Origin of the sequence: Agromyces mediolanus (assembly GCF_044917495.1) — a bacterium.
Lineage (GTDB): Bacteria > Actinomycetota > Actinomycetes > Actinomycetales > Microbacteriaceae > Agromyces > Agromyces mediolanus_B.
Genome location: NZ_JAVSSI010000019.1, coordinates 1 through 50,157 on the forward strand (window position 1 = coordinate 1; position 50,157 = coordinate 50,157).

Genomic DNA, 50,157 nt, shown 5'->3' on the forward strand with positions numbered 1-50,157 from the left:
CCCAGATCAGCCTCAACGTGGGCCTCAGCGTCGTCGCACTCCCCGCCCTCGGCGGCCTCCAACTCGTCAACGCACCCATCATCATCAACGGCACCCTCACCCAATTCCTCAACGGCACCGCCACCACCGATGTGTCCGGTCTGCGGCTGCTGCCCGGTGCGCCCAGTTGCCTCGGGGCATCCGTCGGCGGCATCTGCATGGGCGTCGATGTGAACCGGCTGCTGGGTGCCGTGCTCGGCACCGTCACCGACACCGTGCTGCCCGCCGTGCTCGCGGGTGTGACGGCACCGATCCGGGCCATCCTCACCAGCACGAGTGCAGCGACCACCGCCGTACTCGACGGCGTCGTCGGGTCGCTGCTCGCCGTGCTGCGCCCGGCGCTCGACGGGCTGCTCGCGAACATCGCGGTCATCCGCATCAACGAGCAACCCACCGAGGCCCCGCTGAACGAAGCCGGCGGCGATCTCGGGCCGGGCTCCTTCACCGTCCGCGCCCTCAGCGTCACGCTGCTGCCCAACGTCGCGAACACCGACCTCGCGAAGGTGACGCTCGCGTCCTCGACCGTGCTGGCTGCGGACGACGACGTCGTGCCGGTGGTGGTGCCGGTGGTGTCGGGGTTGTCGCCGTCGGAGGGTCCGGTGGCTGGTGGCACGACGGTGACGGTGTCCGGCACCGATCTGGCTGGTGCGACGGAGGTCACGGTTGGTGGGGTGTCGGTGCCGTTCGAGCAGGTGAGTGCGACGGAGATTCGGTTCGTGACGCCGCCTGGTGCGGCTGGTGCGGTGGATGTGGTGGTGACGACGCCGGGCGGGTCGAGCGCTCCGCTGCCGTTCACGTACCTCGCGGAGACCGGCAACGGAACTGGGACGGGGAACGGGACTGGGACGGGGAACGGGACTGGGACCGGGAACGGGACTGGGACCGGGAACGGCACGGGGACCGGGAACGGCACCGGGACCGGGAACGGAGCTGGGACCGGCAACGGGGCCGGCAACGGAACTGGGACGGGGAACGGCACGGGGACCGGCACCGGCACCGGCACCGGGACCGGCTCCACCGGAACCGGTGGAGGAGGCAACGCCGCAGGCGCCGGCGGTTCGGACTCGACGGGCGACGCGGCAGGCGTCGCCTCCACCGGCACTGGCACAACCGGCACCGGCTCGGAGCGGGGCGGCCTCGCCGCGACCGGCCTCGACCTCGCGGGCGCCGTCGGTGCGCTCGTCGTGATCCTCGCGGGGCTCGGCGCCCTCTTCGCCGGGCGCGCGGGGCGGCGCCACCGCGCCTGAGACGGACGGGGCCGGTGCGCGCGCTGCACCGGCCCCGTCCCGCGCGCTCAGGCGGGCGGCTGCCGCCATCCGACGCGCGGTCCGAAGCGGGAGACGTCGAGCGGATGCCGCGTGCGCTCGGCGCCCACGGCCGCGATCGCCGAGATCGGCAGCGAGGCATCCACCCGGGCGAGCCAGTACCCCGTGTCGTCGGTGCGGCGACTCACGTCGACGGCGGCCCACACCTCGTCGGGGCGGAGGTCGGCGAGCGCGTCCAGCCGTTCCTCGAGACCGACGGAGACGGCGAGCACGACCGCGGCGTGCTGTTCGACGGCCCGCATCCGGGCGGCGAGCGCGGCGCGGCGGTCGGGGATGTCGGCCTCGGCGTCTGCCGACGTCCCGTGCAGCAGCAGCGGTGCACCAGCCGCCTGGCCGATGAGCCCGCGCGCCGCCGTCGCGGCGTCGTCGCCGAGGCCGACGACGAGCACGAAGTCGCCGGCGGACGCGCGGTCCGCGACGAAGGGGATGCCGGGAGCCTCGAGTTCGGCGAGCGAGGGCCGCACCGCCTCGAGCACGATCGGGCGGTCGTCGCCCGCGCCGGAGTCCGCCGGAGCATCCGCCGCATCGCCATCCGAACCGGCCATCCGGCTCGCCGCCTCCGGCTCATCGTCGGCCGGCCGCGCGAGCGGCGGCACCGCGATGGCCCGCTCGACGTCGGCGAGGAGCGCCGCGAAGTCCCGGCTCGAGGTGGAGGCCTGCGGGCCGCCGGGCGGGTCGGCGGGCCCGCTGGTGCTGCCTGTGCTCCGTCCGCCGGACGTACCCGTACCGCTGCCGCCGTCGGCCCGGTCCGCGTCGGCGAGGAGGGCCGCGATGCCCGCGCGGTCCACCCGCTCCGGGGCGATGCCGCCGGCCGGGGCCGCGTCGTCGGGCACGATGACCGTCGCCTCGACCTCCTCGTGCGCGAGGAACCGGCCGAGGCCCTTGCGGGTCACCCGGGTCGCCTCGGTGATGCGGGCCTCTGGCCCGTAGGCGAGGAGGACCTGCATGCGCAGCTCCTCGAGGCTCGCCGCCTTACGCCGGAAGCTCGGCATCGCTCCGGATCACCCCCACGGTCTCGATGGCGGCGCCGCCTGCGGACGCCTGCTGGTAGGACAGCACCGGGGTGCCCGGCGACTGCGCGGCCACCAGTCGGTGCACGGCCGGGCGGAGCGCCGGGGCGCAGACGAGCACCGCGCGTCCGCCCTCCGCCTCCGCCGCACGGATGCGGTCGCGCACCCCGGTGAGCACCCGCTCGATCGTTTCCGGCGGGAGCAGGATCTGGCTGCCATGCTCGCTCGGCCGCAGCCCTTCGAGCATCCGCTGCTCGAGCATCGGGTCGATCATCACGACCTTGAGCGTGCCGTCCTCGGCGAACGCCGTCGGCAGCACCGCGCCGAGCGCGTCGCGGGCGGCCTCGACGAGCAGCTCCGGGTCGGTCGTCGTCTTCGCGCGGAGCGAGACGGCCTCGTAGATGCGGGGGAGATCGGTGATCGGCACCCGTTCGGCGAGGAGCCCCTGCAGCACCCGCTGCACCTCGGCGAGCGAGAGCGGGGCGGGCGTGAGCTCCTCGACGGCGGCCGGGTTCTCCGCCCGCACGCCCTCGGTGAGGACCCGCACGTCCTCGCGGCTCAGCAGGCGTGCGGCGTGATCGCCGACGATGCTCGAGAGATGCGTGACGATGACCGAGACCCGGTCGATCACCGTCGCGCCGAGGAGCTCCGCGTTCCGCCGCGATTCCGTCGGCACCCACTTGCCCGCGAGGCCCCACACCGGTTCGATCGTCGGCTCGCCGGGCAGCGAGTCGAGATGGTCGCCGAGCGCGAGGGCGCGCCCCGGCGGGGCCTGCCCGCGGCCCACCTCGACGCCCGCGACCCGGATCGAGTAGGTGGACGGCGGCAGCTCCACGCTGTCGCGCGTGCGCACGGGCGGGATGACGAAGCCCATCTCCATCGCGAGCTTCCGCCGCAGCGCCTTCACCCGGGCGAGCAGATCGTCGGCCGAGCCGTTCACGAGGTCGACGAGGTCGGTCGCGAGGCCGATCTCGAGGGCGTGCACGCGGGCCTGCGCGAGGATGTCCTCCGTCGTCTCCGCGCGCGGGGCCGCCGCCTCGATCTCATCGGCGCGCGCCTGCTGCTCGGCCGAGCGCTCCCGCGTGCGCACCCGCTGGGCGAGCATCGCGAGCACGATGCCCGCGCCGAGGAACGGCAGGATCGGCATCCCGGGGATGAAGCCCATCAGCACCGCCGCGCCCGCCGCGATACCGAGCGCGGTGCGCGACTGCATGAGCTGCGCGGCCGCGCTGTCGCCCATGTCGGACTCGCTGTTCGAACGGGTGACGACCATACCGGTCGAGACCGCCATGAGCAGGGCGGGGATCTGGGTGACGAGCCCGTCGCCGATCGTCAGCAGGGTGTAGGTGTTCAGCGCGTCGCCGATCTCCATGCCGCGCTGCACCATGCCGATCGTGATGCCGCCGATGATGTTGATCAGGATGATCACGATGCCGGCGATCGCGTCGCCCTTCACGAACTTCGACGCGCCGTCCATCGCGCCGTAGAAGTCGGCCTCCGCCGACACCTCCTCGCGGCGGCGCCGCGCCTCGGTCTCGGTGATGAGGCCCGCGTTCAGGTCGGCGTCGATCGCCATCTGCTTGCCCGGCATCGCGTCGAGGGTGAAGCGGGCGCCGACCTCGGCGACGCGCTCGGCGCCCTTCGTGACGACGACGAACTGGATGACGACGAGGATGAGGAAGACGACCGCGCCGATGATGATCGACCCGCCCACCGCCACGTGGCCGAACGCCGCGATCACCTGGCCCGCGTAACCCTCGCCGAGCACCAGGCGCGTGGACGCCACGTTGAGGCCCAGCCGGAACAGGGTCGCCACGAGCAGCAGCGAGGGGAACACCGAGAAGTCGAGCGGCTTCTTCACGAACATCGTCGTCAACAGGATGACGAGCGCGAAGAGGATGTTCACGACGATGAGCGCATCGAGCGCCCAGGCGGGAACGGGCACGATCAGCAGCAGCAGGATGCCGACGACGCCGAGCGGCACCGCGATCATGGAGAGCCTGCGGTTCATCCGACACCTCCGGCGGGGGTCATGGTGGTCATGGTGTGCACGCCAGCGGTGCTGCCGCGGCGGCGGAGGGCCTGCACGAAGGTGAGCACGACGGCGACGGCCTGGTAGAGCTCGACGGGGATCTCCTCGCCGAGCCGGCACGCGGCGTGCAGCGCCCGGGCGAGGGGCACGTCGCGCACCATCGGCACGCCCGCCGCCGCAGCCTCCTCGCGGATGCGGGTGGCGATGTGGCCCTTGCCCTTCGCGACGAGCCGCGGGGCGCTGCGCCCCGGCTCGTAGCGGAGGGCGACGGCGACGTGGGTGGGGTTCACGACGACGACGCTCGCGTCGGCGACCGAGGCGATCATCCGATTGCGGCTCATCGCGAGCTGACGGGAGCGGCGCTGCGACTTCACGAGCGGGTCGCCGTCGCTGTGCTTCGCCTCGTCGCGCACCTCCTTCTTCGTCATCATCGTGTGCTTGCGGTTGCGGCGGCGCACGACGAGCACGTCGAGGGCGGCGAGCACGAGGCCGACCGCGACGGCGGTGACGACGAGCGCGGCGACCCCGTCGGCCGCGGCCTGCAGCACCGCGGTGAGCGGCAGCCCGCCGGCCCCGGCGAGGATCGGCATGAGCGACTCGACGACGACCCAGAGCACGATCCCGAGCACCGCGGTCTTCGCGAGCGCCTTCGCCCCCTGCCAGAGCGCCTGCAGACCGAACACCCGGCCGACGCCCTTCACCGGGTCGAACTGCTCGAAGCGCCAGAACTTGCGCCGGAAGTGCACGCCGCCCTGCAGCACCGCGGCCGCGAGCACGACGATCGAGACCACCACGAAGGCGAGCCCGAGCGTCGGCAGCATCGACGCGAGGCCGGCCTCGAGCGCCTCGGTCGCCGCCACCCCGGACGGGGCCGACGCGACATCCGTCACGAGGTGGAACTGCGACACCGCGGCATCCGTCCCGACGGCGATCGTCGCCGGCAGGACGACGGCGATCGCGCCGATGCCGACCCAGGCGGTGAGGTCCTGCGAGCGCTGCAGCTTGCCCTCGCGACGCACCTCCCGCATCCGCTTGTCGGTCGCCTGCTCGCTCCGTTCACCGACGTCGCTCATCGCTCACCACCCCGCTCGCATCGCGCCGATCGCCGTCTCGGCGAGCGCGTCGACGACGCCCGGGAGGGCGACGAAGACCGTGCCGGCGAGGGCGAGGGTCAGCAGGATCTTCAGCGGGAAGCCCATCGCGAAGGCGTTCAGCGCGGGGGCGACGCGGGTCAGCAGGCCGAGCCCCGCGTCCGCCAGGAAGAGGACGACGAGGAGGGGCCCCGCGATCTGCGCCGCGGAGACGAGGATGCCGCTCGCCGCGTCGACCGCGGACTCCGCCGACCGGGCGACGTCGATGCCGACGCCGAGGGGGATCGCGTCGAACGACTGGAACATGCCCATGAGCACCACGAGGTACGCGCCCGAGGAGGCCATGAGCGCGATCGCGGCGAGGTTGAAGAAGCGGGCGAACTGGGCGCCCTGCACCATCGACTGCGGGTCGAAGCCCTGCGCGAGCTGGAAGCCGCCGAACAGGTCGAGCAGCGACCCGGCCGACTGGACCGCGCTGAACACCGCGTACACGAGGAAGCCGAGCAGCGCGCCGGTGCCGACTTCGGCGAGGAGGGCGCCGAGGAAGCCGGCGCCGTCCGGCGGCGTGTAGCCGGGCACGACGGCGGGCGAGACGGCGAGCCCGAGCGCGAGGGCGAGCCCCGCCTTCACCCGCGCGGGCACCGCCCGGTTCGAGAACGGCGGCGCGATCACGAGGAACGCGGCCATGCGCACGCTCGCGAGCAGCACGGCCTCGAGCCAGGCGGGGTCGAAGGCGAACTCCATCAGCCGGCCCCCACGAGGCTCGGGATCCGTTCGAACAGGCCGAGCGTGAAGGCCACGATCTCGCTGATCATCCAGTGCCCGCAGACGACGAGGGCGATGCCGACGGCGACCGCCTTCGGCACGAACGACAGCGTCACCTCCTGGATCTGCGTGATCGACTGCAGCAGCGAGATCGCGAAGCCCACGACGAGCGCGGTGAGCAGCGCCGGCGCGCCGAGCTTCGCGGCGACGAGGAGGCCCTGCAGACCGATGTCGAGGACGGCGGCGGTGTCCACTCAGCCTCCCCGGTAACTGGAGACGAGGGTCGTCGCGAGCAGGCCCCAGCCGTCGACGAGGATGAACAGCAGGATCTTGAACGGCAGCGAGATCATCACCGGCGGCAGCATCATCATGCCCATCGACATCAGCACCGCGGAGACCACGAGGTCGATGACGAGGAACGGCACGAAGATCACGAAGCCGATGATGAACGCGGCGCGGAGCTCGGAGATCACGAACGCGGGGATGAGGGTCCACAGGTCGACCGCGGACGGGTCGGCCGGGTTCGGCAGACCCGCCGCCCGGGTCATGAGCGCGAGATCCTCCTCCCTCGTGAACGACAGCATCCACTCGCGGAGCGGCGCGACGCCGGCCTCGAAGGCCTGGCTCGCGTCGAGCTGGCCGGCGAGGTAGGGCTGGATGCCGAGCTCGTTGACCTGCGCGAGCACGGGCTGCATCACGAAGAAGGAGAGGAACAGCGCGAGGCCGGCGAGCACCTGGTTCGGCGGGATCGCGGGCAGCGACAGCGCGTTCCGCGCCATCGCGAGCACGACGAAGATCTTCGTGAACGAGGTCGTCATGATGAGCAGCGCCGGCGCCACCGCGAGGAGGGTGATGCCGATGAGCGTGACGATCGCCGACGAGGGGGTGCCGTCGGGCCCGTTGATGGACACGCCGAAGCCGCCCTGCCCCGGGTCCGTCGGGGCGACGGGGTCGCTCGGCGGGGCGGGGGCGTTGGGGTCGATCTCCACGGCGAAGCCGGCTGCGGAGGAGAACGCGACCCAGAGGAGCGCGATCAGGATGGAAGCGGCCGCGATGGCGGCGATCCGCAGAGGCTTCCCCGACCGGCTGATGCCGGCCGAGGGGCGCGTCATATGCCGAGGCCCTCCTTCACCCCGGCGAGCGAGCGCTTCCATGTCTCGGCCGAGAGGATCGACCCGCGGCGCGATCCGTGCGATGCGGGTCCGGTGGCGGCCGCGGCGAGGGCGGCGCGGCGGGTGGCGGGAGTGTCGGATTCGGTCTCGGCGTCCGCGTCGGCCGTGGCCTGGGCGAAGACGGCGAGGGCGTCGTCGGTCTCGCCGTCGCGGACGGCGGACGGCGGAGCGGACGGCCGGGCGGATGCCTCGGCGGGCACGACGTCGGCGGGCGCGACCGCGGCGGCGAGCACCGCGTCGAAGTCGGCGTCCGCGACGGGCGCCGGACGGTCGCTCAGCACGGACACCCCGTGCTCGGTGACGCCGAGGACGAGACGCCGCCCATCGGCATCCACGATCGCGATCGACGCCTTCGGCGCGAGCGACTGGCGGGCGACGACCTGCACGAGGCCGGCCTTCCTCGTGCCCGCGCGCCGCCGGGTGACCTGGCGGTGCGCCACCCAGATCACGGCGAGGACGACGCCGAGGGCGACGACCACGCGGAGGACGAGGAAGACGGCATCCACTAGCGGGCGCCCTCCTGGGCGTCGAGGATGCGGGTGACGCGGACGCCGTAGTCCTGGTCCACGACGACGACCTCGCCGTGCGCGATGACGCGCCCGTTCAGCAGGATGTCGGCGGGCGCCCCCGCGGAACGGTCGAGCTCGACCACCGCGCCGGGCTCGAGGCCCAGCACGTCGCGCACCGTCATCCGGGTGCGGCCGATCTCGACCGTGAGCGCCATCTCGACGCCGTTGATCCGGTTCAGCCGCTCCTCCGGGTCGCCCGTGAGCAGGCCGCCCGGGCGGGCCGAACGGCGCGGGCGCACCGCGAACCAGCCGACGATCGTCTCGCCGTCGAGGAGCTCGAAGACCTCGGCATCCGGGTCGTCGAAGAGCCCCGCGCCCTCGCGGACCTCGCCGAGGACGCCCGTGCCGTACACGCGGGCCGCGGCGGCGAGCGCCGGGTGCACGAGGTTCTGCGCGGCCAGCCCGTCGTGCGCGATCGCGCCCACCGCGAGGAACCCGACGGCGACGTCGACCGACACCTGCCCGACGGAGCTCGCCTCGAACGACTCGGCGGGGGCGACGCGGCCCGCGGGCCCGCCGACCGTGAAGCCGTTCTCGCTCGGCAGGGCGCGGGCGAGTTCGGCGGCGGCGTCGGCGGCGAGCGCCGCGGAGGTGGTCGAGGTCATCAGAGGATCTCCAGGGTCTCGGTGATGGTGCAGGCGAGCCGGTTGCCGGTGCGGCCGATCGCGGCGCGGCCCACGGCCCGGCCGTCGACGGTGACGAGGAACGGCTCGCTCGCCGCGTGCGCGAGGGGGATCACATCGCCCACCGCGAGCTCGAGGATGTCCTGCGGGGTGACCGGCACCGGGGCCAGTCCGATCCCGAGCGGCACCGGGGTGAGCTCGATCTGGGCCGCGACGAGGCTCCGCGCCCGGTCGGTGGCGACGACCGGGTTCGACTCGCCGAGGCCGCGGAGCACCGCGTCGGCCGGGAGCGCGAGGGTCGCCGTCGTCTCGCGATCCGCGCACTCGACGATGAAGCTCGCGACGATCATGAGCGCCGAGGTGGGAGCCGCCTGGGCGAACTGGGCCGTGTGGTGCAGGGAGTCGAACTCCGGGCGGGCCGGCAGGACGCGGCCGAGGGAGTACTGGAGGTCGTCGAGGAGGTCGTCGAGGAGTGCGCGGAGCAGCTGCTGCTCGATCTCGGTGAAGGTGCGCTCGGGCTCGACGCGCTCGCCGGAGCCGCCGAGCATGTGCGTCATCCAGCCGAGCGCGGCGGAGGCGGGGAACTGGATGACGGCCTTCGCCTCGTCGCCGGCGAGTCGGCAGAGCACCATCGTGGTGGCCGGCGGCAACGAGGCGGCGTAGTCGTCGTAGGTGTGCATCGCGACCTGCAGGAAGGTCGCGTGCGAGCGGGCCCGCACGTTGGCGGTGAGCTGCGTGCCCCACTGCCGGGCGAAGCTCTCGAACGCGAGCTCGAGCACGCGGGAGTGCTCGCGGGCGAGCGTCGTCGGCCGACGGAAGTCGTACGGTTCGACCGCGCGCGCGGGCGCCTCGGCCTGCTCCTCGGTTCTCGTCAGCACGAACCCGACTATCGGTCGCGGTGCCCGGCGCGGTTAGCGCGGTCCGCCTGGTTCGCTGAACTCGTCGAAGCGTGGCGGCCCCTCGACGAGCTCGGGGGACCACTTGGTTCGCTGAGCCTGTCGAAGCGTGGCGGCCCCTCGACGAGCTCGGGGGACCACTCGCACTACTGCGCGGCCGGTGTCGCCGCCTCGAGCTGGTCGTAGAGGGCGGGCAGCAGCGCGCGGACGTCCTCGGGCTGGTCGGAGACCACGACGAGGTCGACGCGGCGGTTCAGCGACATCCCGGCCTCGTCGGTGCGCGCGGTGATCGGCCGGGCCGAGCCGTAGCCGATCGCGACGGCGCGCTCCGGGGCGAGCGTGCCCTGCTCGACGAAGTACCGCACCACGCGGGCGGCGCGACCGCTCGCGAGCTCCCAGTCGGTAGGGAATGGGCCGGGCGAGCCGTGCGGATCGGCGTGCCCCTCGACGCGGATCTCGTTCGGGATGGTCTTCAGCACCCCGCCGACGATCGTCAGCACCCGCTGCGCGAGCTCGCTGAGATCGACGCTGTTGCCGGTGAAGTACGTCTCTGCGCCGACGAGCCGGATGATGAGGCCGTGCTCGTCGATGTCGAACGCGACGGCATCCCGGAGGCCGGCCTGCTTCAGCCCGGCGTCGATGCGGTCGCGGATCTCGACGAGATTGTCGAGCTCCTGCTTCGCGAGCTCGAGCGGGGTCGGCTCCTCCTCCGTCTGCTCGCTGCGCATGTCGGCCGGCACGACGTAGCCGTCCGAGACATCCACCTTGTCGCTGACCTCCTGGCCGAAGCCCGTGGCGAGCGAGTTGCTGAGCGCCTTGAACTTCTCCGCGTCGACCGTCGACATCGCGAACAGCACGATGAACATGCACATGAGCACGGTGACCATGTCCATGTAGGAGGCCATCCAGCGTTCGTCGTTGTGGACCTCGCCGCCGGCCGCGCGGCGCTTCCGCCGGGCGCTCATGCCGCCTCTTGCTGCTGCCCCAGGCCCGGGGCGATCGCCCGGAGGCGCTCGCCGAGGAGTCGAGGCTGGCTGCCGGCCTGGACGGCGAGCGCGCCCTCCATGACGAGCGTCATGTGCTCGGCCTCGAGGGTCGTGAGCCGGGCGATCCGATCGCCGATCGGCAGCCAGATGAAGTTCGCCGAGAGGAGGCCCCAGAGGGTCGCGACGAACGCCGTCGCGATCGAGGGGCCGAGCGTATCGGGGGAGTCGAGCTTCTCGAGCACGTGCGTGAGCGAGACGACGGTGCCGATGATGCCGATCGTCGGGGCGTAGCCGCCGAGCGCCTTGTAGAACTTCGCGGACTGCATGCCGTCGCGCTCCTTGGAGGCGATCTCCTCCTCGAGGAGCGAGCGCAGCTCGTCGCCGTCGGTGCCGTCGGCGATGTTCTGGAGGGCGTTGCGGAGGAACGGGTCGTCGGTCTCCGAGGCATCCTGCTCGAGCGAGAGGAGACCCTCGCGGCGGGCCTTCTCGGCGATGCCGACGAGGCGGTCGATCGTGCCCTGCGGCTTCTCGGTCTTGCCCCGGAAGGCGTGCGGCAGCGCCTTGACCGCGCGGAACGCATCGCTGAGCGTCGCGCCGGCGATGCCGACGGCGATCGTCGCGCCGAAGACGAGGGCCATCGGCGCGGGCAGGAGGAGCGCCTCGACGTGCGCGCCCTCGAGCGTGATCATCGCGTACAAGGAGCCGAACGCGAGGACGAGTCCGATGAGGAGGGAGGGGTCCACGGTCAGTCCGCCTTCGGTGCCAGGGCGAGCCGGGTGACGGGTGCCGGAGTGCCGCGATCGAGCTCCTGCGCGCGAGCGAGCACGCGGGCACGGAACTCGACGATCGCCTCGATGACCTCCTCGACCGACTCGGTCACGACGTAGTTCGTGCCGTCGACCATGAGGAGCGTCGTGTCCGGGGTCGCGTGGATGCGCTCGACGAGGTCGGCGTTCAGCGCGAAGCTGCTGCCGTTCAGTCGCGTCACGACGATCATTGGTCCCCCGATGGTGCAGGGGCGACCGGATCGGCCGCCGCTGCTCACTCTCGGCCGCGCGGTGTCCCGCCGTTAGGGGGCGGGCGGGCCCCCGCCGCTGCCGCTTCCCGCCGAGAGGGTCGGATTCCGACGGCGGGATGGCTCATGGACGGTCCGCGTGCCGGGAAACGACCCCTCGGAGGAATGACGGGAGGAAGCGGGCCGCGGGGTGGACCCGGTCAGCCGGCGAGCGCGTCGAGCCGCGGTCCGAGCAGGGCCCGCAGCAGCACCTCGAGCGAGGCGTTGACGCGCTCGTCGGTCCAGGCCTCCGGGTCCTCGACGGTCTTCACGTGGAAGCCTCGGCAGTAGAGGTAGAGGATGTCGGCGATGTGCTCGGGGTGGTCGAGCTCGGTCGCCTCGGCGCTCGTGACGAACTCCTGGTAGGTGGCGTCGGTGACCTCGCGCACGACGTCGTAGGCGAGCCGGGTGTCGCCGCGGACGTCGCCGATGACCTCGACCCAGAGGCTGCGGAGCACGTTGTCCTCCGGGGTCGTCGAGCACATCCAGCGGGCGACGGCGACGAGCCGTTCGATGCCGGTGGCGTCGCGCAGGAGGGCGGCGCGCTCGGTGCGCCAGTGCGACTGCGCGTGCTCGAGGGCGTTCACCATGAGGTGCGCCCGCGAGGGGACGAAGTTCGTGATGAAGGCCGTGGAGCGGCCGAGGCGCTCGGCGACGGCGCGCAGCGTCACCGCCCGGGTGCCCCGCTCGCTCGCGACGGCCACCGTGGCGTCGGCGATCTCGGCGAGGCGCTCGCTCTCGTCCACCTCGATCGGCATCTCGGCATCCCCTCCACCTCGCCCGTATCGCGGGCTGATTGGACCCTAGTGCACCACCGTTCCGATGGGACCTTGACGGGTCGATGCTCCAAGGCTACCCTTCATAAAACGTTGTTGTAAAACACGACGATATCTTGTGATCTCACCCAGTTTTCGCCGCACCGCCGCGGCCGACCTGCCGCGCGGTGCCGCCCCGACCGAGAGGGAACGGATGCCTCGACGCACCGGACACCGCGTGGGCCTCGTCGCCGACGAGGCGGGATTCTGGCACCAGTCGCGCGCCGACTTCGGCCCCTCCGTCGAGCCCGGCGTGCAGCTCGAGACGCCCGAGGCGCGCCGGCGCCTGCTGCACCTCCTCGAGCGGCTCGGCCTCCGCCGCCGGATGATCCCGCTCGAGCCGCTCGCGCTCGCCGACGCCGACCTGGCGCGAGTGCACACGACCGACTACCTCGCCGCGTTCCGCGCCCAGTCGGCCGGCGCCGGCGGCGAACTCGGCGACTTCGCCGGCTTCGGCCACGGCTCCTACGAGATCGCGGTGCGCAGCGCCGGCGGGGTCGCCGCCGCCGTGCGCTCCGTGCTCGACGGCGAGCTCGACCGCGCCTACGCGCTCGTCCGCCCGCCGGGCCACCACGCCGAGCCCGACCGCGCGCGCGGCTACTGCCTCCTCGCGAACATCCCGATCGCGATCGAGCTCGCCCGCGCCAGGCAGGGCCTCGGCCGGGTCGCCATCGTCGACTGGGACGTGCACCACGGCAACGGCGCCCAGCGGATCTACTGGGACGACCCCGAGGTGCTCGCGATCAGCGTCCACCAGGACCGGCTCTACCCGGTGGAGTCCGGCTCCGTCGAGGAGCGCGGCGGCGACGGCGCGCTCGGCGCGACGCTCAACATCCCGCTCCCGGCGGGCAGCGGCGAGGGGGCGTACCTCGCGGCCTTCGACCGGGTCGTGGCGCCGGCGCTCCGTGCCTTCCAGCCCGAGCTGCTCATCGTCGCGTGCGGCTACGACGCCGCCTTCCTCGACCCGAGCAGCCAGATGGCGCTCACGAGCGCGACCTTCGGCGACCTCACCAGGCGCATGATCGAGCTCGCCGAGGAGCTCTGCGGCGGCCGGCTCGTGATCGCCCAGGAGGGCGGCTACTCGCCGCTCTACACGCCGATCTGCGGCGCAGCGGTCGTCGCCGCCCTGCTCGAGGCCGAGGCGGAGACCGAGCTGCACGACCCCTACGGGCGACACCTGCACACGCCCGAACAGGACCTCCTCCCGCACCAGCTGGAGGCCATCGAACGTGCCGGCGCAGCCGCCGGCACCGCACCACCCACGCACCACTCGCACCACCAGCACCACCCACACCCCCGCAGCACTCATCAGCACGAGGAGTCAGCACCATGAGAAGCACCATCCCCCGGACGGCCCTGCTCGCAGGCGCCGTCGGCATCGCCCTGCTCGCCGGTTGCAGTTCCACGCCCGCCGACGGCGGCGACGGCGGCGGCGACGAGCGCCTCACCTTCGTCACCTACGGCAGCGCCTTCCAGGAGGCGCAGGAGAAGTCGATGGTCGACCCGTTCACGGAGGAGACCGGCATCCAGGTCACCGTCGAGAGCCCCGTCGACCCGGCCAAGCTCAAGGTCATGGTCGAGGCCGGCACCCCCACCTGGGACGTCTACCTCGCCGGCCAGCAGGACGTGCCCGCCTACTGCGGCACCCTCTTCGAGGAGCTCGACTTCGCGAACATCGACGAGGCCGACTTCGCCCCCGGCACCGTCGAGAAATGCGGCGTCCCCGTCGACACCTACTCCTACATGGTCGCCTACAACGAGGAGAAGTACGGCGCCAACCCGCCCACCTCGATCGCCGACTTCTTCGACCTCGAGAAGTTCCCCGGCACCCGCTCGATGGGCAGCGACCCGGCCGAGGGCAACCTCGAGCTCGCGCTCATGGCCGACGGCGTCGCGCCCGAGGACCTCTACCCGCTCGACTACGACCGCGCCTTCGGCGTGCTCGACAAGATCAAGGCCGACACCGTGTTCTGGAGCTCCGGAGCCGAGCAGGTCGCGATCATGGAGGAGCAGCGGGCCGACATGATCCTCGTCTGGTCCGGCCGCGGCTTCGAGGCCGTGCAGAACGGCGCGCCCTACGCGCCGATGTGGGAGGACAACTCCTACCACTGGGCCTCGCTCGCGATCGTGAAGGGCTCGCCGAACCGCGAGGCCGCCCAGAAGTTCATCGACTTCGCCGTCTCGCAGGGCCCGCAGACCGTCTGGGCCGAGTCGATCGCGTACGGCGCGGCGAACCTCACCGCCACGCCGAAGCTCGACGCCGCGGCATCCGCCTGGGACTCGTCCCTGCAGGAGCACCGCGACCTCTCCTGGCAGATCGACAACGCCTGGTGGGGAGAGAACCAGGACGAGGTCGTCCAGCGCTGGACCGACTGGTCGGCCGGATGACCCGTGGTGCCGCCGGCCGAGCGCCGGCGGCACCCGCCCTCCCCCCGACGACCGAGCCCCGGCGGCACCGCCCGTCCGCCCGAGCCGTCGCGCATCCCCAGCCAGCATCCGAGCCATCGACGGAGCCCCATGAACGACCTCGCCCTCGTGGGCGGCACCATCGCCACCCTGCACCCCGGCACGCCGGACGCCGAAGCGCTCCTCATCGAGCACGGCGCCGTGCGCCTCGTCGGCACCACCGAGGAGGTGCTCGCTGCCGCCCGGCCCGGCACCCCCGTGGTCCGGCTCGACGGCCGCACCGTGCTCCCCGGCCTCATCGACTCGCACACCCACGTCGAATTCTGCGCCCTCAGCCGCGACTGGCTCGACGTGCGCCGGGCGCCCCGTGCCGAGACCCTCGCCCGCCTCGCGCGGGCGGTCGCCGACGGCGTCGACGGCTGGCTCGTCGCCCAGGGCACCTACGGCCAGGACCTGCCGAGCCGCGACGAGCTCGACGAGGTCTCCCGGGAGGTGCCGATCCTCGTCCGCGAGAGCATGCACCGGCTCACCGCGAACACCGCCGCCCTGGAACGTGCCGGACTCGTTCGCGGCTACACCTCCCCCGTCGGCACCCTCGTCGTCATCGGCGAGGACGGCGCCCCGAGCGGCGTCGTGGAGGAGGGGTACCACCTCTTCCCCGTGCCGGCCCCGCCGCCCGAGCGGCTCCGCGCGATGCTCCGCGACGAGCTCCGCGAGTCGTTCGCCCGGCACGGCGTCACCACCATCTACGAGCTCCCCGCGACCGCCGACGGCATCCGCGCCTACCAGGCGCTCCGCGCCGCGGGCGAGCTGCCCGCCCGCCTCAGCCTCACGCTGACCGTCGCGCCCGGGCTGCACGCCATCCTCCGGACGCCCGAGCAGCTCGCCGAGACGGGGCTCGCCTCCGGCTTCGGCGACGAGCGGCTCTGGCTCGGCGGACTCAAAGTCTTCCTCGACGGCGACGACACCTCCGCCTTCGACTCGGCGCACCTCGACAAGAGCCCCGGCCGCTGGAGCACGAACACCCGCCAGTACGCCGAGATCGTGCACGTCCTCACGGTCGCGCACCGCGCCGGCCTGCAGGTGTGGATCCACGCGATCGGCGACCTCGCCCAGCACCTCGCCCTCGACGCGATCGAGGAGGCCGCTCGGGTCGCCGGCCCGGGCGACCGGCGCACCCGCCTCGAGCACGCCGCGAACCTCTGGGTCGACGACGCGATCGTGCGCCGGATGCGGGAGCTCGACGTCATCGCGGTGCCGACGGCCGGATTCATCCACGCCGACGCCGGCACCGGGGTCTACGCCTACCGCACCCTCGTCGAGGCGGGGATGCGCCCGCCCGGCAACTCCGACACGGGCGGCACGCAGCCATTCGCGACGAACCCCTGGTTCGGCGTCGCCCGCATGCTCGACCGGCGCACCGGCTCGGGCGCGATCGTCGCCCCCGAGGAGGCCGTCGACGTCGACACCGCGCTCCGCACCTACACGGAGTTCGCCGCCGAGGCGGGCTTCAACGAGCGCCGCATCGGCGCCCTCGGGATCGGCATGCACGGCGACTGCGCCGTCTACGCGGAGGACCCGCGCACCCTCCCGCCCGAGCGGCTCGCCTCGCTCGAGGCCGAGCTCACGGTCGTCGGCGGCGAGATCGTCTGGCACCGGGAGGGCTCGGCATGAGGACCGCGCGCTCCCGCACCTGGGCGCTGCTCCTGCTGCTGCCCGCGCTCGCCGTGGTGCTCGTGTTCTTCGTGTACCCGGTCATCGCGCTGTCGGCGCGGAGCTTCCTCGAGCCGACGCCGGGCTTCGGCCAGTACGTCGACCTCGTGACGAACGAGACGACGGTCACGATCCTCGTGCGCACCCTCGTCGTCGCCCTCCTCGTCACGGTCGTCACGCTCGTGCTCGCCTACCCGTACGCCTACCTGATGAGCCTCTGCGGGCCGGGCATGCGCACCTTCCTCCTCTTCCTCGTGCTGCTGCCGTTCTGGTCGAGCCTCATGGCCCGCACCTTCGCGTGGATCGTGCTGCTGCAGCCGAGCGGCATCGTCGCCGGGTTCCTCGGCCTCATCGGCCTCGACGGGGTCAAGCTGCTCGGCTCGCAGCTCGGCGTCACGATCGCGATGACGCAGGTGCTGCTCCCGTTCATGGTGCTGCCGCTCTTCAACACCATGTCCGGCATCGACCGCCGGCTGCTGAGCGCGGCGCACTCGATGGGCGCCTCCCGCTTCCGCGCCTTCCGCACCGTGTACCTCCCGCTCTCGGTGCCGGGCGTCGCGGCGGGATCGGTGCTGGTGTTCATCCTCAGCCTCGGTTTCTGGGTGACGCCCCGCCTCATCGGCTCGCCGCAGCAGTCGCTCGTGGGCCAGTTGATCGAGACGAAGGTCGGCAAGCTCCTCGACTTCCCGGGCGCCGGGGCCATCTCGGTCGTCCTCCTCGTGATCACGATCGTGCTGCTGCTCGCGGTCGGCGGCGGGGTGCGCGCGCTCGTGCCCGGCGCGAAGACGGACGGAGGACGCGACGATGGATGAGACGACCCGCGCCGGCTGGGGGCTCCGCCTCTGGGCCGTCCTCGTCGCGGTGCTGCTCGTGGCGCCGCTGCTCATCGTGGTGCCGATCTCCTTCGCGGAGAAGCGGAGCTTCAAGTTCCCGCCGGAAGGGCTCTCGGTCGACTGGTACGTGAACCTGTTCACCGATCACCGCTGGACCTCCGCGATCGGCACCTCGATCCTCGTCGGGGTGCTCGTCACGCTGATCTGCACCGTGCTCGGCACGGCGGCGGCGCTCGGCATCCACCGGATCGGCGGCCGGGTGGCCGGCCTCGCGACGGCCGTGCTCGTCGCGCCGATGATCGTGCCGGGCATCGTCTCGGCGGTCGCGATCTACTCGGTGTACCTGCGCTGGCAGCTCACGGGCAACCTGCTCGGGTTCCTGCTCGCGCACACGGTGCTCGCGATCCCGTTCGTCATCGTCACGGTGACGTCGAGCCTCTCGACCACCGACCCGATGCTCGAGCGCGCCGCGGCGAGCCTCGGCGCCGGCCCCTGGCGCACCTTCTTCCGCGTCATCCTGCCGGCGATCGCACCGGGCGTCGGCGCGGGTGCGCTGTTCGCCTTCGTCACCTCCTTCGACGAGGTCGTGGCGGCGAGCTTCCTGCAGTCGCCCGCGATCCGCACTCTCCCGATCGAGATGTTCGTGAGCGTCACGAACGAGGTCGACCCCACGATCGCGGCCGTCTCCACCGTCATCCTCGCCCTCACCACGGCGATCGTCCTCCTGCCGGCGCTCACCCGCCGGCGCTCCGGCAAGAAAGCGAGCAGCTCATGACCGACCGCAGCGGCACCGCCCCGGCGGCCCAGCCCCGACCCGACGCCACCGGCGGCGTGCGACTCGACCGCGTGACCAAGCGCTTCCGCTCGGGCACCATCGGCGTCGACGACGTCTCGCTGACCGTCGAGCCCGGCGAGTTCGTCACGTTCCTCGGGCCGAGCGGCTCGGGCAAGACGACGACGCTGAACGCCATCGCCGGCTTCGCGAAGCCCAGCTCCGGACGCATCGAGATCGCCGGCGCCGACGTCACGGCCCTGCCGCCGAGCAAGCGCAACCTCGGCGTCGTGTTCCAGAACTACGCGCTGTTCCCGCACATGACCGTGCGCGAGAACATCGCCTTCGGCCTGCACGGCCGGGGCCTCTCGAAGGCCGAGGTCGGCGCGCGCATCGAGGACTCGCTCGCGATGGTGCGCCTCGACGGGCTCGGCGATCGCACGCCGAAGCAGATCTCGGGCGGGCAGCAGCAGCGCGTCGCCCTCGCCAGGGCGCTCGTGTACCGGCCGCCGGTGCTGCTCATGGACGAGCCGCTCGGCGCCCTCGACAAAGCGCTCCGCGATCGGATGCAGGTCGAGATCAGCCGCATCCACCGCGAGGTGGGCACGACGTTCCTCTTCGTCACGCACGACCAGGGCGAGGCGCTCGGCCTCTCCGACCGGATCGTCCTCTTCGACCGGGGGCGGGTCGTGCAGGTGGGCACACCGACGGAGCTCTACGAGCGCCCCGCCTCGCTCTTCGCGGCCGAGTTCCTCGGCGAGTCGAACGTCTTCCGCGGCGAGCTGGCCGGGCCGGGCGTGCTGCGCTTCGGCGAGCAACCGCTGCGCTTCACGGGCGAGGCGCCGGCCGCCGGGTCGGCCGCCGTGGTCGTGCGGCCCGAGCGGCTGCGGCTCGTCGGGATCGCGGATGCCTCGGGCGGCGCCGGCGGCGGGGCGGATGCCTCGGCCGGTGCGGCCGGTGGGGCGGATGCCTCGGGCGGCGGGAACCGCGTCGATGCGCGGGTGACGAACATCGCCTACTTCGGCGCCTTCCGCCGGGTGACCCTGCGCTACGCCGACGGCTCGAGCGGCCTGCTGCACGACGGCGTCGACGCCCCGGCGCCGATCGCGCTCGGCGACACCGTCACGGTCGGCTGGGACGCCGAGCACGCCGTCGTCGTCCCGGTGCCCGGCTCCGCGGAGCGGGCGGCGTGAGCGGCCTCGCGCCGGACGAGGCATCCGTCGTTCCCGGCCCCGCCGTCGCGTACCGCGGCGGCCACGTGCTCGTCGACGACGAGGCCGCGCCGCGACCAGCGGAGCTGCTCGTGCGCGACGGCCGCATCGTGCGGGTCGCCGAGCCCGGCGGGATCCGCGACGCCGAGGAGAACGTCGACCTCGACGGCCTCGTCGTGCTGCCCGGCTTCGTCGACGGGCACTGCCACCTCGAGCTCACGGTGCAGGCGCTCGAGCACCACGTGCCGCTGCACGGGCACGCGAGCCTCGCCGCGATGCTCGACGTGCTCGCCGCCGCGCGGAGGGCGCAGCCCGAGGGCTGGATCGTCGGGCGGGGCCCCTTCGGCCTGCAGCGCGAGGTCGCGGAGGGGCGACTGCCGCACCGGGTCGAGCTCGACCGGGTGAGCCCGACCCAGCCGATCGTGGTGCTCGCCGGCCTCCACGTCGCCTGCCTGAACACCGTCGCGATGCGCGAGCTCGGCCTCGCCGATCCCGACGCGCTGCCGGGGTGGATCACGGTGCACCGCGACGCCGACGGCCCGACCGGGGTGTTCACCGAGGTGTGGGACCGGCTGCCCACGTGCACCGTCGAGGAAGCGATGGCCGCGCTCCGCGCCCACGCGGTGCCGGTGTTCTCCCGGCAGGGCACGACGAGCCTCAGCACGATCTCGACCTCCGCCGACGACGTGCGCGCCCTGCACCGGCTCGCGCAGTCGGGCGAGCTGCCGTTCCGGGTGCGCTGGTTCACGCACGTGCCGCGCACCGCGAGCCTCGACGAGGTGCTCGCCTGGGGGCCGGAGTCCGGCTTCGGCGACGAGCGGCTGCGCTTCGGCGGGGTGAAGATCTTCGTCGACGGCGAGGGCGGCGACGGACTCGGTCACGCCCGTGACGACGTGAAGTGGGCGCCCGAGGAGCTCGCGCGCTTCGTCGACCGCGCGGACGCCGCCGGGGTGCAGCTCATGATGCACGCCGTCACGCCCCGGGCCATCCGCCTCGCCTGCGACGCCGTGATCGCGGCCCGCCGGGAGCGCCCGGCCCGGGTGCGGCACCGGATCGAGCACGGCGGCGACTACGTCGACCTCGCCGATCTGCCGCGCATCGCGGCCGCGGGGGTCGGCCTCGTGGCGACGCCGCATTTCGCGACGTCGTCCGATGCGGACCGCGAGGGCTTCCAGCCGCTCGCGAGCCTCGTCGCCGCGGGGCACCGCGTGATCGGCGCGACCGACTCGACCGGCACCGTGCCCGACGCCGTCGGGCCGCTCGCGAACATCGCGGGCGCGGCGGGGCGGGTCGGAACCGACGGCGGGCCGTCGCCCGAGCGGATCCCGGTGCGCGACGCCGTGCGGATGTTCACGAGCTGGGCGGCGGAGGGCGTCGGCGAGGAGCGGGAGAAGGGGCGGATCGCGCCCGGCCTCCTGGCCGACCTCGTCGTGCTCGACGCGGACCCGTACTCGGTCGGGCCCGCCGCGATCGGCGCGATCGGCGTGGAGCGCACGATCGTCGGCGGCCGCACCGTCTCGGGGCGCGCGGAGTGAGCGCCGCGCGCGACACATCGTCCGGACGGAGTCCGGAAAGACGGCAGTTGGAAGGTGGCGCCTCGACCGGGGCGTCCCGCATGATCGAACGGACGGCCGTCGGTGGACGGATCGTCGCGAGGAGGCAACGATGACGGGCAACGGCGGAGTGTCGTGGTGGTGGCAGCAGCTCGGGCTGCCGACGGCGCGGAAGGGCCTCGACGGTGATCTCGACGTCGACGTCGCGATCGTGGGCGGCGGCTACACCGGACTCTGGACGGCGTACTACCTGAAGACCCTGCAGCCCGACCTCCGCGTCGTCGTGCTCGAGGCGCGCTTCGCGGGCTTCGGCGCCTCCGGCCGGAACGGCGGATGGCTCACCAACTCCGTCACGGGCGGCCGTGAGCGGTACGCGAAGTCGCACGGCCGGCAGGCCGCGATCGCCCAGCAGCGCGCGCTGAACGAGACCGTCGACGAGGTGGCCCGGGTCGCCGAGGCCGAGGGCATCGACGCCGACCTCGTGAAGGGCGGCGAGCTGAACGTCGCCTACGCCCCCGCGCAGCTCGCCCGGATGCAGGCGTTCGCCGCCGCCGAGGCCGAGTGGCCGGGTGCCGACGTCGAGCTGCTTTCGGCCGAGGCATCCGCCGCCCGCGTGAACGTCGCCGGCACGCTCGGCGGCGTGTGGCACCCGCACTGCGCCCGCGTGCACCCGGCGAAGCTCGCCCGCGGCCTCGCCGCCGCCGTCGAGGCGCTCGGCGTGCCGATCCTCGAGCAGACGCTCGTCACCGAGATCCGCCCCGGCGAGGCGATCACCGAGCGCGGCGTCGTCCGTGCCGGGCACGTGCTGCGCGCGACCGAGGGCTTCACCGCGAACCTGAAGGGCGAGCACCGGCGCTGGCTGCCGATGAACTCCTCGATGATCGTCACCGAGCCGATCCCCGCCGCGGTGTGGGACGAGCTCGGCTGGGCCGGCCGCGACACCCTCGGCGACTTCGCGCACGTCTACATGTACGCGCAGCGCACCGCCGACGACCGCATCGCCTTCGGCGGCCGCGGCGTGCCGTACCGCTACGGCTCCCGCGTCGACACCGACGGCGCGACCCAGCCGCAGACGATCGACTCGCTCGCCGCGCTGCTGCGCCGCTTCTTCCCGGCCGCCGCCGACGTGCCGATCGCGCACGGCTGGGCCGGTGTGCTCGGCGTGCCGCGCGACTGGGCCGCGACGGTCGGGGTGGATGCCTCGACCGGGCTCGGCTGGGCCGGCGGCTACGTCGGCACGGGCGTGACCGCGACGAACCTCGCCGGGCGCACGCTCGCCGACCTGGTGCTCCAGCGCGACACCGAGCTCGTGCGCCTGCCGTGGGTCGGCCACCGCGCCCGCAACTGGGAGTTCGAGCCGCTGCGCTGGCTCGCGGTGCAGGGCATCTACGGGCTCTACCGCAACGCCGACCGCGCCGAGTTCGCCGGTCGCACCACCACCGCGCCGACGGCCCGGCTCGCCGACCTCATCGCCGGCCGGCACTGAGCCCGGCATCCACCGCCCGCCGCACGCTCGCGCGGCGGCACCCCGCACGAGAGGAACCAGCATGACCGTCGAGTTCGTCATCCAGTCCCAGCCCCTCGCCGCCGATCTCGGCGAGCCGGCGCCGAAGCCGACCGCGACCACGCCCGGCGTCGTCGAGGCGACGAGTCCGCTCTGGAGCGGGGGCGGCACCGAGGTCGGCTTCTGGGAGTGCTCGCCCGGCAGCTTCACGGCGCGTCGCGACGGGTACACCGAGATCTGCCAGATCCTCTCGGGCTCCGTGACCGTCGAGACGACGGGCGGGCAGCGGGCCACGATCGGCGCGGGCGACACGCTCGTCATGCCGAGCGGCTGGGAGGGCGTCTGGCACGTGCACGAGACCCTGCGGAAGACCTACATCACGATCGACGACTGAGCCGGGCCGCCGGGCCCGCCGGGCCGGATCCGGGCACGAGCCTCGGCACGAGCCGCACCAGCACGAGCAGCCCCACCAGCTCGACGAGCGTCTGCGTCACGACCGCGAGCGGGGCGATCGCGAGGCTCGCCGGCAGGGCGAGGGCGAGCGGCAGCACGACGAGCGAGTTCCGTGTGACGCCGCTGAACACCACGGCGCGGGTGCGCGGGACGTCGAGCCGGGTCATCCGTCCGGCGAGGATGCCGACGCCGAGCATGACCGCGAGGAATCCGACGTAGATCGGGACGAGCCGCGCGAGCGCGACGGCCTCGGCGCCGACCGCGCCGATCTGCGAGCCGACGACGACCGCGAGCGTCAGCATCAGCAGCGGCGTCATGCCGCCCGCCGCGATGCGCTCGAGCGTGCGGGCTGCGCGGTACCGGCGCGCCAGCAGCTGCACGGCGGCGGCCGCGGCGAGCGGCACGACGATGATCACGAGGAACGCCTCGAGGAACGGCCGAGCGTCGAGCAGCGCGAGCGCGCCGGGGCCCGCGAACAGCCAGAGGAATCCCGGCAGCAGCAGGAGCTGCAGCAGAATGAGCAGCGGAGTCGCGGCGAGCAGCCGGTCGCGGGCACCGCCGGCGAGGCCCGTGAACACGATGACGTAGTCGACGCACGGCGTGAGGAGCACGAGCAGCACGCCGAGGAGCAGCCCCCGGTCGTCGGCGACGACGCGCGAGAGCCCGAAGGCGACGAGCGGCGCCGCGACGAAGTTCACCAGCAGCACCGTGCCGAGGAAGCGCAGGTCGCGGAGCGTGCGCCCGATGCCGTCGATCGGCACGCCCAGGAACGTCGCGAACAGCAGCAGCGCCAGCACCGGGTTCGTCGCGGTCGCCAGGACCGGGGCGACGGCCGGCGCGGCGAGGCCGAGCGCGGCGCCGGCGAGGATGGCGAGCACGGCGAGCACGAGCTGGTGCCGGTCCCACCACTCGATCGCGCGCTGCACCGCTCCAGCCTAGGGAACGGGTGCGCAGCGGGCGGGCGGGCGGACGCGTCGTTCGCTGCCGCGCGCCGCGGCGCCGCGACGGCGGGCGGGCGGGATGCCTCCGCGCAGCCGTCTGCGCCACTTCGGCCGCGTTGCGCCAGTACAGGTGGCGCGTGGAGCACGAAGTGGCGCAGACGGTGCCCGCGATGCCGGAGCGACGCGGGACCGAGGCCGGGCCCGTCCGACTAGCGCTTCAGGTTCGTGAGCTCCTGCAGCACCTCGTCGCTCGTGGTGATGATCCGGGCGTTCGCCTGGAAACCGCGCTGCGCGATGATCAGGTTCGTGAACTCCTGCGAGAGGTCGACGTTCGACATCTCGAGGTAGCCGCTCGCGAGCTTGCCGTAGCCGGGGTCGCCCGCCGCGCCGAGCTCGACCGCGCCCGAGTTGGCCGTCGCCCGGTACGAGGAGTCGCCGGCCTTCTCGAGGCCGCCCGGGTTGACGAAGGTCGCGAGCGCGATGCGGCCGACGGCCTGCGTCGCGCCGTTCGAGAAGGTGCCGGTGATCGTGCCGTCCGGGCCGATCGAGTAGGCGTCGAGGGTGCCGGCGGGGCGGCCGTCCTGCCCGGCGACCTTCAGCGTGCTGAGGTCGGCGAAGCCGGTGACCCCGGCGAGGTCGATCGTCGCGCCCGCGACGGTGACCGAGGTGATGCCCGTCGGCTGCCCGTTCGCGAACGTCATCGCGCCGAGGTTCGTGCCGCCGGAGGCGACGTCCCAGCCGGTCGCGCTCCGGGTGAACTCGAGCGTGACGCTCGTCGCGGTGCCCGTGGCGTCGTACACGTCGATGTCGCGCACGATCTGCGTGCCGACGGCCGCGTCGTCGGGCAGGTTGCCGGTGAAGCGCACCGAGGTGGTCGGCACGGCCGGCGCGACGACGCCGCGGGGGAGGGTGATGTTCTGCAGCCCGCCGCCCTGGTTGACGACGCCGTTCTGCGCCATCCAGCCCTGCACGAAGCCGCCGTTCGGCGTCACGAGCCGGCCCTGCGCGTCGAAGTCGAACGCGCCCGCGCGGGTGTACAGCGTCTCGCCGCCTGCGTTCACGACGAAGAAGCCGTCGCCCGAGATCATCAGGTCGCTCGCGCGACCGGTGGCCTGCGCGGAGCCCTGGGTGAAGTTCGTGCTGATGCCGGCGATCTGCACGCCGAGGCCGATCTGGGCGGGGTTCGTGCCGCCGATGGCGGCGCCGGGTGCGCCGCCGCCCTGGATGAGCTGCGACAGCGTGTCCTGGAACTGCGTCGCCGAGCCCTTGAACCCGGTGGTGTTGACGTTGGCGATGTTGTTGCCGGTGACGTCGAGCATGGTCTGGTGGGCGCGGAGTCCGGAGATCCCGGAGAACATCGAGCGGAGCACGGTGGCGTCCTTTCGGTCGTGCGCAGGTGCGCTGGGTCGGTCGTGGTGGTCGGCGGCGTCGCGGGCGGATGCCGCGGCGGGGTCAGGTGCGGACGGCGGAGAGCTTGTCGAGTGCGACGGACACGCCGCCGACGTCGACGGTCGGGATCGGGCCGGCGAAGGAGACGGAACCCGCGACGCCCTTCACGGTCTTGCCGTCGGCGTCGAGGTACTCCACCTCCTTGCCGATCAGGGCGGCCGCGGCGGTGCGCATCTGCAGGGAGAACGACTCCTCCTGCCGCTTCGACAGCGCCGTCAGCTGCTCCATCGTGGCGAGCTGCGTGGTCTGCCCGATCATGGCGTTCGTGTCCATGGGCGAGCTGGGGTCCTGGTTCGCGAGCTGGGTGACGAGCAGCTTCAGGAACAGCTCGCCGTCCATCTCCTGCTTCGGCCGGCGCGTCGCGACCTGGCCGGTGTACATGCTCGTGCCGGCGCTGCCGGCGGTCGCGTTCACGGAATCGACGGTCATCCGGTGCCTCCTAGGCGATCACGTCGAGGCCGGTGCCGAGCGGCATCGGTCCGGTGGGGACGGGGGTCGGGGCGAGCGGGCGCGGGGTCGTCGCCGACGCCTGGCGCCGGTCCTCGGCGGTGCCGCCGCTGCGGGCGTCGTCGCCGGGCTCACGCCCGCCCTCGCGGTTCTGCGGGGCGAGGTCGAGCGAACCGGAGAGGCCCGCGGCGGCGCCGTCGCGGCGGAGGTCGCCGAGCGCCTGGCGGAGCGCCTCCCGGCCGGCGTCGCTCGGCGCGTGCAGTTCGACGCGGACGTGCCCGTCGGCGCCGACGACGGCGCGCACGGTGACGGGGCCGAACTCCTCGGGGGCGACGCGCACCGAGACGAGGTGCTCGCCGGGGCCGCGGCGGGCGAGGGAGACGAGGTGCCCGCCGAGCTGCTCGGCGAGCGGCGGGGCGGTCACGGGGGACGCGGAGGCCGCAGTCGCGGGAGCAGCCGCCGGAGCCGCGGCGGTCGGCGCGGTCGGGGCGACGGGTGCCGCCGCGGGAACGGTCGGGGCGGATGCCGCGGCCGATGCGGTGCCCTCGCTCCGCGGTGCCCCGATCGAGGCGGCTGCGGCGGCCGGCGCGGACGCGGCGGGCGTGGTCGAGGCATCGCTCGCGGGCGACGGCGCGGTCGTGGACGGGTCGACGCGAGCGGATGCCGGAGCGGCATGTTCGGGGCCGGCGGCCGCCGCGGCCGCACCGGGTCCGCTCGGCTCGGTCGCGGGCTCGTCGGGGGAGGTCGCCGTTCCCGCGGCGGGGCGGATGCCCGTCGGCGTACCGTCGGCGCCGTCGGGGTTCGTGCCCCCGCCCGCACCGGAGCCGGGGTGACCGGCGCCGTCGCCGGGCGCGGCACCGGGCGCGACGCTCCCGCTCGGCTCGCCCGCCGACGGGGCCGTCGAGCCGACGGCCTGCGCTGCGGCACCGCCGGCGGCTGCGGCGGCAGTACCGGCACCTGCGCCGGCCGGGGCATCCGCGTCGCCGGTGCCGCCTGCGCCCGGGGCGAGCCCGCCCTCGACCGGGTCGTCCCCGATCGCGCCGGGCAGCGACGGCGAGAGTGCCGTCGCCGGAACGGGGGTCGGGGTCGCCGGGGCGAACGCCGCGGGCAGTGCCGCGGCGACGGCGGGGTCGAGGGCGGCGTCGCCGGGCGCCGGATCCCCGGTGCCGGTGCCGGCGGCGCCGTCGGAGCCCGGGCCGGTGCTGGTGCCGGTGCCGGGCGCCCCGCTCGAGGCATCCGTCGGCTGCGCCGTTCCCGCGACGCCCGCGAGCGCGGCCGCGAAGCCGCCGTCGCCGCTCGACGCCGTGCCGTTCGACGCGCCGCCTTGGCGGGCGGCGGGTGCCGGCGCGGGCAGCGCCGGGGCGATGGCGGTCACGCCGCGCTCCGGAGGATCGCCTGCAGCTGCGCCGCGGCGACGAGATCGCCCAGTCCGCCCGAGCCCAGTCCGCCCGAGGCCTGGGCGCCGGAGCCGAGCGCGCCGCCGAGACCGGAACCGAGGCCGGAGCCGAGCGCGCCGCCGAGCCCCGAGCCGAGCCCCGCCCCGAGCCCGCCCGCGGCGCCCGCGCCGCCGAGGCCGAGTAGGGCGCTGAGCATGCCGGCCGTGCCGAGCCCGCCCGAGGAGGCCAGCAGCGCCTGCAGCTGCGCCGCGACGTCCGCGCCGCCGAGCGCACCGATGCCGGACGAACCGGCGCCGAGCCCCGCCGTCGACGCCGACGCGGGCGCGGCCGCGGCGGGCTGCCCCGCGTCGGGCACCACCCGGCGGATCGTCAGCACGTCGGACTCGTCGAGGTAGTTCTTCTGGTACGAGACCGTGCGGCCCTCGTACGGCGCGTGCACGATCATCCCGTCGCCCGCGTAGATGACGACGTGGTCGGCGTTGTTCGTGATGATGAGGTCGCCCGGCTGCGCCTGCGCCATCGACGGCACCTCGACGCCGAGGTCGGTCTGCAGCGAGACGCGGCGCTCCGCGTCGATGCCGAACTTCGCGAGCACCTGCTGCACGAGGCCCGAGCAGTCGACGCCGGAGCGGTCGTTGCCGCCGAGCACGTAGGGCACGCCCACCCAGGTCTTCGCCTCGGCGACGAGGTCCTCGCCGGTCACCCCCTGGGCGACCGGGCCGCCCTGCCCGAGCGAGGCGCGGGGCGCAGCGTCCGCGCCGGTGGTGCCGTTCGCGCCGAGCGCCGCGAGCAGCGCCTGGGCGAAGGCGGTGCCGTCGCTCGCGGCGAGCTGGCGGCCCTGCAGCGCGGCGACGGTCTGGCTGATCTCCTGCATCCGGGCGACGGCGTCGACGGCGGCCATCACTCCTCCCCTCCGCGAACGGCACGACCGCTCGCGATCTCGTCCAGTCGGTTCTGCTCGACGCGGAGCTCGGTCTCGAGCTCCGCCTCGGCGTGGGCGGCCTCCATGCGCTCGAGCGTGCGCACGCGACGGCGCGCCTCGTCGTGCGTGAGCTTCGCCTCGTCGACCTCGGCCTCGAGCAGCGTGCTCGCGGCGAGGAGCTCGGCGAGCATCGCCTCGCTCGAGGCCCGCGCCGCGGCGATCGCCCGGAGCGTCTCGAGCTGGGTGCCCGGCTCGCCGTACGCGGACAGCTCGCGCTGCGCGCGGGCCCGGAGCGCTTCGCTGTCGCGCAGCTTCGCGGTGCGGGAGGCGAGCACGCTCGCGGTGCGCTCCTCCTGCACCCGCCGCACCCGCAGCAGGCCGTCCAAGCGGAATCCCTTCATGCCGCGGCACCTCCGATCGCAGTGACGAGCGCCGCGAGCGCGGCGGTGGTCTGCTCCAGCGGCGTCGACTCCCCGAGTCGCTGACCGAGGAAGGCGTCGATCGCCTGCTCGTTCGCGATCGCCGCGTCGACGAGCGGGTTCGCGCCGGGCTGGTAGGCGCCGACATCGATGAGGTCCTGCGCCTGCGTGCGCGCCGCGAGGGCCCGCCGGAGCGCGGCCGCGTCGGCGAGCTCGGCCGGCGGCGTGATCCGCCCGGCGACGCGCGACACCGAGCCGAGCACGTCGACGGCGGGGTACCGCCCCGACACGGCGATCCGGCGGTCGAGCACGACGTGCCCGTCGAGCAGCGAGCGGGCCTGGTCGGCGATGGGCTCGTTGTGGTCGTCGCCGTCGACGAGGACGGTGTAGAGGCCGGTGACCGAGCCGCTCGTGCCGGCTCCGGCGCGCTCGAGCAGCCGCGCGAGCAGCGCGAAGGTCGACGGCGGGTAGCCGCGGGTGGCGGGCGGCTCGCCCGCCGAGAGCCCGACCTCGCGCTGCGCCATCGCGACGCGGGTGAGGGAGTCCATCATCAGCACCACGTGGGCGCCGCGCTCGCGCTCGTGCTCCGCGATGCGCGTGGCGAGCTGCGCGGCCCGCAACCGCATCGGCGCCGGCTCATCGGCGGTCGCGACGACCACGACCGAGCGGGCGAGGCCCGCGGGACCGAGATCGTCCTCGAGGAACTCGCGCACCTCGCGCCCGCGCTCGCCGATGAGCGCGATCACGGAGATCTCCGCCTCCGAGCCGCGGGCGATCATCGAGAGGAGCGTCGACTTGCCGACGCCCGAGCCGGCGAAGAGGCCGAGGCGCTGGCCGCGGCCGAGGGGCACGAGCGCGTCGAGCACGCGCACGCCGGTCTGCAGGCGTCGGTCGATGCGGGCGCGGTCGAGCGGCGGCGGGGACGGATGCCGGAGCGGCACCTGCGCCTCGGCGCGGATCGGGCCGCGGCCGTCGATGGGCCGGCCGAGTCCGTCGACGACGCGGCCGAGGAGCCCGCGGCCGACGGGGGCCGTCGCGGTGCCCGCCACGCGCTGCACCGGCAGGCCGACGGCGGGCGCGTCGAGCGGGGTGAGGAGCATGCAGGATGCCGCGCCGGGCCGCACGGCGACGACCTCCGCGGACGCCCCGCCGAGCTCGACCACCTCGCCGACGGCGAGCGGGAGCCCCTCCACCTCGAGAGCGAGGCCGACGGCGCTGCGCACCCGGCCGAGGCGTGCGGGACGCGCCGCCCGGAGCGCGTCGCGGAAGGCCGGTGCCTCGAGCAGCGTCGTCATGGCGCCTCCTCGAGCGAGCGCCGCACGCGGTCGATCGCGGTCGAGATGCGGGCGTCGACGAGCCCGTCGGGGAGCTCCGCGACGGCGTTCCCCGGGGCGAGCGAGGCGTCCGCGAGGAGCTCGACGCCCTCGGGGGCGGCCGCTGCGACGCGGGCGAGCGCGGCCGGATGCATCCGGACCCGCACGACGAGCGCCGCGTCGTCGTGGTCGAGCGCGCGGCGGAGCGCCGCCCGGGCGGCGCCGTCGGGGTCGGCGGCGAGCTCCGCCCCGAGGAGCGTCTCGGCGAGGGCGAGCGCGCCCGCCGCGAGCTGCCGCTCCGCCTCGGCGAGCACGGGCAGCGCGGCGGCCCCGATCGCGGTCCGGGCGATGACGAGCGCCTCGATCGCGGCCCGGTGCTCGGCCGCACGACGGGCCTCTCGCTCGGCGGCCTCGGCGGCGAGCGCCGTCAGCAGCCGCTCGCGCTCGGCCTCGGTGCGGCGCCGGGCGTCGGCGAGCCCCCGGGCGAAGCCGCGTTCCTCGGCCGCGGCATCCGCCTCCCCCGGGCGTCCGATCCGCGGGAAGTCGATGGTGCCGAAGGCGGCGTCACGAGACGAACTCATCGGCATCCCCTCGCTGCACGGTGATGCGGCCCTCCTCGGCGAGCTCGCGGATGGTGCGCACGAGCTCCGAGCGCGCCTCCTCGACCTGCGACAGGCGGACCTGGCCGAGCAGCTCGACCTCGGAGTCGAGCAGCTCCCGGTTGCGCTCCGACAGGTTGTGCCGGATCTTCTCCTCGACGGCGGGCGGGGCGCCGCGCAGCGCGAGCGCGAGCACGCCCATGTCGATGCCGCGCACGATGAGCTGCACGTCGCGGTCCTCGAAGCGCACGAGGTCGGTGAAGGTCAGCAGGCGGCTGCGCACCTCGGCGGCGAGCTCCGGGTTCCGCTGCTCGAGCGCCTCGAGCACGGCCTTCTCGGTCGCGACCGGGGCGCGGTTGATGATGTCGACGAGCGGCTGCACGCCGCCCGTCACCTCGGCCGCGCTCCGCGGCGAGATCATCGAGGCGGCGCGGGACTTCAGCACCTGCGACACGATCGCGACGGCCGCGGGGGTCGCGCTCGAGAGCCCGGCGATGCACTCGGCCACGTCGGCGCGGCGCGGGTCGGGCAGGGCGGCGAGGATGTTCGAGGCCTGCGCGGTGCGCAGGTGCGTGAGCACGAGCGCCACGGTCTCGGCCATCTCCGCCTCGAGCAGCGAGATGACCTGCGTCGGCTCGGCCGCGTCGAGGAACTCGAAGGAGCGCCCGGCGAGCGAGGAGGCGACGCGGTTCATCACACCGGTGGCGCGCTCGCTGCCGAACGAGGACTCGAGGAGCCCCTCGGCGACGTCGAGCCCGCCGCGCGCGGCGAGGCGCCCGCGCATCGCGAGCTCGTGGAACTCGGCGATCGCGTGATCCGCCGCGTCGAGGTCGACCCGCTGCAGGCGGATGATCTCGGCGGCGATCTCCTCCGCCTCCGTCTCGCTGAACTCCTTCAGGAGTGCGGCCGCCTGGTCGCGCTCGAGGTTCATCAGCACGAGGGCGACCTTCTGGGCGCCCGTCATCGTCGCGGCGTCGTTCACCCGGCGCTCCGATCATCGAGCATGGCGCGGAGCAGCTTCGCGGTGCGCTCGGGGTCCTGCTGGGCCATCCGGGCGATGTCGCTGCGCCGGCTCTCGGCCGGGTCGGGGCCGATCGGCTCCGTCGGCGCGGTGAGGGCGATGGGCTCGGGCGCGGACTCCAGCACCTGCGTGTAGTGCGGCACCGCCTCCTCGAGCTCGAGCGGCTCGCGCCGGGGCCGGAGGCGGCGGGCGATGATGATCGCGCCGACGATGCCGACGACGAGCGTCACGAGGGCGATGGCGCCCCAGCGGATGAGCTCGGCGATGCGGTCCTGCTCGGCCTGCGCCTCCGCGGAGCGGAGCGCCTCGGTGGCCCGCTCGGAGTCGGCGGTGCTGAAGTCGACGAGCTCGACGTTCACGGCGTCGCCGCGCTGCCGGTCGATGCCGGCGGCGGCGGCCACGAGGTCCTGGATCGCGGTCGAGGAGAGGCCCTTCGCCGCGCCGCGGTCGATCGCGACCGAGACGGTCTGCCGTGCGACGGCGCCGGCCGGGATGCTGCGGGTCTCGGTGACCTTGTCGACCGCGTTGTTCTGCACCCGCTGCTCGGAGGTGTAGGTGCCGTCGCCGCCGTTCCCGCCGGGGACGGCGATGTTGTCGGGGCCGAGCACGCCGGCCTGGGCGCCGCCCGTACCGGTGTAGGTCTCCGTGTTCACGGACTCGTTCAGCGCGGGGGTGTCCTCGGCGCCCTCGAAGCGCTCGGTCGTGACCTCGGCCGATTCGTCACTGATCGTCGCGGCGACCGCGACGCTCGAGTTGCCCGAGCCGACGATACGGTCGAGCATCTGCTGCACGGCCGCGGTGGTGCGGGTCTCGTAGTCGGCGGCGCGGGTCTCCGCCCCGCCGGAGGCGCCGACGCCGACCGCGGAGAGCACGTTGCCGTCGGCGTCGACGACCGCCACGTCCTCGGCCTTCATGCCCTCGATCGCGGCGCTCGTGAGGTGCGTGATCGCGTTCACCTGCGTCGTCGAGAGGGTGCTGCCCGCCTCGGTCTCGATGAAGACGGATGCCGTGGGGTCGACCTTCTCCGAGACGAACACGGTCTCCTCGGGCAGCGCGAGCTGCACGGAGGCGGAGCGGACGCCCTTCATCGCCTTGATGGTGGCGGCGAGCTCGCCCTCGATGGCCCGCTTGTAGGTCACCGACTGCTGGAACGACGACGTCGTCATGCCGAGGTCGTCGAGCAGGGCGTAGCCGCCGCCGTCCGAGTTCGCGGGGAGCCCGGCGGAGGCGGCCTTGATGCGCTCCTCGTAGACGACCTGCTCGGGCACGAGCACCGTGGTGCCGCCGTCGGCGAGCTCGTAGGGGACGTTGCCCGAGCGGAGCTGCTCGACGACGGCGCTCGCGTCGGAGCCGGAGAGCCCGCTGAACAGGGGCGTGTACGAGGGCTTCGTGAGCCAGGCGGCGAGGCCGACGACGCCGAGCACGAGGAGCCCGACGGCGAGCACCGCGAGCACCCGCTGCGCGGTGCTGAACCCGCCGATGAACGCGCCGATCCGCGCGAGCCCGGCCTTCACGGGGGCGGGCATCAGGCCTGCATCCGCATGATCTCGTTGAACGCCTCGACGCCCTTGTTGCGCACGGCGGCGACGAGCTCGAGCGTGACGGCCGCGCGCGAGGAGGCGAGCGTGGCCTGGTGGATGTCGGTGAGGTCGCCCGTGACGGCCTTCAGCGCGAGCGTCTTCGACTCCGCCTGCAGGGCCTGAGCGCCGTCGACCGCGCCGAGCACGCCCGCGAACGCGGCGCCGCCGGTGCCCGGGGTGCCTGCCGTGGTGGTCGCGTCGGGGTCGAGGTAGCCGCTCTGCGCCACGGCCTCGACGCCCGACTGCACGCCGTTCACTCCGGGGATGGGCATCAGCTGCGTCCGATCTGCAGGGCCGACATGTACGTCTCGCGGGCCCGGTCGACGACCGCGGCGTTCGCCTGGTAGCCGCGCTGGGCCATGATGAGCGAGCCCATCTGGCTGGAGAGGTCGATGTCGGGGTAGCGCACGTAGCCCTCGGCGTCGGCGAGCGGGTGCTCCGGCTCGTAGACCATGCGGCCCTCGGCATCCCCGTAGGCGGCGCCCTGCACGTAGACGCCCGAGGTGCCCTCGCCCGCCTGGGCGATGACGTAGCGGGCCTGGAAGGCGTCGCCGTTCGTCGGGGCCGCCGTGTTGATGTTGGCGAGGTTGTCCGACACCGCGTCGAGCCACTTGCGGTGCACGGTGAGGGCGGAGCCGGCGATGCCGATCGCGTCGAAGGTCATGGGGTCCTCCGGGTCATCCGTTGGTGCGCATCGCGGTGCGCAGCGAGGTGAATTGGCCGTTCGCGGCCTGCGCGGCGAACTGGTATCGCAGCACGGTGTCGATGTTGGAGAGGGTCTCGGTGTCGAGGTTGACGTTGTTGCCGTTGAGCTTCGTCGGCTCGAGCGAGTTCTGCGTGGTGGGCCGGACGCGGCCGTCGCCCGCCTCGATGGAGGCGGCCAGGGCGTCTTCGAACTGGACGCGCTTGGCCGTGTAGAACGGCGTGTTCACGTTCGCGATGTTGTTCGCGATCGCCCGCTGGCGCTCGGCGAGGCCGTCGAGCGCGCTCGCGAGGGCGAGCGAGGAGACGGATTCGAGCACGATCCTCCAAGAGTGCGTGGTGGGGGCCGATCCGTGGCGTCGTCTCGAGCGATCCGTGCTCGGGATTCACTCTCGGTCGCGGGCGACGCCCCCGTTAGGTGCGCCGGCGCTCCGGGTGCTGCCGGTGTTCCGGGTGCTGCCGGGTTCCCGGTCCTGCCGGGTTCCGGGTGCTGCCGGGCTCCGGGCCCTGCCCCTGCACCACCGGCACCCCACCCCGCGGGAGGAGATTCGCGCGTCGGGAGGATGCCCGGGCCGTAACCAGCCCTCCCCGCGCCACGATCTCCTCCCGCGGGGGAGGGGAGTGCGCGCGGGAGTAGGGGAGTGCGGGCGGGGAGGGGAATGCGGGCGGGGTAGGGGAGTGCGAGTGGGGAGTGCGGGCGGGGAGAGCCGGGGCGGGCAGAGAGCCAGGGCGGGCAGTGCGGCGCGGCTATGCGGTCGCGTCGAGGAACGCGGGGCGCGCCGCGGATGCCGTGGAGGATGCCGCGGCCCCCGCCGCCCCGAGCCTGGCGAGTTCGGCGGCGGTGTCGTCGCGGTCGCGGCGCAGCTCGGCGGCGCGCGCGTCGATCCGCGCGCGCAGGGCGGCGGCCCGGGCGGCGAGTTCGGCGGGCAGCCGGTCCAGTCCGGCGGGCTCAGGGAGCGCGACGGGGCCGTCGACCGCGAGCGCCAGTTCCAGTTCGTCGAGCCAGGCGGTCCAGGGGTCGGGCGACGGCGGCTCCGAGGCGGCCGCCCCCAATGCGGCCGTCTCCGAGTCCGTCCCTGCGCCGGCATCCGGCGTCCCGGCGGGAGTCCCCGCGCCGCCATCCGGCGTCCCGGCGGGAGTCCCCGCGCCGCCATCCGGCATCCGACCGGCGCCGTCCGGCATCCGACCGCCGCTGTCCGGCGTCCCGGCGTCAGCCGACACGCGCGATCCCGCCCACCGGTGCGGCGACCGGCATCGCGGCCGCCTCGTGCCACGCCTGCCGGAGCGGTTCGAGCCGCGCCTGGCACTCGCGGGTGAGCGTCACGTCGCGGGAGATGTTCGCCCGCACGAGCGACTGGTACACGTAGTCGTAGATCGCCATGAGCCGGCTCGCGCCGTCCCAGACGCGCACGTCGAGGGTGCGCTGCAGCTCGCTCACGATGTCCTGCGCGTGCAGCAGCTGCGCGCTCGCCTCGGCCCACTGCTCGGCGAGCTGCGCCTGCTCGGCGCGATCGAGGTCGAGGAGCAGCCGGTCGTAGAGCATCGTGAGCAACTGCGCCGGACTCGCCGAGAGGATGGCGGTGCGCTGGTAGTCGTTCAGCCGATCGGTCATGCCGGCTCCTTCCGGGCGGGGGTCACTTGTTCGAGTTCGACCAGGTGGGCAGGTTCGCGAGCTGCGACGCGAGGTAGTCCGACTGCTTGTTCATGCTGCTGAGCGCGACCTCGAGCGCCGTGTAGGTGCGCTTCAGCGTCGATTCGCGCTGCTCGAGGCGGCGCGTCCACGACTCGATCTGCTTGTCGAGGTCGGCGATCGTCGACTGGCGGCCCTGGATCTGCTTCGTCAGCAGCCCGTCGAAGCGGTCGGAGTAGCGGTCGCTCACGTCCTCGACGCGACTCGCGACCGTGGCGAAGGCCGTGCGCACCGCGTCGGGGTTCGTCTCGAGCGCCTTCTGGAACTTCTCGGCGTCGAACTCGAGCTCGCCGTCCTTCGAGACGCTGATGCCGAAGGGGGAGATCGAGGTGCCGGCGACGGGCGCCTGGATGGCCGAGACGAGCGCCTGGCGCAGGGTGCGGATGTTCGAGTCGCTCGTGAAGCTGCCGACGACCGTGATGGGGTTGCCCGAGGCATCCGTCGACTTCGCCGTCGCCGACTTGGCGTCGATGAAGGCGAGCAGGTCCTTGACCTTGTCGAGGAACGCCTGGGCGGCGGTCGCGGACGACTTCGTGTCGGGGTCGATCCCGATCGTGACGGGCGCGGACGTGACCTTCGAGATCGTGACGTCGACGCCGGGCAGGAGGTCGGTGAAGGTGTTCTTGGCGCTCGTCAGCTGCTGCTCGGCCGCGGTGCCGGCGAAGAGGGTGACCTGCGCGTCGACGCCCTGGCGCAGGAGCGCCGCACCGGGCTGGTCGGTCAGCTCGGTCGCGGTGCCGGCGTCGACGTCGGCCTCGCTGCCGATGAAGACGCGGAAGGATGCCGCGGCGCCGGTCTCGGTCGAGGCGAGCTGGAGGCGGGACAGCGCGGCGCCGCCGCCGTCGGTGCCGGCCTGGATGCGGGTGGCGCGGATGCCGAGCTCCGCGTTGTTCACGGCGCGGGCGACGTCCTCGATGGAGCTGCTGCTCGCGACGACCTGGGTGCGGGTGCCGTCGGGGCGCACGATCGTGAGCACGGGCGGCACGCCGGGCAGGCTCGGCATCGCCGCGGAGACCATGACGTGCGCGCTCGCGACGCGGGTGACCGTGAGGTCGATGCCGCCCGCAGCGGCGCCGGGGCGGGTCGCGACGGTGACGGAGGGGTCGGAGCTCGTGGTCGTGAACTTCGACAGCGCGTCGGGCTTCCCCGCGGCCTGGGCGAGCTCCATGAGCGCCGCGAGCCGGGTGTTCAGCGACTGCATGTCGGTGACGATCGTGGAGGCCTTGGCCTTGTTCTGCACGAGGAGGGTGCGCGGCGCGGCCTCGGCGGCCATGAGCTTCGCGATGAGCTCGGTGGTGTTGAGGCCGCTCACGAGGCCGTCGAGGGAGATCCCCATGCGTTGCTCCTTGCGGTCGTCGTGCGGGCTCGGGTCCTGCGGTGGTGCGGGTGGTGCGGGTGGAACGGGACGAACCCGGCGGTGACGGGGCGGAGTGCAGCGCCTCGGTCACCGCCGGGTTCGGTCAGGTGATCCCTGCGGCTTAGCCGAGGAGCTTCAGCACGCCCTGGTTGGCCTGGTTGGCCTGGGCGAGCATCGCGGTGCCGGCCTGCGAGAGGATGCTGGCGCGGGTGTAGCTGACCATCTCGGCCGCCATGTCCGTGTCGCGGATGCGCGACTCGGCCGCCGAGAGGTTCTCGGCCGAGACGTTCAGCGTGCGGATGGTCGACTCGAAGCGGTTCTGCTGCGCACCGAGGTCGGCGCGAGCGGTCGAGATCGCGGTGATCGCGGTGTCGATCGCGGTCAGCGTGGTGTTCGCGGTCGCGTTGTCGGTGACGACGAAGCCGGCGCCGGCGGCGGTGCCGTCGGCCGAGGCCAGCGTGCCGACGTCGGTGCCCACGTTCGCGAGGTTGATCGCGATCGTGTCGTTCGCGGTGTCACCGGCGCCGACCTGGAAGTTCAGCGAGCCGCCCTTCAGCAGGTCGATCCCGTTGAAGTTCACGCCCTCCGAGACGCGGTAGAGCTCGCGGCTCAGCGCGTCGGCTTCCTTCTGGATGGCGGCGCGCGACTCGGTGTTGTTCGAGTCGGTCGCACCCTGGACCGCGAGGTCGCGCATGCGGTGGAGGATGTTGTGGACCTCGGTGAGCGCACCTTCCGCCGTCTGGATGACGGAGATGCCGTCCTGCGCGTTGCGGGCCGCGACCTTGGTGCCGGAGATCTGCGAGCGCAGGCCCTCCGAGATCGCGAGACCGGCGGCGTCGTCGGCGGCACGGTTGATGCGCAGACCGCTCGAGAGCTTCTCGAGCGACTTCGACAGCTCGTTCTGCGTGTTGGTGAGGTTGCGGTGCGCGTTGAACGCCGCAACGTTGGTGTTGATCTGCATACCCATGGTGGTGATCTCTTCCTTGATCGGTCGCGGTCCATCCGTGGACCGTCGAGGGGCACTGTCGGTCGCGGCATCCGGGTCCGTTAGGTGTCGACCGCGTGCGGTGGTCGGCGTCGGTATCTGCTGGTCGCACGAATACCGACCGCGATCGGATGCCGCGATCGGAAGCCGCAATCGGATGCCGCGAGCGCACCGGGCGGGAAGGGTCGCCTGAGCCGGGCCAGGGGGTGCCCGGCTCAGGCGAGCGTGGTGCTGCGGCGCCCGCCGAAGGCGCCGCCGAGGTCGTCGAGGTACTTCTTCGCCCGGGTGGTGGTGGGGGCGGGCACCTGGAGGGGCAGCTCCGTCTCGTCGGCGAGGTAGCCCGCCGCGCCGAGGCGGAGCAGGCGCAGACCCTCGCTGCGCTGCTGCGAGACGGCCGAGTGCGTGACACCGAGCTCCTCGGCGAGCTCCGTGACCGCGCGGTCGTGGAAGTAGATCTCCTCGATCACGTAGCGCAGCCGCTCGGGGAGGGCCGAGACCGCGGCGTGCGCGAACTCGACCCGCTCGCGCACGACGAGCTCCGCCTCGGGGAGCATGACCTCGGAAGCCTCGTCGCCGACGAAGGTCTCGTCGTAGGGGCCGACGCGGCGGGAGGCGAGGCCCTCGTACTCCGAGGCGGTGGCGCGGTCGACGCCGAGCGCCGAGGCGAGCTCGCCCGTCGACGGCCGGCGGCCGAGAGCTGCGGTGAGCTCCTCCTGCACCGCCACGGTCTCCTTGATGGTCTGCCGCGTGCTGCGCTTCGCCCAGTCGGTCGTGCGCATCTCGTCGCGGATGCCGCCGAGGATCCGCTCGCGGGCGTACGCCCCGAACGGGACGCCGCGCTCGGCGTCGTACGCGTCGACGGCCTTGACGAGCGCGACAGCCCCGGCCTGCGCGAGATCGTCGCGGGAGAGGTGGGTGGCGCTCGCGATCACCTTCGACACCAGGAAGCCCACGAGCGGCAGGTGCTCGACGATCATCCGATCGCGTTCGTCGGTCTTCACCGGGGGTCCCTCACTCTCAGCGCCGGGTCGTCGCGCTCCCGCGACGGTCACCCGGCGCTCAGTACATGCGCGGCGGATTCCCGACGGCCCCCGGACACGGGGGCGGGGGAATCCGGGTGCGGGATCCGTGAATCGCTTCGACGGATGCCCCGGCGGATTCCGGTGGGGACGGCGCCGCGTCGCGGCGGAATCGGCCGGATCCGCGGTGCTGGCGAATCGTGCGCGACCACCGTGTCGGATCCGGGGGATCCGCGGCGCGGACGGGCGCACGGGCGCCGCGCACGATGGGCGCGTGGAACACCTCGATCGCACCGCCGGGAGCGCGCCGCCGTCGGCGCCGCCCCGCGACTGGACGATCGACCTCGCGAGCGAGGACCCGCACGAGGTGCGCCGTGCCGCGAGCGAGCTCCTCGCCGAGACGACGCGCTCGGTCCGCGGGCTGCGGAACCGCATGGGACTGAGCGACGCCGACATGCAGGATGCCGTCGGCGAGACCCTCCTCGAGCTCGCGAAGCGCCTCGAGGCGGGCCATCCCGTCCCCGGCGCGATCGTGCAGCGGGTGGCGACGACCGTCTGCTCCCGCTTCGTGAACGGGCCGGTGCGGCACGAGACGGCGAAGGCGCTGCGCATCCTGAAGGAGCGCGTGGCGGCCGAGGAGGCCGTCGTCGGCCGTGCGCTCTCGAGCCGGGCCGTCGCGGAGCTCGCGGAGGAGGTGCGACTCGGCCCCGACTTCAATCCGCGGCATCGCCCGGTGGAGCGCTTCCACCTCGTGGAGGGCTTCTCGAAGCCGCTCTCGATCGACCGCTACGACGCCGATGTCGTGGACGTGCTGCTCTCCCGCGCGGTGGACGTGCCGTCGGAGTTCGGAGCGGGCGCGGATGCCGCGATCCCCGGTGCCGGCAGCGCGGGCGGTGCCTGCGACCGGCTGCTCGACCGTCTGGAGCGGGGGCGGGTGACCCGCCGCGAGGCGAAGCTCGAGCTCTGGAACGCCGTGGCCGCGGACGAGGAGCTGCCGAGGCCGACGCCGGGCCGGCTCGACCGGCGCATCGGCGCCGACCTGCTGGCCTATGCCGACGAGCTGCCCGAGGGGATCGTGACGGCTTGCCGCGAGCGGCTCGACGGACGGGCGTCGCGCGCGGTGTTCGCCCTGTTCGCGCCGTTCGCCGAGCTCGACGAGCAGGCGAAGGACGCGATCGCCGAGGCGCTCGCGCGGCGGGGCGCGTTCGCCACCCGGATCTGGGCGAGCGCCGTCGCGCAGGCGCAGCTGCCGGCGCGCGACTGGGCGGCCGGCACGGGAGGCCCGCGAGTCACGGCCATGCGTCCGCCGATCCGCACGGTCGCGGGTGCGCGGGCCTAGCCTGCGGCCATGATCATCACCCCACCCGCGGCCGAGACCGCGACCGGAACGGTCGCCGAGCTGTACGACGACGACCTGCGAGCCGATGGCCTGGTCTATGCGCACACCGCGGCGATGGCGACGAACCCCGAGGCGTACCGGGCGTTCGAGGAGCTCATCCGAGCGGTCGTGCCGTCGATCGGCCTCCGCCTGTACGAGGCCGCGACGCTCGGCGCGGCGCGAGCGATCGGCTCCGAGCACTGCCTGCTCGCCCACGGGCGCAAGGCGCTCCGCGCCGGCGTCGTCGACGAGGCCGGGCTCGTGGCCTTCGCGGCGGGCGAAGACTCGGGGTTCCGGGACGACGAGCGGCTCGTCATCCGTTTCGCCGAGCGACTCTCCCGCGATCCCGCGTCGATGACCGATGCCGATACGCAGGAGTTGCGCGATGCTGGCTTCAGCGATCGGCAGATCGTCGATCTGACCCTCGCCGCGGCGGCCCGGAACTACTTCAGCCGAGCGCTACTGGCCCTCGCGGTGCCCGTCGACGAGGTGCCCGGGCTCGCCCCGGAAGTGGCGAAGGCGCTGCGCGGCGCGAACTGAGCCCGCGCGGAGAGCCGGGATGCCGGCCCCGAAGGGAGACGGGGCGGCATCCCGGGTCTGATGGCCTTCCGGAACCCGAACCGGAGCGCCAGGAGACGACATCCGCTGACCCGAACGCGACCACTACCCGGTGCGGCCGCCTGCTCGACGGATACCCACGCACGGAGTGTAACTCTCGGGATACCATGCGGCAAGGGTGGGAAGCCGCGGGGCCCGCCCAAGGGGACGACGGGCCCCGCGGGCCTCGCGCGCGGCGCAACCCGATGGTCGGCGCGAGGTGGGTGATCCCGCGTTCGAGCGTACGGCGCGGCTTGGCGCGGGTGAACTCGTTCGTCTGGATCATCAAGAGAAGCGGTGCGCTGGTGCCGCAGGGGATACCACATCCTCCAAAGTGCGAGCGGCCCTCGGCTCCGGCGGGCGACCGTGCCGGTGCGCGGGCCCGCGGCACCGTGCAACGCAGGCCGGCCGGACCGCCAATCGGGCGCGAAGGCTTCACCGGCGGTACGGCGGTGTGATTCAGTGGTCCTATGCGTGCACCGTTCCCCCGATCGTGTCCCCTCGCCCGCGAGCATCCGACGCACCCCTCTTCGGCGCGCGTCGGTGCCTGAGCGGATCGCCTGGTTCGACGCGGGACGGGTCCCCGACGACTCGGTGGCGGTGCTGTGGAAGCACTTCCGTGAGCGGCGCGCGGTCGGCGTGGTCGGGCAGGGGGAGGGGCAGCGGGCCTTCTACTCCCGGCTGACAGTCACCTCCGCCGGGGTCTTCGAGGCCGAGGGCGTCGAGCCGTGGGGCGTGATCGAGAGCGCCGAGTACGGTGCCGTGCTCGTGCCCGCGGAACTCGCGGCGGCGGCGACGCTGCCCGCGCTGCCGGCGGGGTTGCAGCGCCTGGCCGCGCGCGTGGGGCCGTCGAACCGTCGGCTCCAGCAGGCGAAGCAGGCGACCGATGCCCGACCGGCCGTCCGTCGTCTGCGCGAGCGCTTCATCGCGGCGGCCGTGGCGCACGCCGAGGTGCATCGGCGGCTCGAGGAGTGGCGGCCGCGCGCGGAGCGCGGCGCCGCCGACGGGCTCGAGTCGGCCTAGGCGTCGATGTCGTCGAGGCGGTCGATGACCACCTCGAGGAGGCGGGCGAGCTCGCCGCGCTCGGCGTCGCTCAGGTCCTGCAGCACGTCGGATTCGACGACGTCCGAGCCGCGGATGGCGAGGCTGAACAGCTCCCAGCCCTCCTCGGTCAGGCTGACGAAGATGCGCGTGCGGTTCGCGGCGTCGGGGGTGCGCTCGATGAGGCCGCGGTCGGCGAGCTTGTCGAGCCGGTGCGTCATGGACGAGGGCGCGACGTTCGTGAGGTCGGCGAGCTGGCTCGGTGTGAGCGGCTCGCCGGCCTTCGCGAGCGAGGTGACGACGGCCCACTCGCCGCCCGTCACGTCGAGGTCGGCGAGCTGGCGCACGTACCACTGGTCGAGCTTCTTGGTGAGGCTCTGCACCGCGGTGATGACCCGCTGCACCGACTCCTCGCCGCCCGCGGCGACGTAGGTCGCGACGGCCCGGCGGTGCAGCTCGGGGGCGCTCGGCGTGCGGTTCGGCATGCGGGAATTCTCGCACGGCTTCTTCGGTTGCTAATATTTCGACATCGAATAGTTCGTATTCGAAGCGCGCGGATGCCTCGGCCCGGTGCGGCGCCGGGGGAGCCCGTCGCGAGCACCATCCGAACCTGAGCCTGCGACGGGAACCCGTCGCGAGCTCCCAGAACCTGAGGCATGAAAGGGGGCGCGACCCCGTGCGCGCGAAACTGCTGATCTTCGCATCCGCCATCGGCATGCTCGGCTGGGGGGCCGTGCTGCCCTACCAGTACGCCTACGCCGCCGACACCCGCGGCTGGGGCGCGCTCGTGGCCGCCGGGGCATCCTCCCTCTTCTCCATCGGCGCGCTCGTCGCCGCCCCCATCGCCGGGCGCCTGAGCGACCGCTTCAACCCGGTGCTCGTCGCCGTCGTCGCCCAGCTCATCGGCGCCGCCGGCGTCGGGGCCCTCGCCTTCGTCGACAGCCCGGGGCTCTTCCTCGCGGGCATGCTGGTGTTCGGGCTCGGCCTCGCCGCCGCGGTCCCCGCGAAGCAGGTGCTGGCGCTGCAGTGGTCGACGAGCGACGACCGCCGCAAGGTGTTCGCCTACAAGTTCACGGGCGAGTCGCTCGGCATGGCGGCCGGCGCGTTCCTCGCCGGGCAGATCGTCGACCTCGGCCGGCCCGACGGGCTCGACGTGGGCTTCGCGATGGCGGCGGCCGGTTTCGTGCTGTCCTCCGCGATCATCGCCCTCGCCGGGCGCGGCGCGGTCGTGCCCAGCGAGTTCGCCGTCGCCGCGGTCGCCGACGGGCGCCCGGTCACCGGCACCGTCGGGGCGATCGAGGCGGCGACCGGCGCGATCGCGGCCGTCGACGTGCGCGCCGCGAAGCGCGACCGCAGCGTCGTCCGCGCCATCCTGCGCACCCCGGCGCTGCGCTGGACGGCGATCGTGACGGTCACCCTCGCGCTCGGCTTCTACGCGCAGTTCGAGTCGGGGCTGCCGGCGTACGGCCTCACCGTGCTGGGCGTGGACGCCTCGGCGATCGGCATCGCCGCGGCCGTGAACTGCATCGTGATCGTCGCACTCCAGGTGCTCGTCGTGAAGCTCACCGCGAAGCGCAGCGCGCCGTCGCTGCTCATGGTCGTCGGCATGATCTGGGTGGTGTCGTGGCTCGCGCTGTCGGCCGCGCAGTTCGCCCCCGGCATCGCGACCGCGCTGTTCGTGACGACCTACGGCGTCTTCGCGATCGGCGAGACGATCTACAGCCCGGTGCTGAACCCGCTCACGGCGCAGCTCGCGCCGAAGGGCATGGTCGGGCAGACGCTCGGCACGATCGGCGCCCTGCAGACCGCGTTCTCGGCGGCCGGCCCCCTGGTCGCCGGCGTGCTGCTCGGCGCGGGGCTCGCGGACGTCTTCCTCGGCATGCACCTCGCGGTCAGCGTCGTCGCGGTGTTCGCCGCCTGGCGGGTGAAGCGGGCCATGGAGGCGATGCCGGCGCCCGCGGCATCCGAGCGGGTCGACCCGCCGACCGCGCCCGTGCCGCTGCACTGAGCCCGGCGGCGGGTGCGGCGGGTGTGGCGGGGCGGGGGCTACTCGCCGACGGTGACGAACTCGGCGAGCGGCTTGCGCTGGCGCGGGGCGACCTCGCGCTCGCGCAGCACGTCGGAGAGGCGGTCGACGTCGCCGAGCGCGCCGATCGTCGTGATCGACACGACCTCCTGGTGCGCGTCGAGGCCGAAGGCGTCGTGGATCGCCTGCGCGTCGAAGCCGCCCATCTGGTGCGTGTGCAGGCCCTCGTGCTGCGCCTGCACGGTGAGGTGCGCGACGGCCTGCCCGAGGTCGTAGCGCGCCCACGGGCGCGGCCGGCCCTCGGCATCCGTCGTCTCGGCGATGTTCACGATGAGGACGGCGGCCGAGTCGGCCCACTCCTTGTTGAAGCCGGCCATCGCGCCGTGCAGCGAGGCGAAGGCGGCGGTGCCGCGCCGGGCCACGATGAAGCGCCACGGCTGCGAGTTGTTGGCCGACGGCGCCCAGCGCGCGGCCTCGAGGATGGTGCGGAGCTGCTCGGTCTCGACGACGGCCTCCGGGTCGAACGCGCGGGGGCTCCAGCGGTCGGCGAGCGGGTCGATGAGCGGGGCCTCGGTGGCGGCCTTGCGGCTGGTGAGATCGGTGACGAGGGTCATGGTGCGGCTTTCCTGGTGGTCGAACTTCTGCCGGGGCGCCGTTGACCCGTCCATACGAACGTATCGAGATCCGAGCCTATTCCGTGCGCGGCGTCGAGGGCGTCCGCGAGCGGGCACAATACCCGTATGGATTCCGCAGCCGACGCGCCCGCGCGCGTGCCCGCCAGCGTGCTCGCGATCGACGCCGGCCAGACCGGGGTGAAGGTGCGCCACCGCTCGCCCGACGGCCTCGTCGAGTGGGCCGAGCCCGGCGTCCGCACCGATCGGCCGCTGCTGCCGCAGCTCGCCGACGCGATCCGCGGCGCGGCCGCCCGCGGGCTCTCCGCCGAGGCCGTCGGCATCGGTACGACCGGCCTCACCGCCCCCGACTTCGACGCGGAGCCGCTCATCGAGGCGGCCGCGCCGCTCGGCACCCGCTCGCTGATCCTCGCGCACGACTCGATCACGGCCTACCTCGGCGCCCTCGACGAGGAGCCCGGCGTCGTCGTCGCCGCGGGCACCGGGGTCGTGACCCTCGCGGTCGGGGCGGTCGACGTCGCCCGCATCGACGGCTGGGGCAACATCATGGGGGATGCCGGCAGCGGCTACTGGATCGGGCGCGCCGCCCTCGAGGCGGTCATGCGGGCGCACGACGGTCGCGGCGAGCCGACGGCGCTCACCGCGGTCGTGCGCGAGGAGTTCCCCGAGCTCGAGGACGCTTACATCGTGCTGCAGGGCGACGGCGAGCGGATCCGCCGGGTCGCCCGTTACACCCGCGCCGTCGCCGAGCTCGCCGAGCGCGATGCCGTCGCCGCGGGCATCCTCGACGCCGCCGCGCGGGAGCTCGCGCACGCCGCCGTCACCGGGCTCCGCCGGGTCGGCGAGGACTCGGCGACGGCGCCCACCGTGCGCGCCGTCGGCGGCGTCTTCGGCTCGGAGCGCCTCGCGACCGCGTTCGAGCGCGCCGTCCGGCACGAGATCCCGGCCGCCCACATCGAGATCGGTTCGACCGATCCGCTCGACGGCGCCGCGCGGCTCGTCGCGATGTCGCCCGGCAATCCGCTCCGCGCGCACGTCGCCGCCGCCGCCCGCTGAGCGCGCCTGATTCCGACCCGCCGCCTCGCACAGCTCAGGAACATCCGCCGGGTATGGGCGGCGAGCCGTTCGTCGACGCGCGTCGTTCCGGGTGTCGCCGGGCGGGCTTCCTGAGTTGTGTGAGGCCAGGGACGCGGGCGGATGCGGGACGCGGCGCGAGTGCGCGGCGCGGGTGCGCGGCGCGAGTGGTGGCGCGCGCGCCTCAGCGCCCGGCGAGCTCCTCGCGGATGCCCGCGACGAACGCGTCGATGTCGGCCTCGGTGGTGTCGAAGGAGCACATCCAGCGCACCTCGCCGCGCGCGGCATCCCAGTCGTAGAAGCGGAAGCCCCGGTCGCGCAGCCGGTCGGCGACGCCCTCGGGGAGGATCGCGAAGACCCCGTTCGACTGCGTCTCCTGCGAGAAGCCGAGGCCGGGCAGCTCGCCCGCGGCGATGCCGGCGTCGAGCGCGTCGCGCAGGCGGCGGGCCATCGCGTTCGAGTGCCGGGCGTTCTCGAGCCACAGCTCGCCCTCGTAGAGGGCGATGAGCTGCGCCGAGACGAAGCGCATCTTCGAGGCGAGCTGCATGTTCAGCTTGCGGAGGTACTTCAGGCCCTCGGATGCCTCGGGGTTCAGCACGACGACGGCCTCCGCACCGAGCGCGCCGTTCTTCGTGCCGCCGACGCTCAGTACGTCGACGCCCGCGTCGCGGGTGAAGGCGCGCAGCGGCACGCCGAGCGAGGCGCCGGCGTTCGCGAGGCGCGCGCCGTCCATGTGCAGCTTCATGCCGAGCGAGTGCGCGTGGTCGGCGATCGCCCGCACCTCGTCGACGGTGTACGCGGTGCCGAGCTCGGTCGTCTGCGTGATCGACACGACGAGCGGCTGCGCGCGGTGCTCGTCGCCCCAGCCCCAGGCCTCCTGGTCGATGAGCTCGGGGGTGAGCTTGCCGTCCTCGGCGAGCACGGTGAGCAGCTTCATGCCGCCGACGCGCTCGGGCGCACCGCCCTCGTCGGAGTTGATGTGCGCGGTCTTGGCGCTGACGACGGCGCCCCAGCGGGGCAGCATCGACTGGAGTCCGGTGACGTTCGCGCCGGTGCCGTTGAAGACCGGGAACGCCTCGACGCCGTCGCCGAAGTGCCCGGCGAACACCTGCTGCAGGCGCTCGGTGTAGACGTCCTCGCCGTAGGCGACCTGGTGGCCGTCGTTCGCGGCCTGGATGGCGGCGAGCACGGCGGGGTGCACGCCCGAGTAGTTGTCGCTGGCGAAGCCGCGGAACGTGGTGTCGTGGAGCTGCGAAGTCACCGAACCATCCTGCCACCCGCTCCCTGGCAGCGTCTCGCCGGGTCGCGCACGGAACGCGCGCGCCCGCGCCGGCCACGCACGGATGCCGCGCGCCCTGGTCCGCTGAGCCCGTCGAAGCGCCCTCTGGTCCGCTGAGCTCGTCGAAGCGCCCTCTGGTCCGCTGAGCTCGTCGAAGCGCCCCGGTGGCCGCCGCTGGCTCAGGCCTCGACGGTCACCTCGCTGACCGCGCCGTCGCGGTCGAGGTGCACGGCGGGCCAGGAGCCCTCGGGGATGTGCTCGCCGCAGCCGTCGTTCAGGTGCACCGTGACGGTGCCGTCGGGGTGCGCCTCGATCGTCTGCAGCTCGAGGTCGCTCGCTGCGTCGTCGAGCTCGGCGGCGGTCGGCTCGCCCTCGCTGAAGCCCGTGACCACCGCGTCGCTCAGCGCGCGGCGGAGCGCCGGCAGCGCCTGCACGGTCTCCGCGATCCGCGGCAGCATCGCGCGCACCTCCTCGGGCGATCCGCTCGCCGCGGTGAGCTCCACCGATTCCCCGTCGACCTCGATGAGCGCGGAGTACCAGTCGTGGTCGAGCACCTCGCCGTCGAGCAGCTCGGTGCGGGCCCGCCGGAAGGCGCCGAGCACGGGGTGGGTGATCTCGGGTGCGTCGCTCATGCCCCCACGGTAGCGGGCGTCCGCGTTGGGACGGGCACGCCCACGAGGCAGCCGATGAGCTCGTCGTAGGAGACGCCCGCCGCGGCGAACATGCGCGGCACCTGCGAGTGCGCCGTCATGCCCGGGATCGTGTTGATCTCGTTCAGCACGAGACGGCCGTCGGGTGTGACGAAGAAGTCGAGGCGCGCGATCGCGTCGCAGCCGATCAGCTCGAAGAGCCGGCACGCCGTCTCGCGCAGTCGTCGCGCGGTGCCGTCATCGATCGCCGCGGGGACGGTGAACCGCGCCGAGCCGTCGTACTTGGTGGCGGAGTCGAAGACGCCCTCGCCGTGGATCTCGAGCGGCGGCGGCACGAGCAGTTCGCCGCGCGCCGTGCGCACGACGGCGACGTCGATCTCGCGGCCCGCGATCGGCTGCTCGACGAGCACCCGATCGTCGAAGCGCCGCGCCTCCGCGATCGCTCCCGCGAACTCCGCTGCGGTGCGCGCGAGCCGCACCCCGTGGCTGGATCCCGCGGTCGTCGGCTTCACGATGGCCGTGCCGCCGAAGGGGATGCCGGCATCGAGCTCGTCCGCCCGGTAGCAGCGGCCCGGCGCGACGTCGACGCCGTGCGCGGCGGCCACGAGCTTCGTGAGCTCCTTGTCCATGGTCACGGCGCTCGCCGTGAGCGGCGAGCCGATCACCCGCAGGCCGGCGAGCGTGCCGAGCGCGGCGAGCGCGCCGTCCTCCCCCGGCGCGCCGTGGATCATCGGGTACATGGCGTCGGCGCCGGCGAGCAGCTCGAGCGCCGCGGCGAGGCCCGCGGCGGGGCTCGAGCCGAGCGGGCGTCCGCGGGTGCTCCAGCAGCCGTCGCGTTCGATGCGGAGCCGGATGGTCTCGACGCCGAGCCGGGCGAGCGCCGCCTCGACGGCGGCCGCGCTCGCGACGGAGACGTCGTGCTCGGCGCTGGTGCCGCCGGAGACCACGCCGATGCGGCGCGCTGTCTGCGTGGCGCGCTGCGGCGCGGCGCGGTCCGGCGCGACGCGCTGCGGCGCGGCGCGGTCCGGCGCGACGCGCTCCGCCGGGGTGCTCGGTCTTGGTGCAGCTCCTGGCATGTTCGCCTCCTCCCGATCGAGTCCATCGAGCGGGATGTTGCGTGGGCGTATCGCTTTCCGCGTACGCCGGGGCAACACGGCGGCGGGTGCACTGGGCGGATGGCTTCTCCGGCATCCGAGCTCCTCGTCCACCAGGCGGCGATCCATACCAACGCGGCCCACTTCGCCGCGCTCACGGGCGGGCGGCTCCTCGCCGTGGTGAAGGCCGACGCGTTCGGGCACGGACATGCGGAGGCGGCGCGCGCGGTGCTCGACGCGGGGGCGGGATGGCTCGGCGTGGCCTCCGTCGAGGAGGCGCTCGCGCTCCGGGCGGCCGGCATCCGCGCGCCCGTGCTCAGCTGGCTGAACCCGCTCGACGCGGACCTCGGCGCGGCGATCGCGGCCGAGGTCGACCTCGCGGTGGCGAGCCCCGCGCTGCTCGGCGCGGTGAGCCGGGCGGCGATACTGCAGCGCCGTCGTGCGCGGGTGCACCTGCATCTCGACCTCGGGATGGCGCGCGACGGCTGTCCGCGCGGGGGGTGGTCGGCGCTCTGCGAGCTCGCGCACGAGCTGGAGCGGCAGGATGCCGTCCGGGTCGTCGGCATCATGGGGCACCTGTCCTGCGCCGACGTCGTCGGGCATCCGCAGACGCGGCTCGAGCGTCAGCGGTTCGTGAACGCCGTGCTGGCGGCGCGACGCCGGCGGCTCCGTCCGGCCGTGGTGCATCTCGCGGCCACCGCGGCGACGGTGACGGGGGAGGGGGCCGGGTTCGGGCTGCACCGGATCGGGGCCGGGCTCTTCGGGATCGACCCCTCCGGCACGTCCGCCGCGCTGCGCCCCGCGCTGTCCCTGACGACGCGGGTGGCGGGCGCGCGCGAGCTCGAGCCGGGCGGCGGGGTGGGCTACGGCCTCGAGCACCGCGCTGAGCGCCGCACGAATCTCGCGCTGCTGCCGCTCGGCTACGCCGACGGGCTGCCGCGATCGGCCGCCGGGCGTGCCGAGGTGCTCGTCCGGGGGCGGCGTTGCCCGCTGGTCGGGCGCTTCTCGATGGACATGGTCGTCGTCGACACGGGCGGCGAACAAGTGCGGCCCGGCGAGCCGGTGACGGTGTTCGGGCCGGGAGACGACGGGGAGCCGACCGTCGCGGACTGGGCCGGATGGGCCGGCACGATCCCGCACGAGATCGTCACCCGGATCGGCTCCCGCGTCGCCCGCGTCGCGCGCACCACCGGGAGCACGGCCGCCGCGCGCGCCGTGGGGAGCACCGGCGCCGCGCGCGCCGCGGGGAGCACCGCCGTGCGCACCGCCGGGGGTTAGCCGCGCACCGCCGGGGCATCCACGTTCGCGACGTCGTCGACGGTCTGCAGCCACTCCCCGTACTCGGCGACCCAGCGCTCGATGAGCCCGGCCGCGTAGTGCGTCGGGTCCCAGCCCGCGTAGAGCGACATCCGCACCTGCCGCCCGTCGCGCATGACGCGCACGGGGTGCAGCCCGAAGACCGCCTCGTTCGTGAGGACCGCGGCGGGGGGGGGGGGGGGGGGGGGGGGGGGGGGGGGGGGGGGGGGGGGGGGGTGGGGGGGGGGGGGGGGGGGGGGGGGGGGCGGCGCCCCGCGGTGGGTGGTGTTTATAATTCCCCCGCTGGGTGGGGGGGTCTCTCTTTTTGAGGGGGGGCCCCTGCAGCGCGCCGACACAGCAGGCGGCCCGGGCCGCCGGGTGTAGCCCCCGCGCCACGCGGGGGGCTTGTCATTTATTATATAATAAA

The 50,157-nt window shown here is 73.9% G+C and carries 53 protein-coding genes; 16 read left to right on the plus strand and 37 right to left on the minus strand.

The genetic code is table 11. The features are described from left to right. The coding region (locus ROT00_RS17425) for an IPT/TIG domain-containing protein (RefSeq protein ID WP_404776304.1) at positions 1–1,286 on the plus strand (1,286 nt) is incomplete at its 5' end. A 47-nt stretch (positions 1,287–1,333) separates the two neighbouring features. Here ROT00_RS17425 and ROT00_RS17430 read toward each other — a convergent pair. The 13 genes from ROT00_RS17430 to ROT00_RS17490 form a co-directional block, all read right to left on the minus strand. Beyond that, complete coding sequence (locus ROT00_RS17430; RefSeq protein WP_404776305.1) at positions 1,334–2,311, minus strand: hypothetical protein; 978 nt, start codon at positions 2,309–2,311, stop codon at positions 1,334–1,336. Between the two features lie 25 nt (positions 2,312–2,336). Beyond that, complete coding sequence (gene flhA, locus ROT00_RS17435) at positions 2,337–4,385, minus strand: flagellar biosynthesis protein FlhA (protein ID WP_404776306.1); 2,049 nt, start codon at positions 4,383–4,385, stop codon at positions 2,337–2,339. Continuing rightward, positions 4,382–5,479, minus strand: a complete 1,098-nt coding sequence (locus ROT00_RS17440; RefSeq protein WP_404776307.1) for an EscU/YscU/HrcU family type III secretion system export apparatus switch protein — start codon at positions 5,477–5,479, stop codon at positions 4,382–4,384. Before ROT00_RS17440 ends, flhA begins: the two co-directional genes overlap by 4 nt. Positions 5,480–5,482: 3 nt before the next feature. Continuing rightward, complete coding sequence (locus tag ROT00_RS17445) at positions 5,483–6,241, minus strand: flagellar biosynthetic protein FliR (RefSeq protein WP_404776308.1); 759 nt, start codon at positions 6,239–6,241, stop codon at positions 5,483–5,485. Further along, the gene (locus ROT00_RS17450) at positions 6,241–6,516 is read right to left on the minus strand and encodes a flagellar biosynthetic protein FliQ (RefSeq protein WP_189084186.1); all 276 of its coding nucleotides are present in this window, start codon (positions 6,514–6,516) and stop codon (positions 6,241–6,243) included. Before ROT00_RS17450 ends, ROT00_RS17445 begins: the two co-directional genes overlap by 1 nt. Further along, on the minus strand, positions 6,517–7,374 hold the full coding sequence (gene fliP, locus ROT00_RS17455) for a flagellar type III secretion system pore protein FliP (RefSeq protein WP_404776309.1): 858 nt from the start codon (positions 7,372–7,374) through the stop codon (positions 6,517–6,519). Then, a complete protein-coding gene (locus ROT00_RS17460; protein ID WP_404776310.1) occupies positions 7,371–7,940 on the minus strand; it encodes a FliO/MopB family protein in 570 nt (189 codons plus the stop codon). The genes fliP and ROT00_RS17460 overlap by 4 nt, the downstream gene beginning before the upstream one ends. Continuing rightward, positions 7,940–8,608 carry a flagellar motor switch protein FliN gene (gene fliN, locus ROT00_RS17465; protein ID WP_404776311.1) on the minus strand — a complete coding sequence of 223 codons (669 nt, stop codon included), beginning with the start codon at positions 8,606–8,608 and terminating at the stop codon, positions 7,940–7,942. Before fliN ends, ROT00_RS17460 begins: the two co-directional genes overlap by 1 nt. Then, positions 8,608–9,504 carry a flagellar motor switch protein FliM gene (locus tag ROT00_RS17470; protein ID WP_404776312.1) on the minus strand — a complete coding sequence of 299 codons (897 nt, stop codon included), beginning with the start codon at positions 9,502–9,504 and terminating at the stop codon, positions 8,608–8,610. Before ROT00_RS17470 ends, fliN begins: the two co-directional genes overlap by 1 nt. A 164-nt stretch (positions 9,505–9,668) precedes the next feature. After that, positions 9,669–10,487 carry a flagellar motor protein MotB gene (locus ROT00_RS17475; protein ID WP_404776313.1) on the minus strand — a complete coding sequence of 273 codons (819 nt, stop codon included), beginning with the start codon at positions 10,485–10,487 and terminating at the stop codon, positions 9,669–9,671. Next, the gene (locus ROT00_RS17480) at positions 10,484–11,251 is read right to left on the minus strand and encodes a motility protein A (protein WP_404776314.1); all 768 of its coding nucleotides are present in this window, start codon (positions 11,249–11,251) and stop codon (positions 10,484–10,486) included. Before ROT00_RS17480 ends, ROT00_RS17475 begins: the two co-directional genes overlap by 4 nt. 2 nt (positions 11,252–11,253) lie before the next feature. Continuing rightward, positions 11,254–11,505: a flagellar FlbD family protein gene (locus ROT00_RS17485; RefSeq protein WP_404776315.1), complete on the minus strand. Its 252-nt coding sequence runs from the start codon at positions 11,503–11,505 to the stop codon at positions 11,254–11,256. 218 nt (positions 11,506–11,723) lie between these two features. Next, positions 11,724–12,320 (minus strand): TetR/AcrR family transcriptional regulator, encoded by a 597-nt coding sequence (locus ROT00_RS17490; RefSeq protein WP_404776316.1) that lies wholly within the window; start codon positions 12,318–12,320, stop codon positions 11,724–11,726. A 211-nt stretch (positions 12,321–12,531) separates the two neighbouring features. Between ROT00_RS17490 and ROT00_RS17495 the strand changes: the two genes are divergently transcribed. The 9 genes from ROT00_RS17495 (at position 12,532) to ROT00_RS17535 (ending at position 22,763) form a co-directional block, all read left to right on the plus strand. Further along, positions 12,532–13,710: an arginase family protein gene (locus ROT00_RS17495; RefSeq protein WP_404776317.1), complete on the plus strand. Its 1,179-nt coding sequence runs from the start codon at positions 12,532–12,534 to the stop codon at positions 13,708–13,710. Continuing rightward, positions 13,707–14,765: an ABC transporter substrate-binding protein gene (locus tag ROT00_RS17500; protein WP_404776318.1), complete on the plus strand. Its 1,059-nt coding sequence runs from the start codon at positions 13,707–13,709 to the stop codon at positions 14,763–14,765. The genes ROT00_RS17495 and ROT00_RS17500 overlap by 4 nt, the downstream gene beginning before the upstream one ends. A gap of 129 nt (positions 14,766–14,894) precedes the next feature. Continuing rightward, positions 14,895–16,457, plus strand: coding sequence for an amidohydrolase (locus tag ROT00_RS17505; RefSeq protein WP_404776319.1), 1,563 nt, complete (start codon positions 14,895–14,897; stop codon positions 16,455–16,457). Then, positions 16,454–17,308, plus strand: a complete 855-nt coding sequence (locus ROT00_RS17510) for an ABC transporter permease (RefSeq protein ID WP_404776320.1) — start codon at positions 16,454–16,456, stop codon at positions 17,306–17,308. The genes ROT00_RS17505 and ROT00_RS17510 overlap by 4 nt, the downstream gene beginning before the upstream one ends. Continuing rightward, positions 17,301–18,104, plus strand: a complete 804-nt coding sequence (locus ROT00_RS17515; protein WP_404776321.1) for an ABC transporter permease — start codon at positions 17,301–17,303, stop codon at positions 18,102–18,104. Before ROT00_RS17510 ends, ROT00_RS17515 begins: the two co-directional genes overlap by 8 nt. Then, positions 18,101–19,294, plus strand: coding sequence for an ABC transporter ATP-binding protein (locus tag ROT00_RS17520; protein WP_404776322.1), 1,194 nt, complete (start codon positions 18,101–18,103; stop codon positions 19,292–19,294). The genes ROT00_RS17515 and ROT00_RS17520 overlap by 4 nt, the downstream gene beginning before the upstream one ends. Continuing rightward, a complete protein-coding gene (locus ROT00_RS17525) occupies positions 19,291–20,847 on the plus strand; it encodes an amidohydrolase (protein WP_404776323.1) in 1,557 nt (518 codons plus the stop codon). Before ROT00_RS17520 ends, ROT00_RS17525 begins: the two co-directional genes overlap by 4 nt. A 130-nt stretch (positions 20,848–20,977) precedes the next feature. After that, positions 20,978–22,351 carry an NAD(P)/FAD-dependent oxidoreductase gene (locus tag ROT00_RS17530; RefSeq protein WP_404776324.1) on the plus strand — a complete coding sequence of 458 codons (1,374 nt, stop codon included), beginning with the start codon at positions 20,978–20,980 and terminating at the stop codon, positions 22,349–22,351. Positions 22,352–22,412: 61 nt separating this feature from the next. After that, the gene (locus ROT00_RS17535; RefSeq protein ID WP_404776325.1) at positions 22,413–22,763 is read left to right on the plus strand and encodes a cupin domain-containing protein; all 351 of its coding nucleotides are present in this window, start codon (positions 22,413–22,415) and stop codon (positions 22,761–22,763) included. Here ROT00_RS17535 and ROT00_RS17540 read toward each other — a convergent pair. The 18 genes from ROT00_RS17540 to ROT00_RS17625 all read right to left on the minus strand — a co-directional run bounded on the left by ROT00_RS17540 (position 22,747) and on the right by ROT00_RS17625 (position 38,645). Next, complete coding sequence (locus tag ROT00_RS17540; RefSeq protein WP_404776326.1) at positions 22,747–23,748, minus strand: bile acid:sodium symporter; 1,002 nt, start codon at positions 23,746–23,748, stop codon at positions 22,747–22,749. The genes ROT00_RS17535 and ROT00_RS17540 overlap by 17 nt on opposite strands. Before the next feature lie 224 nt (positions 23,749–23,972). Then, a complete protein-coding gene (locus ROT00_RS17545; protein WP_404776327.1) occupies positions 23,973–25,133 on the minus strand; it encodes a flagellar hook protein FlgE in 1,161 nt (386 codons plus the stop codon). Between the two features lie 82 nt (positions 25,134–25,215). Next, the gene (locus ROT00_RS17550) at positions 25,216–25,641 is read right to left on the minus strand and encodes a flagellar hook assembly protein FlgD (protein WP_404776328.1); all 426 of its coding nucleotides are present in this window, start codon (positions 25,639–25,641) and stop codon (positions 25,216–25,218) included. 10 nt (positions 25,642–25,651) lie between these two features. Continuing rightward, positions 25,652–27,034: a flagellar hook-length control protein FliK gene (locus ROT00_RS17555; protein WP_404776329.1), complete on the minus strand. Its 1,383-nt coding sequence runs from the start codon at positions 27,032–27,034 to the stop codon at positions 25,652–25,654. Then, positions 27,031–27,957 (minus strand): C40 family peptidase, encoded by a 927-nt coding sequence (locus tag ROT00_RS17560; RefSeq protein WP_404776330.1) that lies wholly within the window; start codon positions 27,955–27,957, stop codon positions 27,031–27,033. Before ROT00_RS17560 ends, ROT00_RS17555 begins: the two co-directional genes overlap by 4 nt. After that, positions 27,957–28,379, minus strand: a complete 423-nt coding sequence (locus ROT00_RS17565) for a flagellar FliJ family protein (RefSeq protein ID WP_404776331.1) — start codon at positions 28,377–28,379, stop codon at positions 27,957–27,959. The genes ROT00_RS17560 and ROT00_RS17565 overlap by 1 nt, the downstream gene beginning before the upstream one ends. Then, positions 28,376–29,692 (minus strand): FliI/YscN family ATPase, encoded by a 1,317-nt coding sequence (locus ROT00_RS17570; protein ID WP_404776332.1) that lies wholly within the window; start codon positions 29,690–29,692, stop codon positions 28,376–28,378. Before ROT00_RS17570 ends, ROT00_RS17565 begins: the two co-directional genes overlap by 4 nt. Then, positions 29,689–30,291 carry a FliH/SctL family protein gene (locus ROT00_RS17575; protein WP_404776333.1) on the minus strand — a complete coding sequence of 201 codons (603 nt, stop codon included), beginning with the start codon at positions 30,289–30,291 and terminating at the stop codon, positions 29,689–29,691. Before ROT00_RS17575 ends, ROT00_RS17570 begins: the two co-directional genes overlap by 4 nt. After that, entirely contained in the window at positions 30,275–31,291 is a 1,017-nt protein-coding gene (gene fliG / locus ROT00_RS17580) for a flagellar motor switch protein FliG (protein WP_404776334.1), read from the minus strand. Before fliG ends, ROT00_RS17575 begins: the two co-directional genes overlap by 17 nt. Then, a complete protein-coding gene (gene fliF / locus ROT00_RS17585; RefSeq protein WP_404776335.1) occupies positions 31,288–32,856 on the minus strand; it encodes a flagellar basal-body MS-ring/collar protein FliF in 1,569 nt (522 codons plus the stop codon). The genes fliG and fliF overlap by 4 nt, the downstream gene beginning before the upstream one ends. Then, positions 32,856–33,182, minus strand: a complete 327-nt coding sequence (gene fliE / locus ROT00_RS17590) for a flagellar hook-basal body complex protein FliE (protein WP_404776336.1) — start codon at positions 33,180–33,182, stop codon at positions 32,856–32,858. Before fliE ends, fliF begins: the two co-directional genes overlap by 1 nt. Further along, positions 33,182–33,574, minus strand: a complete 393-nt coding sequence (locus ROT00_RS17595; protein WP_404776337.1) for a flagellar basal body rod protein FlgC — start codon at positions 33,572–33,574, stop codon at positions 33,182–33,184. The genes fliE and ROT00_RS17595 overlap by 1 nt, the downstream gene beginning before the upstream one ends. A gap of 13 nt (positions 33,575–33,587) precedes the next feature. After that, a complete protein-coding gene (locus ROT00_RS17600; RefSeq protein ID WP_404776338.1) occupies positions 33,588–33,932 on the minus strand; it encodes a flagellar basal body rod protein FlgB in 345 nt (114 codons plus the stop codon). A 427-nt stretch (positions 33,933–34,359) separates the two neighbouring features. Continuing rightward, entirely contained in the window at positions 34,360–34,833 is a 474-nt protein-coding gene (locus ROT00_RS17605) for a hypothetical protein (RefSeq protein WP_404776339.1), read from the minus strand. Further along, on the minus strand, positions 34,823–35,224 hold the full coding sequence (gene fliS / locus ROT00_RS17610) for a flagellar export chaperone FliS (RefSeq protein WP_404776340.1): 402 nt from the start codon (positions 35,222–35,224) through the stop codon (positions 34,823–34,825). Before fliS ends, ROT00_RS17605 begins: the two co-directional genes overlap by 11 nt. A 22-nt stretch (positions 35,225–35,246) precedes the next feature. Then, positions 35,247–36,638, minus strand: coding sequence for a flagellar filament capping protein FliD (gene fliD, locus ROT00_RS17615; RefSeq protein WP_404776341.1), 1,392 nt, complete (start codon positions 36,636–36,638; stop codon positions 35,247–35,249). Between the two features lie 142 nt (positions 36,639–36,780). Next, positions 36,781–37,626 (minus strand): flagellin N-terminal helical domain-containing protein, encoded by an 846-nt coding sequence (locus tag ROT00_RS17620; protein WP_404776342.1) that lies wholly within the window; start codon positions 37,624–37,626, stop codon positions 36,781–36,783. 233 nt (positions 37,627–37,859) lie between these two features. After that, the gene (locus tag ROT00_RS17625; protein ID WP_404776343.1) at positions 37,860–38,645 is read right to left on the minus strand and encodes a sigma-70 family RNA polymerase sigma factor; all 786 of its coding nucleotides are present in this window, start codon (positions 38,643–38,645) and stop codon (positions 37,860–37,862) included. A 292-nt stretch (positions 38,646–38,937) separates the two neighbouring features. Between ROT00_RS17625 and ROT00_RS17630 the strand changes: the two genes are divergently transcribed. The 3 genes from ROT00_RS17630 to ROT00_RS17640 all read left to right on the plus strand — a co-directional run bounded on the left by ROT00_RS17630 (position 38,938) and on the right by ROT00_RS17640 (position 41,661). Continuing rightward, the gene (locus tag ROT00_RS17630) at positions 38,938–40,002 is read left to right on the plus strand and encodes a hypothetical protein (protein WP_404776344.1); all 1,065 of its coding nucleotides are present in this window, start codon (positions 38,938–38,940) and stop codon (positions 40,000–40,002) included. A 9-nt stretch (positions 40,003–40,011) separates the two neighbouring features. Further along, positions 40,012–40,581 carry a carboxymuconolactone decarboxylase family protein gene (locus tag ROT00_RS17635; RefSeq protein WP_404776345.1) on the plus strand — a complete coding sequence of 190 codons (570 nt, stop codon included), beginning with the start codon at positions 40,012–40,014 and terminating at the stop codon, positions 40,579–40,581. Between the two features lie 600 nt (positions 40,582–41,181). Beyond that, a complete protein-coding gene (locus tag ROT00_RS17640; protein WP_404776346.1) occupies positions 41,182–41,661 on the plus strand; it encodes a hypothetical protein in 480 nt (159 codons plus the stop codon). On the opposite strand, the gene ROT00_RS17645 is transcribed toward ROT00_RS17640, so the two are convergent. Continuing rightward, complete coding sequence (locus tag ROT00_RS17645; RefSeq protein ID WP_404776347.1) at positions 41,658–42,164, minus strand: MarR family winged helix-turn-helix transcriptional regulator; 507 nt, start codon at positions 42,162–42,164, stop codon at positions 41,658–41,660. The genes ROT00_RS17640 and ROT00_RS17645 overlap by 4 nt on opposite strands. 191 nt (positions 42,165–42,355) lie before the next feature. Between ROT00_RS17645 and ROT00_RS17650 the strand changes: the two genes are divergently transcribed. Continuing rightward, a complete protein-coding gene (locus ROT00_RS17650; protein ID WP_404776348.1) occupies positions 42,356–43,687 on the plus strand; it encodes an MFS transporter in 1,332 nt (443 codons plus the stop codon). Between the two features lie 38 nt (positions 43,688–43,725). On the opposite strand, the gene ROT00_RS17655 is transcribed toward ROT00_RS17650, so the two are convergent. Beyond that, positions 43,726–44,319, minus strand: a complete 594-nt coding sequence (locus ROT00_RS17655) for a nitroreductase family protein (protein WP_404776349.1) — start codon at positions 44,317–44,319, stop codon at positions 43,726–43,728. Between the two features lie 126 nt (positions 44,320–44,445). On the opposite strand from ROT00_RS17655, the gene ROT00_RS17660 reads away from it, so the two are divergent. Continuing rightward, positions 44,446–45,393, plus strand: a complete 948-nt coding sequence (locus tag ROT00_RS17660; RefSeq protein WP_404776350.1) for a BadF/BadG/BcrA/BcrD ATPase family protein — start codon at positions 44,446–44,448, stop codon at positions 45,391–45,393. 202 nt (positions 45,394–45,595) lie between these two features. Here ROT00_RS17660 and ROT00_RS17665 read toward each other — a convergent pair whose 3' ends face one another. The 3 genes from ROT00_RS17665 to ROT00_RS17675 form a co-directional block, all read right to left on the minus strand. Continuing rightward, entirely contained in the window at positions 45,596–46,672 is a 1,077-nt protein-coding gene (locus ROT00_RS17665; protein WP_404776351.1) for a threonine aldolase family protein, read from the minus strand. A 197-nt stretch (positions 46,673–46,869) separates the two neighbouring features. Then, positions 46,870–47,322, minus strand: coding sequence for a hypothetical protein (locus ROT00_RS17670; RefSeq protein ID WP_404776352.1), 453 nt, complete (start codon positions 47,320–47,322; stop codon positions 46,870–46,872). Beyond that, the gene (locus ROT00_RS17675; RefSeq protein ID WP_404776353.1) at positions 47,319–48,416 is read right to left on the minus strand and encodes a D-alanine--D-alanine ligase family protein; all 1,098 of its coding nucleotides are present in this window, start codon (positions 48,414–48,416) and stop codon (positions 47,319–47,321) included. Before ROT00_RS17675 ends, ROT00_RS17670 begins: the two co-directional genes overlap by 4 nt. Positions 48,417–48,515: 99 nt before the next feature. Here ROT00_RS17675 and alr point away from each other — a divergent pair, with 99 nt between their 5' ends. Continuing rightward, positions 48,516–49,712, plus strand: a complete 1,197-nt coding sequence (gene alr, locus ROT00_RS17680; RefSeq protein ID WP_404776354.1) for an alanine racemase — start codon at positions 48,516–48,518, stop codon at positions 49,710–49,712. Here alr and ROT00_RS17685 read toward each other — a convergent pair. Beyond that, entirely contained in the window at positions 49,709–49,876 is a 168-nt protein-coding gene (locus tag ROT00_RS17685) for a hypothetical protein (protein WP_404776355.1), read from the minus strand. The two genes, alr and ROT00_RS17685, sit on opposite strands and share 4 nt — an antisense overlap. Positions 49,877–50,157: the final 281 nt, after the last annotated feature.

Coding starts and splice junctions, on each gene's coding strand:
- ROT00_RS17505 (WP_404776319.1), top strand. CDS start 14,895: ATGAACGACCTCGCCCTCGTGGGCGGCACCATCGCCACCCTGCACCCC.
- ROT00_RS17550 (WP_404776328.1), bottom strand. CDS start 25,641: ATGACCGTCGATTCCGTGAACGCGACCGCCGGCAGCGCCGGCACGAGC.
- ROT00_RS17490 (WP_404776316.1), bottom strand. CDS start 12,320: ATGCCGATCGAGGTGGACGAGAGCGAGCGCCTCGCCGAGATCGCCGAC.
- ROT00_RS17475 (WP_404776313.1), bottom strand. CDS start 10,487: ATGAGCGCCCGGCGGAAGCGCCGCGCGGCCGGCGGCGAGGTCCACAAC.
- ROT00_RS17675 (WP_404776353.1), bottom strand. CDS start 48,416: ATGCCAGGAGCTGCACCAAGACCGAGCACCCCGGCGGAGCGCGTCGCG.
- ROT00_RS17575 (WP_404776333.1), bottom strand. CDS start 30,291: ATGAGTTCGTCTCGTGACGCCGCCTTCGGCACCATCGACTTCCCGCGG.
- ROT00_RS17530 (WP_404776324.1), top strand. CDS start 20,978: ATGACGGGCAACGGCGGAGTGTCGTGGTGGTGGCAGCAGCTCGGGCTG.
- ROT00_RS17445 (WP_404776308.1), bottom strand. CDS start 6,241: ATGGAGTTCGCCTTCGACCCCGCCTGGCTCGAGGCCGTGCTGCTCGCG.
- ROT00_RS17560 (WP_404776330.1), bottom strand. CDS start 27,957: ATGGCCGCCGTCGACGCCGTCGCCCGGATGCAGGAGATCAGCCAGACC.
- alr (WP_404776354.1), top strand. CDS start 48,516: ATGGCTTCTCCGGCATCCGAGCTCCTCGTCCACCAGGCGGCGATCCAT.
- ROT00_RS17485 (WP_404776315.1), bottom strand. CDS start 11,505: ATGATCGTCGTGACGCGACTGAACGGCAGCAGCTTCGCGCTGAACGCC.
- flhA (WP_404776306.1), bottom strand. CDS start 4,385: ATGAACCGCAGGCTCTCCATGATCGCGGTGCCGCTCGGCGTCGTCGGC.
- ROT00_RS17495 (WP_404776317.1), top strand. CDS start 12,532: ATGCCTCGACGCACCGGACACCGCGTGGGCCTCGTCGCCGACGAGGCG.
- ROT00_RS17535 (WP_404776325.1), top strand. CDS start 22,413: ATGACCGTCGAGTTCGTCATCCAGTCCCAGCCCCTCGCCGCCGATCTC.
- fliF (WP_404776335.1), bottom strand. CDS start 32,856: ATGCCCGCCCCCGTGAAGGCCGGGCTCGCGCGGATCGGCGCGTTCATC.
- fliS (WP_404776340.1), bottom strand. CDS start 35,224: ATGACCGATCGGCTGAACGACTACCAGCGCACCGCCATCCTCTCGGCG.
- ROT00_RS17515 (WP_404776321.1), top strand. CDS start 17,301: ATGGATGAGACGACCCGCGCCGGCTGGGGGCTCCGCCTCTGGGCCGTC.
- ROT00_RS17430 (WP_404776305.1), bottom strand. CDS start 2,311: ATGCAGGTCCTCCTCGCCTACGGGCCAGAGGCCCGCATCACCGAGGCG.
- ROT00_RS17595 (WP_404776337.1), bottom strand. CDS start 33,574: ATGACCTTCGACGCGATCGGCATCGCCGGCTCCGCCCTCACCGTGCAC.
- fliP (WP_404776309.1), bottom strand. CDS start 7,374: ATGACGCGCCCCTCGGCCGGCATCAGCCGGTCGGGGAAGCCTCTGCGG.
- ROT00_RS17570 (WP_404776332.1), bottom strand. CDS start 29,692: ATGACGACGCTGCTCGAGGCACCGGCCTTCCGCGACGCGCTCCGGGCG.
- fliD (WP_404776341.1), bottom strand. CDS start 36,638: ATGGGGATCTCCCTCGACGGCCTCGTGAGCGGCCTCAACACCACCGAG.
- fliN (WP_404776311.1), bottom strand. CDS start 8,608: ATGACCTCGACCACCTCCGCGGCGCTCGCCGCCGACGCCGCCGCCGAA.
- ROT00_RS17670 (WP_404776352.1), bottom strand. CDS start 47,322: ATGAGCGACGCACCCGAGATCACCCACCCCGTGCTCGGCGCCTTCCGG.
- ROT00_RS17440 (WP_404776307.1), bottom strand. CDS start 5,479: ATGAGCGACGTCGGTGAACGGAGCGAGCAGGCGACCGACAAGCGGATG.
- ROT00_RS17660 (WP_404776350.1), top strand. CDS start 44,446: ATGGATTCCGCAGCCGACGCGCCCGCGCGCGTGCCCGCCAGCGTGCTC.
- ROT00_RS17645 (WP_404776347.1), bottom strand. CDS start 42,164: ATGCCGAACCGCACGCCGAGCGCCCCCGAGCTGCACCGCCGGGCCGTC.
- ROT00_RS17635 (WP_404776345.1), top strand. CDS start 40,012: ATGATCATCACCCCACCCGCGGCCGAGACCGCGACCGGAACGGTCGCC.
- ROT00_RS17565 (WP_404776331.1), bottom strand. CDS start 28,379: ATGAAGGGATTCCGCTTGGACGGCCTGCTGCGGGTGCGGCGGGTGCAG.
- fliE (WP_404776336.1), bottom strand. CDS start 33,182: ATGCCCATCCCCGGAGTGAACGGCGTGCAGTCGGGCGTCGAGGCCGTG.
- ROT00_RS17520 (WP_404776322.1), top strand. CDS start 18,101: ATGACCGACCGCAGCGGCACCGCCCCGGCGGCCCAGCCCCGACCCGAC.
- ROT00_RS17500 (WP_404776318.1), top strand. CDS start 13,707: ATGAGAAGCACCATCCCCCGGACGGCCCTGCTCGCAGGCGCCGTCGGC.
- ROT00_RS17510 (WP_404776320.1), top strand. CDS start 16,454: ATGAGGACCGCGCGCTCCCGCACCTGGGCGCTGCTCCTGCTGCTGCCC.
- ROT00_RS17655 (WP_404776349.1), bottom strand. CDS start 44,319: ATGACCCTCGTCACCGATCTCACCAGCCGCAAGGCCGCCACCGAGGCC.
- ROT00_RS17620 (WP_404776342.1), bottom strand. CDS start 37,626: ATGGGTATGCAGATCAACACCAACGTTGCGGCGTTCAACGCGCACCGC.